Below are 57,671 nucleotides of genomic sequence, written 5' to 3' on the forward strand. Positions count from 1 at the left end.
GGGCCGGGTGACGCAGGGGAGAAAGCCCATTCCCACGAAAGCCACCAAAGTGAAAGCGTTTCCAAAAAACTGAGTGAAGTTATGGATGTTGCCGCCCGGTTTTACCGGCAGCAGCTTCGACACTCGGCCGGTGCCATCTCCTATCTTAAAAAGCGGGGCATAACGGGGCCGACAGCCGGTCATTTCGCCATTGGCTATGCTCCGCCTGGTTGGCGGAACCTTGAGGGAGAATTTGTCGATCAGGCAGAAAAAGCGCAGCAAGCATTGCTGGTAAAGGCCGGGCTGATGATTGAGAACGATGGCAAATGCTACGACCGTTTTCGCGACCGGATCATGTTTCCCATTGTTAACCTTAAAGGCGCGATCGTGGGTTTCGGTGGGCGAGTGCTGGAGCATGGCGAACCCAAATATCTCAACTCACCCGAAACACCCCTTTTTCAGAAGGGCCGGGAACTCTACAATCTATTCGGTGCAAGAAGGGCGATTCGTCAGGCAGGGCGAGTCCTCGTCGTCGAAGGTTACATGGACGTGGTGGCCCTTTATCAGCATGGCATTGAATATGCAGTGGCCGCGCTTGGAACCGCTACCACACCTTATCACATCCAAAAACTCCTGCGCCAGACCGATAATGTGGTGTTCTGTTTCGATGGCGACGCGGCGGGGAAAAAAGCGGCATGGCGCGCATTGGAAGCCACCCTGGCACAGCTTGCGGATGGCAAGAACATCAGCTTTCTCTTCCTGCCCGAAGGAGAGGATCCCGATAGTTACGTTCGAAATTTCGGCAAGGAAGCGTTTGAAGAATTGCTCGAGCAAACATTGCCTCTGTCTGTCTTCTTGTTCAGGGAACTGTCAGCGCGAGTGGACCTCAAAACCAGCGAAGGGCGGGCCAAGCTGGTCCAGGATACGAAGCCGCTGCTTGCACAGGTAGCTGCCCCAGGGCTTGCGCTCATGCTGTTAAAAAAGTTGGCGGAAATCAGTGGCCTCAGCCAGAATGAATTGGAAGATTTGTTGAAGATCAGGCATGTTTCTGCTTCTCCGTTCCGTGGACGAACACCGCGGCCGCAACCCCCCTCGCCGTACCAGTGGCTCATGCAGGTATTGTTATACGACCCGAATTACATCGAGAAATTGAACCGGGAACTGCTCGCGCATGACCATGACTATGCGGACGAAGTGGCGGCGTTGCGGGCACTGGTTGAATTTATCGATTCTAATCCCCATGTTAGGGAAAGCACCGCCATGCCATCCGTTATCGCTTATTTTCGCGGCAGCTCGCATCGTGTCCTGCTCGAAAAAGCCGGGAGCAAGACGCTTGGATGGGATAGCGGGATAGACCTTGAAGCAGAATTTACCGGAGCAATGGAGCGCCTGAGCGAAATGTATCGCAAGCAACGCATGGCAATGTTGCATGGCAAGTCTCTCAGCGCCCTTACGCCGGAGGAAAAGCAGGAACTCCAGCGGACAACTTATTGACGGCGAACGGACAATAAAGAATTGTTTGTGCTATTATGGAGGGTTTAGGCCAACACATCCAAAACCTAAACCCGTTTTGGGAAAGACATGGTAAAACCAAAAACAGTAAGGGGACGGTAAAGGCGGGGGCCGGAGCTTTGCATCTGAGGTTGTAGAGCATCCGCATCCCAGCAGTGACAACGTGTTAGCCAGAAAGGAAATGGACGATATGAGAAAGCCGTCAAAAGGATCGGTATCGGGATCGGCAAAAGACGCATCTGAAAAAACATCGCTAAACGCAGCCGCAGGACCTCTGGAGGATGACATTATGACTGTTGCAAAATCGACAGCTAAAGCTCAGGTACGGGTAACAGAAATAGCCAAGGCCGTCATGGCCGTCAAGGATTCCGGATCGCTGACGGCAAAAATAGTTAAGACAAAGTCGGCAAAGGAAGGCAAACCTGCCCAGGCCAAGGACCCGGAGAAATCGCCTCTTGCGCCCCAGGACCTTGAGGCCCGGCGTATGCGCCTCAAGAATTTGATCGTTCAAGGGAAGGAGCGTGGCTACCTGACCTATGCCGAGATTAACGATCATCTTCCGGATGACATGCTGGATGCCGAGCAGATCGAAAACATCATAAGCATGATCAATGATGTCGGCATCTCTGTTTACGATGAGGCGCCCGACGCCGAAACATTATTGATGTCGGAAACCGCGCCCACAGTGGCCGATGAGGATGTGGTGGAGGAAGCTGAAGCCGCGCTTTCCACCGTGGATTCGGAGTTTGGCCGTACCACTGACCCCGTGCGGATGTATATGCGGGAAATGGGTTCGGTGGAATTGCTCACGCGCGAGAGCGAAATCGAGATTGCGAAGCGCATCGAGGACGGATTGAAGCATATGATCCAGGCGATTTCCGCCTGTCCCACCACCATAGCCGGCATTCTCGAGCTCGCGAATAAGGTCTCGAAGGATGAGATGCGCATCGACGAGCTGGTGGATGGGCTGCTGGACCCCAATACAGAGGAATTGATTTCCGAAGATATTACCGATGAATCGCTGGAGCAGGAATTAATCGCGGAAAACGGCGAAGATGACGACATCGCCGCGATTGCAAACGCAAACCTGCTTAAATTGAAAAACGACGCACTGGAACGTTTTGCGGTGATTCGGCAGGCCTATAACGATATGCAGAAGGCGCTGGAAAAAGGCCCGAGCAACAAGGCATACAAAGACATCCAGGAGCAGATTACCGCCGAACTCATGGCCATCCGTTTCTCGGCGAAGATGGTGGAAAGGCTCTGCGATACCCAGCGTGGCCTCGTGGACGAAATGCGCAGCTACGAACGCAAGATCATGGAATTATGCGTGACCAAGGCGGGAATGCCGCGTAATCACTTTATCAAAGCCTTTCCAGGAAACGAGAGCAACCTTGATTGGGTGACGCAGGAAGTGGCGCTTGCAAAGCCTTATAGTCAAGCGCTGGAGCGATACCAGCCGGCGGTCCTGGAACAGCAGCAAAACCTGCTGACCCTGCAAAAGGATGTTGGCATACCCTTGAAGGACCTCAAGGAAATCAATCGCCGGATGTCAACCGGCGAGGCCAAGGCGCGCCGGGCGAAACGTGAAATGACCGAAGCCAATTTACGGCTGGTGATTTCCATCGCCAAGAAATACACCAACCGCGGCTTGCAGTTCCTGGACCTTATCCAGGAAGGCAATATCGGGCTCATGAAAGCGGTGGATAAATTCGAGTACCGGCGCGGATACAAATTTTCCACCTACGCGACCTGGTGGATTCGGCAGGCCATTACCCGTTCCATCGCCGATCAGGCGCGCACTATTCGCATACCGGTGCACATGATCGAGACGATTAACAAAATGAATCGTATTTCGCGTCAGATTCTGCAGGAAACCGGGCAGGAACCGGAACCGGCATTGCTGGCGGAGAAGATGGAAATGCCGGAAGAGAAGATTCGCAAGATTCTCAAGATTTCCAAAGAGCCGATCTCGATGGAAACGCCTATTGGCGATGACGAGGATTCGCATCTCGGTGATTTCATCGAAGATTCCGCCACCATGGCACCGGCGGATGCCGCGGTTTACGCCAGCTTGCGCGACGTAACGAAAGAGATACTGGATTCGCTCACGCCGCGTGAGGCCAAAGTGCTGCGCATGCGTTTTGGTATCGAAATGAATACCGACCACACCTTGGAAGAGGTCGGGAAGCAATTCGATGTCACCCGCGAGCGTATCCGTCAAATCGAAGCGAAGGCGTTGCGCAAGTTGCGTCATCCCTCGCGTTCGGAACGCTTGCGCAGTTTCCTGGATACCGAAGGCTAAACGACTTTCGGTATGCTGTGAGATGTTGTGTACGGGTCTGTAGCTCAGTCGGTTAGAGCAGGGGACTCATAATCCCTTGGTCGTTGGTTCGAGTCCAACCAGACCCACCAATAGAATAAAGGAGTTACAAGCATCTGCTTGTAACTCCTTTATTATTATTTAAAAAACGTAACCAATTTGTAACCACTTTTCTTTGGGGCCCACTCCGGATCGCTTTGCTCCCCATGGCCCACCCCATGGATAATTTGATGGGCGGTTGCTAAGCCGCCCACGGGGATGACCCGCAGACTTGTCCGAAGTCCCGCTACATAACCGGCTGGCGGCAATTTTTTTGTTCTGTTCGGTAAACCACTTTAATTTAGCGTTATTCATTATGACGTTAATTTATCCATTCCTTTCAGTCAGGGGCAAACGGTGGGCTCGGCCCGACATGATTCCGTCATACTCCGACAAGGTCTCGCCAATCACGATGCCTGCTTCTGTAATGTCAAACAGCCGAATGTCCTTGCTGTGCTCGCTGCCCCGGACTTTAACGACCGAGAAAACGCGTTTGAGTTGGCCCCCGATTTCGGTATAGCGCAGCACGATAATTGCGTCAGCGAGAAAGGCGCTCCCGAATGGACTAAAGCGCAAGTCAGTGAAACGGTCTTCCAGTTCTGAGGTCATTAAAATAGTCACGCCCATGCCGGTGAGCTTTGCTACCATCCGATACAGGGAGCCGCGAAAATCTTCGCTAAACTCGGGTGCCAGTGCTAACTCAAATCCGGACAAAGAGTCGATCACGAGGCGCTTTGCCTGCATGCGATCAATCATGCCGATCAAATCATGCAAGGTTTCATCAATCGACAAATCCAGGGAACGCGTGTCGATGACCCCAATTTTTCCGGTCTGCACCAGCGAAGACAGCTTGGTACTCAGCAGTTGGCTGGGACTTTTCTCAAATGCCGCAATGACACCTGGTTCGCCCTTGCGCACACCTTCGGCAAGAAATTCCGTTGCCAGGATAGTTTTTCCGGAACCGGATGGCCCGACGACGAGGAGCGAATATCCCACGGGCAAACCGCCTCCCAGCATGTCATCCAGGCCAGGCGTTCCCATGGAAACACGCTCCTCGCTCGTGGAGAGCTTCTCTGCCGAATCAACCGCTTCATGTTGTTCCATAATCACGCGTGGGAATACCTCGATTCCATGATCACTGATACGAAACGTATGCAGACCTGGTGCCTGGGCCTGGCCACGTATTTTGACCACTTGCATCTTGCGCACCATGGAATTGTGATGCAAATTTTGCGAAAGCGACAGGATGCCGTCCGCTACCGTAAATACGGGGCTTGACTCCGATTCCGGCGCCAAGTATTCACCGATCAGGAATGTTGTGGCCTGCCAGCTCGTCATTTGCATGGCCAATCGCTGGACGAACCGCTGGAGGTCCAACACGCCTTGCTCCCCCCGTTTCGCTGACCTCACGACGGATCGAAACGAATCAACAAACACAAGGCTGGGAGCATAGTCTTTCACTTCTTCCTCGATGCGCGCCTTTACGCGGTCGAAACTGCCATCCATCAAATCCGCAGACAGGTTGACGAAGCGGATCGACTCATTGATTTTGTGTATGTCGAAAAACGGAAATTGCTGTTGATAACGGAGCATCTTCAACGCCGGCTCCCCAAGCACAGTGAAGAACACTGCCCGATGGTCGGCATTTGCCAGCGAGAACATAATCTGATGAGCCAGCGTGGTTTTTCCGGATCCTGGCGCGCCTGCAATCACGTTAAAGGAGAACTCCGGCAGGCCGCCGCCCAGCAGGTTGTCCAGACCGGGAACGCCAGTTGCCAAGCAACGTATGCTTAGTTTTTCGTCCATTCGCGAAACTCCTTGTCGGTGCTATTCCCAGTGTTGATACCCCAAGCCAACTGTAAGATATGGGAGGTTAACTGCGCCCCAATCAACGAGGCCAAGATCTCAATGAATGTAATCAGCAGCAGACTGTTTGCTTCGCTCGCTTGCGCAGGTGCTTGTGCTTCAAGGCTCGTTTTGAGTTCGTCAAACCGGTGCAGAGCGTTTGGCGTCAGTGAGCTGGTCGAGAGCCAGGGAAATTTTGCCTGGCTCAGGAATAGGCTTCTCGCGTAAAGGGAATTGAAACCGTCTTCACCGACAATCGTAATGATGTGACTAGCCATTTGCTCCCATACGTGAATCGCAGCATCCGCGGCTTTCTCGGGAGGTTGTGCCATGAGAATTTTAATTATCTGGTGCCGCGGCAGATCACTGGTAGCCATAGTGTGTCCTCAGTCTTTATGTCCTCAGCCGTATTGCTGTCGCAGCGTTTTGCACTAATAGGGACCATAAATAAAGCGAGGCTTGTCCACATGACCGGACGTTCAGTCGAATAACCATCGGGAGAAAACGCGAAGGTTGTTCAATACTGCCCCGACTGGAATACGCTTTCCGCTGGGATATTATGCTGTTTTGGCCCCTTGCTTTCCCCGACTCCTAGTGTTCTTCCCTAATCCAATGGGTGGCGTACCGTATTAAATCGGCCGCATCTTTCAGATTCAGCTTGGTACGGACGTTGTAGCGATGCGTTTCGATTGTTTTAATACTGCGGTTAAGCAAATCAGCGATCTGCCGACTACTGTGTCCCGTTCCAATCAGATGCAGTACTTCAAACTCGCTGGGAGACAGTGTGCTGATTAGTTCGGATTCCGAATTTCCAGTCGCAACCCGATTCAACAGTCTCGCCTGTATTTTGTCGCTGAGAGAGAAATTTCCCTTTAGAACTTTGCGGACAGCCGCAACCAGTACCCTGCCCGGCTCCAGTTTCATCACATAACCCCGTGCGCCTGCCCGCAAAGCCCGCTCCGCATAGATCATCTCGTCAAACATGGACACAACCAGCACCGGCAATGCAGGGATCAAGCTGTGCATGCTCTTTATTACCTCAAATCCGGAGACGGTTTTGAGCGACAGATCCATCAGCACAATATCGGGGTGAGGCCCGGCCTTGAGTGTAGCCAAAGCTTCTTCCCCATCACCGGCCTCGGCAGACACCTCCATATCGGACTCGAGATTGATGAGCATCGCCATGCCATGCCGCATCAAGGGGTGATCATCCACCAGCATCACTTGTGCTTTCGAGGCTTGCACAGCTACCCTTCCTGAATCATTGGTATTTCTACCCGCACTTCGGTGCCCCCTTCAGAACGAGGCAGCAATTTCAGCTTCGCCCCAATCTGCCGAGCGCGGTAATGCATGATTTTAATTCCCATCCCGGAGGCGGTACCGCGCTCTGTATCAACACCAGAAAAACCCTTGCCGTCGTCGCATATCGACAGGCGGAGTATTTCTCCTACAGCGGCCAGGGAAATTACGAGATGCTTCGCATTACTGTGACGTATCGCATTGTTGAGAGCCTCTTGGGCAATCCGGTAAAGATTAAGCGCTACATCGTTATCGACAATTGAAAATTCATTCTCGCGCACGAAATCACAGCTTATCCTATAGGTGGTTGCGATCCTCAACGCTAATGCCTGCAAAGCAGGCATCAAGCCGTGGGTTTCCAGTTCAAACGGAAGCAGGCCCTGTGCGATCTGCTTGCATTGCGTGGCTGCCGCTTGCGCTTGTTTAGCGATGGACGCAGCGACTGCTGCCTCCTCTTTAATGCCTGCAGCGGATATTCTTATCTCTAGAGCCTCGGCCTGGTAGCCAATCGCCGCGATCTGCTGCCCAAGATTATCGTGCAATTCTTGCCCAACGGAACGCTGGTGTTCTTCCGCCAAGGAAACCAGTGTCTGCTCCAAACGTTTGCCCTCGAGCCATTTCTGAACGTCGCCTGCAACGCCATCGATGAGTCTCTGCTCTTCCGGTACCAGGAAAGGTGTCTCTTCGGGGTAGAACACCCATAACTGTCCGCGCAACGTATTATTCACTGTAATCTTAGACTGCAGCTCGTGCGTCAGGGAATGGCCACGTTTCTCGGAGAAGAATCTCCTGCCATCGAGTTCGATCATCGCGCTCGCATTTTCGGGGAATTGCATTGCCGGTATCAGGTGCTCAAAAATGTGTTGGCAGGCATGTTCCAGCGATAATTCCAGCCCCAAGCCGCGGCGAATCTCATAGAGACAGGTGACTTCCTTCAACCGCTCTTGCAATGTTTCATCAACGTGTTTGCGCTCGAGCCATCTCTCCAGGTCACTCGCTACGGCGTCGATGAGTCTTTGTTCTTCCGGCATCAGGAAGGGCCTGTCGACCGGATAAAATAAGCGCAGCTGCCCGCATGATTTGTTATCCACACTGATCTTCGAGTGTAGCTCGTGCGTAAGACCCTGTTCGTGTTCGCTGGTAGCGAATCGCCTGCCGTCGAGTTCGATCACGGCGGTAGCACTTTCGGGGAATTGCAACGCTGGGATCAGGCGTTCAAAAATGCGCTGGCAGACATTATCGACCGATAACTCCAGCCCTATGCCCCGTCGAATCTCGTAAAGGCAAGTGATTTCCTTAAGCCATCTCTCAAGATCCCTCGCAATTGCATCGATGAGTCTCTGCTCTTCCGGCAACCGGAACGGCGTGTCTTCAGGATAGAACACGCGCAATCGTCCGCATAGCCCATTATTCATCACTGTAATAATCGATTGCAGCTCGTGCTTAGGCCCCTGGCCATGATTCGCGGTGGTAAAGTGCCTGCCGTCGAGTTCGATCATCGCGCTCGCAATTTGCGGATATCGCATTGCGGGTATCAGATGTTCAAAAATCTGTTGGCAGACATCCTCCACCGGTAATTCCGGACCCATGCGACGATGGATCTCGTAGAGACAGGTGATTTCTTTCAGCCGCTCTCGTAATGCCTGTGCCGCAATTTCATGCTCTTCGGTGGGGGAACTGGGTGGGGCATCTGCGAAGATTCTTTCGTTTTTGAGCACCAAGCGACTCTCCTCTTTCAGCTAAATCTGATGTCGGCGCTCCGGCAGACATTGTCCGATGCTCTCAATTTGATCATTCCTGTAAAGGGACTTTCTGCGATTGAGAGCACGTCAACTGGTGTGCCTTTGGAACTATGGGGCGATTAATCTCTTTATAGCCGAAGAATAAAAAAATTGTTTCAATAATCCCTGCAATTAAGCCTGTATGCTACTTAACATAGTTAGCTAAATGTGAAAAGTTAGTAGCTCGAAAGGACTACTAGGACTATGCCGATGCTCGGACGCTGGGGGAGAGCCTTCCTCCATTCACGGACGTCGTATCACTCATCAAGCCATGGCATCTTTAACGATATGTCACCCGTGGATTTAGGTTGCCAACCTGGACAAATCTGGGACATGGCTTGCAAATAAGTACGGTGGTGAGTTCGCTTCACCAAAGCACCGAGAGGGTCAGCGCGCTGGGATTGAGCTGGATAGGCTGCTTACCTGGGGTCTCCCTGAGGGTCAGTTTAACTTTTGTTGAGTCCCGTCTCACTCTTTATGGTACATCGTTGGACCGGGAAAATCGCCGTTAGTATCTTCTGATGCCATACCATTTCCTTGGCCGTATTTTCATCTCGCTTTACGATCCTATCGTGGTCGGCAAAAGTGCCGGTACTTTGAGCAGGCCCACTCATATCGTGTTTCTGTCTTTCGGGAGCACCGATTTGGGCGCACGAAGCCAATAGGCCAAGCGTGGATACAACCGCTACAAATCTCCTTGTTTTGGTTTTCATGGAATGACTCCTAATAAGATTGAATGAGCTTCATCCTAACTCAGTCAATCCTGTCGGAATATTGGGGTAACTCTGGTTTTGTATTTGGGGTAACTCTGGTTTCATACTAGGTCAAACCCTGAGCAACGCATGGATAAGGGGTCAGCGAAATCCTGGAAGGCCCTGTTTTTTTCGCTGCTCATTATCGTATTGTGTTCATCCCGGTATTGATGGGTTATCTGATTCGGGGCCGCATACTCGAGGAATAAAAGAACTTTCTTAGCCGCTCTTGATCGCCGCGTATTGTCGCTTGCTGGAACGCATGCTGCATCCCCGCGTGTAACATGTATATAGCCGCAGTGATTGCTGCCATGACGATATGACCCATGGGGCGGTTGGGTGGAGAATCCACGCCGCTGCTGTGGAGGGAGATTTGCTCTTTATGCGAGTGGCCGGGATAGATCGGTTGACTTTATTAAAGAGAAATATGAGCTTTACCGCAGGTATGAGTATCCGCGCTTTATGCTGATGTTTTAGAGAACAGTCTACAAGGGAAGAAAGCCAGGGCTCAACGCAGAGAGGATTGCCAGCTGGGCGAGCAGGCTGAAACGTGAGATAACCTGTCAAAGCTGGCAAAAGAGTTTGGTATAAGCGAGAGAAACGCTTTATCAATTTTCGGTTGAGATCCAACCCACCAAGGCTTGCGCCGGCTCGCTCAAAAAGAAATTTCCCTTCAATACCTCGCGGATAGCAGTTATCAGCACCCCCCGGGATCACGGGGGTCCCTTATGGTTAATTTTACCTACTCCCTACTCGACCGCGAAGCCTATGGGATTGAAGTACATCTTTTATCTACTAAGACTAAGACACCTGGAGTTCTTACAAAAAGAAACCCAGTAGCCCAAGCTTAAGGTGGGATATGTCCTTCTTGCTTCGTAAGGAGATTGGGCATGGGTGACATGAGTACTTTCGGGGGACGCTTACTCACGCGTTGCTCAGGGTTTTACTTAGTATAAAACCAGAGTTTCCCCAATATATGGATAGTATTGGCTGGATTAGGATGAAGCTAATTTCAATCTTTTGAAGATTATCATGAACACAGAAATACGATCGGTACCTGGCACAGCGATATGAAAATACGGACAAGGAAATGTTGGTAAGGTAGAGGAACAAAAGAAGAAACGGCTTCAGCATTACGACGAAAGCTACCGCTATGGCAGAGAAGGACAGGATTTCCAACCGCATACCCTGGCTTTACCTCGGAAATACCAGCGGACGGCAGAGTAAGCTACCATCCAAGCTTTTCAACACGGCAGGGGTCGGAGCTTGCGAAGCGCGATTATGCCGCTCCTGCGAAAACACCGCGCCAGCTAAGCCGATAAAACCAGGGCGAGAATTGGACCAGATTCTGCAACCCATGCAAGAACCAGCACGCACTGTAAGGGCGAGATGATTCCACGGACCCATGAATATGCCAGCCTCGAAAGCGAAAGTTATGTTGGTGGACGACCATGCCATGCTGCGCTATGGCATGGCGATGCTCATCAATCTCGAGCCCGATATGGAGGTTTTTGCCGAGGCTGGTGATTGCGACGAGGCGCTGGCCACACTCAAAGCCGGACATCATCCCGATATCGTTTTGATGGATGTGTCTCTCAAAACCTATTCGGGACTCGGCGTAATAAAGAGCATGCACAGCAGGATTCCCGCATTGCCCGTGCTCGTTGTGTCCTTGCACGACGAAGCGGTGTATGCCGAGCGGGCTTTGCGGGCGGGCGCGCGGGGTTATGTGATGAAGCAGGAGTCGGGCAAGATACTGGTGATCGCTATCCGCGAATTATTGAAAGGCCATTACTATCTGAGCAAGCCAATGCAGGTGAGATTGTTGAACCGGGTCGCGACTGGAAATTTGGAAAACGAACCGTTGATTAGCCTGACCCCAGCAAGTTGACGTATTGTATTTAATTAAGGTCGCCCATAGCACCGCAGATTAAATGCAATATGCCACTCAGTGGATTTCCAACAAAAGCGTCCCATTTTTCCAAGGTCCGGAGTATTAACCTCCCGGCTCACTTTCCATCACTAAAATTCATCCCTGCCCACTGAGCAACTGGGGGCAATATGGGCGACTTCCTCAACGAAGGTTGTAACGCTATCCACCGCCGGGCATCGTCAGCCTGGCGTGCTACCGGGCAACTGCTTTCGCATCATTAAATTGTTTATAGCGAAAAACCAAGTACGTTCCGAAACCTCCAAAAAATAATGCAATGACGGGCCATGGCTCACCCCCGGATGTAGGCTTACCAGGCAACGCAAATAGACTACTACTTAGGAAAAGAATTATTAAAAAAATCGTGGTTAGATTCCAATCATCTGCAAAAACGTTTTTATCTCGTACGCAGCACGCGATAGCTGTAAAAGAACCGTCGTGCAGACGCGACTCTACGGCCACAACAATTTCAGATGAGGTGCCAACCGGTGCTGAGCTCGAGATTATGCGAACTCGTTCGCCATCTAGAGTAACTATTGCGTAGTACGCCTCATCGCCGTCCTGGAAGTTAAACTCCACTTCCGTTACACGCCCGCTTATCAAAAACATTTACAATAAATTTATTATTCGACAGGAGCTTTCAACAGGGTGATAGGAATTCAAAATGAGAATTATTGCAGTGCTGTTGTTGATCGGGTTGGAGGGATGTGCCACGACTCCCTCTGCTTATTACGGAGAATATACGCGTGGAGGAGAAGTGGCAGATTACAGGGCGGCGCTTCACGAATGTCGAGCCGTGGCGAAAAATAGGGCCGATAAGGATAATTACGCAGACCCTTTGACGGCCGTGTGGTGGACTTATGTTGACGAATATACATTGGCCTGCATGAAGGAAAAGGGATTCGAGTTGGTCAAAAAAAAGTGACCCCTTCTTTTCCTTTGTTTGGAGGTTGACCAACTCCTCTTTAACGTGTCTCGTAATACTCGTTCCTCTGAATCAATAACGCCCATGCGTCTATCTATGCGGCTTAGCGCACAGATTTCCCGTATGGGAAACGTAATAATGGTGGCGTATCAACGACTGCAAGAGGAGGTGCGCCATGAACAGTGTCTTCGTGTTTTGGGGTACGTATATTCTTGTACTCACCGCTGGTTTAGGTCTGTTGGGCGTGAGTTGGAGCTGATATCCTAGCACTTGAAATATTCATAATGGCCCGGAGCGTATAACGCATCTCCGGGCCATTTCATTTCCATCACATAAAACCCCCTGTGGCCCATATTTATCCATTTCCGCCCCGTTACTCTGCTCGTACGCTCCGCGTTTACAGGCCCGTCGGGATGTTACACGCAGAAGTGCGATATTTACTCCACCTGTTATTGCTGGAGAACTCGCCCATGGGAATGGTATGGTGGGAGGATAAGCCATGATGATTTGTCGCAGGATACTGTTTCGCAGCACCTTCATTGTTTAGCGGACGAGGAAGCGATGCCATGGTCAGGTTGCTCTCAGCGGCGGTAACTCATGTGGGGCTGGTGCGCACAAATAATGAGGATGCATACCTTGCCATGCCTGAGGTCGGGCTTTTTGCCCTCTCCGATGGTATGGGCGGAGCAGCAGCCGGTGAAATTGCGAGCAGATATTTTATAGAAACGGCGCAAGCCGTTTTTACCAATGACATTCCTGGTTCCGCGGAGGAGACGTATGCGCGAGTGGAAAAAATATTCGGGGACTCGAATAAACGCATACTGGAGCACGCTACGCAGAATCCGGATAACGGGGGAATGGGTTGCACGGGCGATATTCTCGTGTTTTATGACGACCGCTACGTTGTCGGCCATGTAGGGGACAGCAGGGTATACCTGCTGAGGCACGGGGGCTTGTCGCAGTTGACCAGCGATCACTCCCTGGTGCAATTGCAGGTGGATAAGGGCCTGTTGACGCCGCAAGGGGCAAGAACTCATCCCCAGAAAAATATCATCCTCAGAGCTGTTGGCACCGACTCGTTAGTGTTTCCGGATCTTCTGAAAGGTGAAGCGCTCGACCACGATATTTTTCTGCTTTGCTCAGATGGATTGACCGACATGGTGGAGGATTCCGAGATCCAGCGTATTCTCAGTTGGAATGGATCGCTGCAACAGAAGGCTGACAGTCTAATCGGGGCGGCACTTGATGCCGGAGGAAGGGATAACGTCACGGTTGTTCTCTGTGAGGTAGGGATGAGCAGCCAGCAGAACCCGGCATTGGGGATCGCGCAGCAGATGACGAGTTCATGAATAAGCATGTGGAAGGTGCTTTTTTTCACGTGTCGCCGGTAAAAATTATTACGCTATACTCTGGTTTCTGTAGCTGGGACGATCATGAAAATTCACGAGTATCAGGCGAAAAAAATTCTGCGCGACTTTGGCGTTCCCACACCCGCAGGATTGCCTTGTTTTAGCGTTGACGAAGCCGTGGAGGCCGCTAAAAGTCTGGGCGGAAGCGCGTGGGTGGTTAAAGCGCAAATTCACGCCGGAGGACGCGGCAAGGGCGGTGGGGTGAAAGTGGCGAAGTCGCTCGACGAAGTGAAACAATTCGCGGCCAAAATATTGGGTATGACGCTAGTCACGCCTCAGACTGGTCCTAGGGGTCAAGTCGTGCGAAGGCTTCTGATTGAACAGGGCGTCGACATCAAAACGGAGTTTTATGCCGGCCTGGTTGTGGATCGCGGCAGTCGCCGTGTCTGCGTGATCGGTAGCGGGGAAGGCGGCATGAATATCGAGGAGGTCGCCGCCACGTCGCCGGAGAAGATCCACAAACTGCTTATTGACCCCGTGGCAGGATTGACCGTCGCGGACGCTGAAGATATGGTACGGCGGATGGGGATCACCGAATCGGCTGTTATGGAGGCAGGCGCGTTATTGCAAGATTTATACCGCGCGTACGACAGTACCGACGCGACGCTGGTCGAAATCAATCCCCTCATACTTACCGCGGAGGATCGTGTTCTCGCGCTCGACGCGAAAATGAATTTTGATGACAACGCCTTATTCCGTCATTCCGAAATTGCCGCACTGCGCGATCTCGACGAGGAGGATCCCGCGGAGATCGAAGCGTCCAAATATGAACTGTCATACGTCTCGCTGGACGGCAACATCGGTTGCCTCGTGAATGGCGCGGGTCTTGCGATGGCAACAATGGACATCATCAAGCTCTACGGCGGAAATCCCGCCAATTTTCTCGATGTGGGTGGCGGGGCAACCGCGGAAAAGGTGGCGGAGGCATTCAAGCTGATGCTGCGCAATCCGGAATTAAAAGCGATCCTGGTCAATATATTCGGGGGCATCATGAAGTGCGACGTTATTGCCGAAGGCGTCGTGACCGCAGCGAGAGAGGTGCATCTAAACGTTCCGCTGGTGGTGCGCCTCGAAGGTACCAACGTGGACCTGGGTAAAAAAATCCTCGCCGAATCCGGATTGCCGATTATTCAGGCTGGAAATATGGCGGATGCAGCGGAGAAGGCGGTTGCTGCCGCGTCGGCAGGGGGAGGAGTTTAGAATGGCTATTCTTATAGACAGGAATAGCCGGGTCATGACGCAAGGCATTACTGGGAAGACTGGGCAGTTTCATACGCGCATGTGCCGTGATTATGCTTTCGGAAAAAATTGCTTCGTTGCGGGCGTGAACCCCAAGAAAGGAGGCGAGGATTTCGAAGGTGTGCCGATTTTTGCTACCGTCGGGGAGGCGAAAGAGGCCACAGGCGCGACCGTTTCGGTGATCTATGTACCGCCGCCGTTTGCGGCTGAGGCGATCGATGAGGCGGTCGAAGCGGAACTGGATCTGGTCATCTGTATTACGGAGGGTATTCCGGTTCGCGATATGGTGCGTACCTGTGCCAAAATGGAAGGTCGGAAAACGCGGTTAATCGGGCCCAATTGTCCAGGCATTATCACGCCCGATGAAATCAAGATAGGCATTATGCCCGGCTATATACATAAAAAAGGGGGCGTCGGCGTCGTGTCCCGCTCGGGTACGCTCACCTACGAAGCGGTGGCGCAGTTGATGGAGCAGGGATTGGGGCAATCCACCTGTATCGGCATCGGTGGCGACCCGGTGAATGGGTTGAAGCACCTTGATGTGATGAAGTTGTTCAACGACGACGCCGAGACCGAGGCGGTATTGATGGTGGGCGAAATCGGCGGCTCAGATGAGGAGGACTGCGCCCGCTGGGTCCGGAACCATATGCGGAAGCCGGTGGTGGGATTTATTGCGGGTCTGACGGCGCCGCCGGGCAGGCGCATGGGGCACGCTGGAGCGGTCATTTCCGGCGGAAAGGGTACCGCGCAGGAGAAGTTGGCAGTGATGGAGGAGTGTGGAATCAAGGTAACTCGCAACCCGGCCGAGATGGGCAAGTTGCTCAAATCGGTATTGCGCTAACTATCCGCGAATATTATCGCGGGTTAATACAGACTTGGGTTTTCCGCAATGACCTTCTTTTCATTAATCTTCGCTTTCCTGCTGGAGCACTGGCGCCCTATTAACGATCACAATCGTTTGGTTCCGGCGTTTCTTTCCTACGCTGATTCCCTGGAGCGTTATTTCAACACGGGTGTGCGGCGCCATGATATCGCCGCCTGGTTTGCTGCCGTAGTCCCCGTACTCGTACTCACGCTGTGGATCTACTATCTACTCTATAGTGTAAACCCGCTGCTGGCATGGGCGTGGAATGTCGTCACGCTCTATCTCACCATGAGTTCCCGTCAGCTTACCTATTCGTTCAACGAAATCTATACCGCGCTCAAAAATGGAGATCTGCCTCTCGCCCGTGAACTGCTGACGAAGTTCTACGGAGTTCCCGCGGAAGAACTCAGCAGTCAGGAAGTTGCACGCCTGACAATTGAACTGGGCCTGATTAATTCTCATCGCTACGTTTTTGCGATTATCATCTGTTTTGCCCTCTTGCCCGGGCCGCTGGGCCCGGTTCTTTATCGCCTGGCCGAATTATTGAACGAACGTTGGGGTAGTCGCCCGGATGCGTTTGGCCGGTTTGCGTTAAAAGCTTTTGAAGTCATAGACTGGCTTCCGGCAAGGGCGACCGCCATGAGCTTTGCCATTGCAGGCAATTTTGAAGATGCCGTTTACTGCTGGCGTGCGCAGGCCGCGTCCTGGGTGGACCGAAATCAGGGAATCGTTCTTGCCAGTGGCGCCGGGGCGCTGGGGATCTGTCTGGGAGAATCCCTAGGGGAGGCCGGCGGTAGCCACTATCGTCCTGAATTAGGCGTTGGCGACGAGGCTGACGTAGACTTTTTGCAAAGCGCTGTTGGACTGTTCTGGCGGACGCTGGTGTTATGGCTTGTGCTGCTGTTGCTGTTGGAAATCGCGGGTTGGGCAGGGTGAGCAACCCCGGTTGGGTTTTGATACACTGTTCAGTATTTTAAATCTCAACCTCCGCTGACCTTATGCCGCATCCTTTAGTGATCGCTCATTCCAGCCAAGCAGTTGGCCTGTTACCCCATTTCGCCAATCGTCATGGCTTGATTACCGGCGCAACCGGTACTGGCAAGACCGTCACGCTACAGGTTCTGGCCGAGCGATTCTCCTCTATCGGCGTGCCGGTGTTCATGGCTGACGTGAAGGGTGATTTGTCCGGGCTTTCCGTTGCGGGCACGGCGGCGCCGGGTTTGATGGGGCGGCTCGCGCAACGCGGACTTGAGGAACCGCAATGGTCAGCCTCTCCGGTTACGTTTTGGGATATCTTCGGGACCGCCGGACATCCGGTCCGCGCCACAACATCCGACATGGGCCCCCTGTTGCTCGGGCGGATGTTCAATCTAAACGATACCCAGCAGGGCGTATTATCGCTGGTGTTCAAGATCGCGGACGACAACGGTCTGTTGCTGCTCGATTCCAAGGACCTGCGGGCCATGTTGCAGTTTGTGGGCGACAACGCAAAGAATTTCACTGTCGAGTATGGGAACGTTTCAGCGGCCTCTATAGGCGCGATTCAGCGCGCCTTGCTTGAAATCGAACAACAGGGGAGCAGGAGTTTTTTCGGCGAGACGATGCTGGATATCCACGACCTGATGCAGACCGATAGCAGAGGCTGCGGCATGATCAATATCCTCGCGGCCGACAAGCTGATGAACTCACCCAAGCTCTATTCGACATTTCTGCTGTGGATATTGTCGGAGCTGTTCGAGCATCTTCCTGAAGTTGGCGACCCCGAAAAGCCAAAGCTGGTATTCTTCTTTGACGAAGCCCATCTGCTATTCAATGAAGCGCCAAAACCGCTGCTGGAGAAAATAGAACAGGTAGTGAGATTGATACGCTCCAAGGGAGTCGGCATTTATTTTGTTACGCAGAACCCCCTGGATATCCCGGAGAATGTGCTGGGTCAGCTCGGTAACCGCGTGCAGCATGCATTGCGGGCGTTCACACCGCGCGATCAGAAAGCGGTCCGGGCGGCAGCCCAGACCATGCATGCGAATCCTGGTTTAAATACGGAAAAAGCAATCATGGAGCTTTCCGTCGGCGAAGCGCTGGTATCCCTGCTGGATGAGAAAGGGCGTCCATCCATGGTTGAGCGCGCCTTCATTCTGCCGCCCGCATCCAGAATTGGTCCAATAACAGAAGCGGAACGTCGGACAATTATCGAATCGTCGGTTCTTTTCGGTCATTACGAACAGATCTTGGACCGTGAGTCGGCTTATGAAATAATTAAACGCCGCACAGCTGAAGCAAACGCCGGGAGCGAGCCGGTGCCACTGCCGGGCAGGACTGGGCAAACTGAGCAGGCGAGCGGCGGAGGTGGCATGATGGACGTACTCGGCGATATGCTTTTAACCCAAACCGGCCCGCGCGGCGGGCGGCAGCCCGGCGTCCTGGATTCAATGGCAAGGAGCGCTGCGCGCTCTATCGGTTCCCAGGTCGGCCGGGAGATTTTTCGCGGTGTGTTAGGCAGTATTTTCGGCGGACGCAGGCGCTAACCACGTGATATCCCCTAGGATGCTCGTGGAATATTTTTTAGAGGCTGAGGTTCGCTGAAAAAAAACCAGGGAATTCTCCCGGAACAGCTCTGTCATAAACCGATACGTTTGAGAAACCGCATCAGTTTGAGGAGGTAGAGGAGAAAAATGATGCGTTCAATCTCAGCAGTCTTACTGATTGCGGCGTTGGCCGGTTGCGCGTCCACAGGGCCAGGGTCAACCGGGCAGAGCGAGCGCCCGGCCGGACCGCCGCCCCCCAGTGCGCGGCCTGTCTATAATCTTACCGGTTATTCACCCGCATTCAAGGATGGCTATATCGATGGTTGCGAGACGGCAAAAAAATCTGCATACGGTGCGAAGGACGCGCGCCGGATTTCTGCCGACACGCAGTATCGGCTCGGCTGGAATGACGGCTTCAGCATCTGTCGTCGAAAGTAGCGACGGCATTCTGCCGTACCGTGGCGCCGGGACGGTCACAGGCCCCGAGCCTTCAACACTGATCGTACGCGGTGGCAAGAGATAGCGCAGATTTCGCAGCGAGCTCGAAAGCTGAGGGGCTTGGGCACTCGTATGCTTTCGTTCGATAGTTTTGGGAGAGCATTCTTTTCTGACGGCCTCCTTTCGCGCCTCTGCTGATAATATCCATAGGCTTATCCAGAGGTTCCTCAATTTGTTCCGCTTGGCTGCGATATAATTGTTTTTTTTAACAGCTTCCAATGAAACGCTCACTTCCGTTAATCTCGTTATGGCTGTGTTTGTTCGTGTTACCCGCAGCTGCCCAGGAGTCCAGATTTTCCAGGCCGGACGAAGCTTTGTCCTTGGCTGCCAGGTCTTACATCCTTAGGGATTTTCAGAGTGGCCAGACCTTGGCCAGTCAGAACCTGCACGAACGCATAGAACCCGCATCGCTTACCAAGCTGATGACAGCGTATATCGCTTTCTCTGCGCTCTACCAAAAACGCATTTCCCTGACTCAGGCTGTCCCGGTGTCGGAGCGGGCCTGGCGCACGCAAGGCTCCCGCATGTTTATTGAGCCGAGCAGGGTGGTAACAGTTGATGAATTAATCCGCGGTATGATCGTGCAGTCCGGTAACGATGCATCCATCGCTCTGGCAGAGACGGTAGCAGGCACGGAGAGCGCCTTCGTCCAGATAATGAATAGAGAAGCGGCCCGCATGGGCATGAAGAACACCCGTTTCGCCAATTCAACCGGGTTGCCGCACCCCGAGCACTACAGTACTGCGCATGATCTCGCCTTGCTTGCGACAGCGGTCATCCGGGATTTTCCGGAATACTATCCGCTTTATTCTCTACGCGAGTATACATACAACAAGATTACTCAGCCGAACCGTAATCGTTTGCTGTGGCTCGACCCGAACGTGGATGGGCTCAAGACCGGGCATACCGAAGCTGCGGGCTATTGCCTGATTACATCCGCCAAGCGGGGCGAGCGGCGGCTAATTTCTGTTGTAATCGGGACTGCATCCGATAGCGCGCGCACCGTTGAAAGCCAACGACTGCTGAATCACGGTTTTCAGTTTTACGACACCGTCCGCCTCTACCCTAAGGAACACGAAGTGATTGCAATCCAGTTGTGGAAGGGCGCTCAGGACAAGCTCAAGACCGGATTCGGTCAGGATATTTACTTTTCGCTCCCAAGAAATCAGGCTGATAAGCTGGAAGCCAAGATGGAGTATAAACAGCCCCTTTTAGCCCCCATCAACGCCGGCCAGAAAGTCGGCGTAGTGAAGTTTACGCTGAAGGGCAAGACCGTGGCCGAGCACCCGTTGGTGGCGCTGGAAACCGTAAGTGCCGGGAATTTTTTTGGCCGCGCCTGGGATAGCGTGCGGCTGATTTTTAATTAATGTGGATTTACATGCACGCGGTCCGCTACAAATTTACTGGCAAGGTTTATGATGATTTATCTTAACGGTACCTTCATGCCGATTGAGGAAGCACGCATTTCGGTACTGGACAGAGGCTTCATTTTTGGCGATGGGGTATATGAAGTCATACCCGCGTATTCCCGCACGCCTTTTCGGCTGCCTGAACATCTGCGCCGCTTGCAGCACAGCCTTGACGGAATTCGTCTGGAAAATCCCCATACGAACAGCGAGTGGAGCGAGTTGCTGGAACAAATTATTGCGCGTAACAGCAGCGACGACCAGTATCTTTACCTGCATGTTACCCGTGGGGTAGCGAGGCGCGACCATGCCTTTCCAAAAGGCGTGGCCCCGACTGTATTCATCATGAGCAACCCCTTGTTGCCCCCCCCGGCCGAGTTGCTTGCGACGGGAGCCACCGCAATCACGGCCGTTGACAACCGTTGGTTACGCTGCGACATAAAGGGTATTTCACTATTGCCGAACGTATTGCTACGCCAGATGGCCATTGATGCGGGAGCGCTTGAAACGGTGCTGATCCGTGACGGTTTCATGACCGAGGGATCTGCCAGCAATATTTTTGTGGTAAAAAAAGGGCTTTTATTGGCCCCTCCAAAAAACAATTTGATGTTGCCGGGTATTACCTATGACGTAGTGCTCGAACTGGCCGAAGAGCATGGGATCCCGCATGAAGTCAGGGCGATTTCCGAGCAGGAGGTGCGCGCTGCCGATGAACTGTTGCTTACTTCCTCCACTAAGGAGGTGATGCCAATTACACGCCTCGATGGCCGCCAGGTTGGGGGCGGCGTGCCGGGAACAATGTTCGCGCTCTTTTACCGGCTTTACCAGGATTATAAAGACAAGGTAATGCGTAGAGGCGCTGTGCATACGCCATGAATTCTTACGATGACGTTTCCTTAATCGAATATCCCTGCGACTTTCCCATAAAAATAATGGGACGGGTCGGCGCTGCGCCGGGTTCTGCATCGTATAAGCTGCCGACGACGCCGCCAGACGGACCGCTGGATGCCGATGATACGACTTTTTCTGCCGTGACCGAACCGGAAGAGGTGAGCGCCGGGGTTCTGGAGCAGCGTCGGCAGGAATTCACTCAGGCAGTACTGACGATTGTCAAACGTCATGCGCCTGACTTCGATGAGACGAGCCTGGAGGCCAGGATCAGCAGGAAAAATACTTATCTGAGCCTTACCTGTACTATTCGCGCCGTGTCCCGCGCGCAATTGGATGCGCTATACCAGGAGTTGTGCGACCATCCGATGGTGGTAATGGTACTTTGAGGAGAACGGGAAATTCCTGACGTTCTTTCGATGACGGAAGTCTTGTGCCTTGAACCGGAAACCGATGGCTCAAACATTAGAATAAGATCTGGCGGAGTACTGGATTATCTTTCCGCCTGGCAAGCGATGAAAGAGTTTACAGCAGCCCGCAGTGCTGGCACTGCGGATGAAATCTGGCTATTGCAGCATCCGCCAGTTTACACTCAAGGCATCGCGGGCAGATCCGAACACCTGTTGCACAATAATGGCATTCTCGTGGTCCGGACAGATCGAGGCGGTCAAATTACTTATCATGGTCCCGGGCAGATTGTTGCTTATCTGATGCTGGATCTTCGCCGGCTCAAACTTGGAGTACGCGAGCTGGTCAGAAAAATGGAAGGTGCCGTGATAGACTTGCTCCAGGACTACAGCATCCGCGCGTCAGGCTCAGCCGATGCCCCCGGCGTGTATGTGGATGGCGCAAAGATTGCGTCCCTGGGGCTGAAAATCAAAAATGGTTGTTGCTACCATGGCCTGGCGCTGAACGTAAACATGGATTTGTTTCCGTTTACGTCAATCAACCCGTGCGGATATTCCGGACTGCGGGTGACACAAACGAGGGACCTGGGAATCACCGATGGGCTTGAGGTGCTAGGTTGGCGGCTTGCCACAAAATTAAAGGGAAGGCTAGGCGGTATCGGATAATCGAAGTTTTTCGGAATTTTGGGAAAATGTCCTATATGGGACCATGGCGTGAGTGCAGCCGTTTCTGGTTTCAACAAACAGGATCTATCGGTTATTGTTATACGACGCAGCAGATTCCCGACTAATTATGAGTTTATGATTTCACATTTCAATCAGTTTGAGAATAAGACGCACTTTTCATGACAACCCCCACACGCGAGAAAGGCGCGGCTAAAACCGCGCGTAACCCAGTAAAAATTGTGCCGCAGTCACCAGCAGAAGTACTGCGTAAACCCTCATGGATCAGGGTCCGCTCATCGAACAGCCAGGAGTTTTATGAAGTCAAAAGGATACTCCGGGAACAGAAACTTCACACGGTCTGCGAAGAAGCGTCCTGTCCAAACATAGGCGAGTGCTTTGGCAAAGGCACCGCCACTTTTATGATTCTGGGCGACCTCTGCACCCGAAGATGCCCGTTTTGCGATGTGGCACACGGCCGGCCGTCGGCGCCGGATGCTCACGAGCCTCTGCATCTGGCGCAATCCATTGCTGCCATGAAATTAAAATATGTCGTCATCACCAGCGTTGACCGCGACGATCTCCGCGATGGCGGCGCCCAGCATTTCGTGGATTGCATTCGCGAAGTCCGGGCTCATTCCCCAAAAACAAAAATAGAAATTCTGGTGCCGGATTTTCGAGGCAGACTCGAAATTGCGTTGGAGAAATTATTTGCAGGTCCGCCGGATGTGCTGAACCATAATCTGGAAACCGTCCCGCGGCTTTACAGGCAATGCCGGCCGGGGGCTGATTATGCACATTCGCTCCGGTTGCTGAAAGACTTCAAGTCGCATTTTCCGGATATTCCGACCAAATCAGGCTTAATGCTGGGTTTAGGCGAAACCGATGAGGAAATTCTCGAAGTGATGTTCGATCTGCGCAAAAATGATGTCGAAATGCTCACCATCGGGCAGTATCTTCAACCTAGCAACGGGCATTTGCCGGTCATGCGTTATGTAACGCCGGAAGCATTTAAGGAGTTCGAACGTGCGGCGGTCGAGATGGGTTTCAGCAACGCCGCCTGTGGGCCAATGGTGCGTTCCAGCTACCATGCCGATCAGCAAGCGCATGAGGCGGGGATCAGATAGCCGCTGAATGAAATGGCCATAGCGGAAACGCGGAGGATCTTTACGCTATTTAGTAATAACTAAAAGGGGAAGTGCCTTCATGCGTACCATTACTGTTTTTATTGTCTGGTTTTGGGCTTCATTCGCCGCGTTTGCGGCGGAAACCGATACTCTTACGCCTGAAGATACGACCGGCGCTTTAACACTGGCACTTGCTCAAAGTGTTGACGCAGCTGTGGACAGGCTGGGCGTAACGAATGGGTTTCTCGATAATCCCAAGGTAAAAATCACGCTTCCCGGATCGCTGCAGAAGGCAGAAGGATTGATGCGCAGCTTGGGCATAAGCAAGCACGCGGATAATTTGATCCTGGCGATGAACCGAGCCGCGGAAACGGCCACGGCTGAAGCAAAACCCATCCTGCTGGACGCCATGCAGAATATGTCATTGGATAATGCCGAAGACATTCTTACAGGCGGGGATGATTCCGCGACGCAGTATTTTCGCAATACCTCCGGCGAGGCACTATCCCAAAAATTTTTACCGATCGTGAAAAATGCCACGGATCAAGTCGGTTTGCTCAAGAGATATAATGAATTTGCAGGCAAGGGCGCAAAATTTGGTCTGGTACCGGAAAAACATGCCAACATTGAAAACTACGTAACCCAAAAAACACTTGATGGCATCTTTCTTATAATGGCAGAGGAAGAACGCGCCATTCGCGGTGATCCCATGGGCCAAGGCAACAAACTGTTGCAGAAAGTGTTTGGAACCGTGAAGTAGCCGGCAATTGAGCGAACTGTTTGTATTTCGAGCACAACATGCGGTTTTCCGGGATCATTTAGGCAAGAGCGGCAGGCGGGCCTGGCATTTCTCCTGGCGTTCCCATGCTGTTGCGAAGTAGTCGCCAGACGTTAATTATGGTTGAGTAATGCCGAAGCTCACCGCTGACCATTATCCGGGTCCGTCTTTTTCCTTTATTTCCTCGGCGAGCCAGTCGATCAGCTCTGCAATCAATTTGTCGCTCGAATCTGTCAAGCTGCGTACAGCTCCTTTTGCATTTGGAGAAGGCGCGGGTTGCTCGCCGCTGAAACTATGTTGCGCGATTACCGAACGGGTCGCGCGATCGATAAGGCTGGCGCGAAATCTCACCACAACGCGGCTTTGATCAGGGGTGTCGAATACCTGGGTGAATTCTCCAAGCTCGATACGCAGAATGTGATCTGTTCGAGCGCCATCAGCGGTGCTTAAGACTCCACCGTCGCTGATGATGGCAAGGAGGTTTCTGATCCGTTGCGTCAGCAGGGTCGCGGGCGAGGCAGCCCAGCGGTGACTGGCGTAGGCATGGGACTGCGCAAGGTCGTCATATCCCAGGCGGTACTGGATGGCGGTATTGTCCAGCCAGGCCGGAGCCGTGACTTCCGCCACCAGCAGGCTGGCCGGAAGTCGTAAACGCTCAGGCGTATCGGCGCTATTAACCCCAACCGATAAGCGTTGCGACCCGAAATCATATATGGCTACTGGCGCCACGGTCCGCGGTCCGGCACATCCCATCAACGTAATGGATGCAACAATCAGAAATTTTTTCATTTTATTTATTTCCCGGTGGCACAAATCCGTCTTCTCCGGGCCCGGGTGGTGGCGGAGATCTTCCAAACAGCAGGCTCCGGGGCTGCTCTTCCAGTTGCAGAAGGACCCGGTCCACGCTCCTGGAATTGCGCGCAATACCCTCGGTGACCTCGCGTAATTTCTGCATTGTCTCGGTGAGTTCGCCAGCGGTCTGCGACAGGCTGTCGACTGCCCCTCCCTGGTTTATCCGGGTCGTCATCTGGTTAAGGTCGACTATTAGCTGGTCGGTATGCCTGAGGAGGGAACTCGCATCCGCAGCCAGGCCAGGTAGCCTTTTGAGTCCGGGCTCCAGTTGACCTACAACGCCGCGTAAACGGCTGGTGACGCCTTCCGTATTCTCCAGTATGTGTGCGAATCGTTCCCGGTTCTGGTCGTCAAGAAGAAGATTCAATCGCTCTATCAGCACATTGGCATTTCCTAGCAACCGCTGCCCCGAATTGGTGATGCTATCAAGCGCGGACGGGCGCAAGGGGATACGGGCGGGGTCGTCCGAGTCGGTTTGCAATCTTTCGGCTTCTCCCCCTTCGTCGTTCAATTGCACAAACGCAAGCCCTGTCAATCCCTGGTAACCCAGCTGCGCATAAGCATTTTTAGTCAACGGCAAGCTGCGGTCAACAGCTATCCGGATGAGAATCGTGTGGGAATCCTTGGGATCCAGCTGGATATTCTCTACTTTGCCCACGCTCACGCCACGGTAACGCACCATGGCCTGGGGATTAAGCCCGGTAACGGGAGAATCCGACACCAGCAGGTATTTGTCGCGGGCTGCGGTGCCGCCGGTAAACCACATGGCCGCGACCGCTGCGGCTGCGGCCAGAAAAATTACGAATAAACCCGCGGCAAGGGCATGGGCCCGGTTTTCCATAATTATCCCCTATAAAGTATCGACATTTTTTCCCAATATCCGGTTGCCGCGCTCGCCGAGGAAAAAGTTTGTGATAAAGGGATGGTTTTTTTTTATCACTTCCCTCAAGGAGCCTAGCGCCACAATATGCTGATCGGCCAACACCGCTATACGGTCCGCCAAAGCCACCAGCGTATCCAGGTCATGCGTTGCCATGACAATGGTTAGCGTTGTTTCGCGACGAATTGTCTGGATCAGCTTAACGAACGCATCGCTGAGCTCGGGATCAAGCCCAGCGGTGGGTTCGTCCAGAAACAGAAGTTCGGGGTCCAACGCCATCGCGCGTGCCAGGGCGATGCGTTTGATCATTCCTCCCGAAAGCTCAGCGGGCATTTTGTTTACGTGCTTTGATTCGATTTCCACCATTTTGAGCTTGATCATCACCAAATGACGTATCAGGTCCTCATCCAATGTACGTAGCTCACGCATTGGCAGGGCGATGTTGTCATATACCGACAGCGCGCTGAACAACGCGCCTTTTTGAAACAACACCCCGCAGCGGGTGCGAATCTCCTGCAACTCTTTAGGGTTGTGGCTGCGCAAGGGAAGGCCGCAAATCCGAACCTCTCCCGCTACCGGAGCGTCCAGGCCGAGCATTTGCCGCATCAACACTGTTTTGCCGCTACCCGAGCCGCCTACCAGCCCCAGTACTTCCCCGTGACGCACACACAGATTGACGTCTTCATGTACGACATGGCTGCCGAAACGGGTATGTAATCCCTTGACTTCTACAATGCACTCTTCCGCGGCCATGCTTACCTTAATCCGACATTGGAAAAAACGACGGCAAAAATAGCGTCGATGACAATGACGACGGTAATCGAGGTTACGACAGAGTTAGTCGTGCCTTCCCCCAGGCTCTCTGTGTTCGACTTGATTCTCAGCCCGAAATGACAGGAAATAAGCGCGATCACCATTCCGCACACTACGCCCTTACCCAAACCCAGCCATAAATTGGCTACGGGTACGACATCTGCGAGTTTGCTCAGAAAAAACTGGTGGCCGAGCCCTAGTTGAATCTCGGCCACAACCATCCCCCCAATCAGGGCAATGGCGCTGGTCCATAACACTACCAAAGGCATAGCGATACCGAGTGCCAGCACTTTCGGCAATACCAGTCGAAGACTGTGGGGGATGCCCATCACCGTCAGTGCGTCCAGTTCCTCTGTTACCCTCATTACGCCCAGTTGAGCGGTCATTGACGAACCGGAACGCCCCGCGACAAGTATGGCTGCAAGCATCGGGCCGAGTTCGCGAATAATGGCTACGCCAAGAATATTAATTATGAATATGTCTGCGCCGAAGGTCTGTAATTGTCGGGATGAAAGATAACTCAGCACAACGCCGATAAGAAATCCCACGAGTGCAGTAATACCCAGTGCCTGCGCCCCGGTCCGATATAGATTGGCGGAAATTTCGCGCCATGGAATACGTGCCGGATGCCGGGCCAAATACAATGAATCCAGCAGCAACTGGCCGGACAAAATCAGCACGCCGGTCACATGTTCCCACAGCAGAAAAGCTCCCTTCCCGAGAACTGTAACTGGCCACAGCAAATCGGGGCGAGGCGGCAGCGGCGGGGGCGGCGTCTGAACGCGACCAAGCAGCCTTTCCTGCTCCGGGCGCAGCAGCAAGAGAGGGGGACGGCGTTCGCCCCATGCGCGCCACAGCAGTACGGCCCCCGCGTCATCTATTTGCGTTATTTCGGTTAGATCCCACTCCAGCGCCGGATCGGCGGCATATCCGGCAAGTTCGGCAGATAACGATTGCATGCGCCCTGCGAGGGCAGCCAACGTGCATCGTCCCGAAAGTACCAGGCGAGGCTTACCATCGCGGCCTGCTTCGCGGCGCAATACCATCAACTTGCCGTCCTGATCCCCCTGCATGCGTCCGCTATCCTTAGGCAACGCTCGGGCTACGGTAACCGCGGTTTTCAGCGATTGCTACATCAGTCGAATACCACAAGCGGATAGTTAGCATGATTTAATCAACGATGAATTTTGGTGTGGGTTTAACGGTTACTGTCAGGCAACTTCGCTAGTAGAACTCATACGAGCTTTCGAGGTCAAGCATGGAATTCGACGCTGGTGATAAGCGAAGGGAACGCTTCTGCCGACCACCCCATAACACGGGCAGATGCGCGCCGACCGGGCCCAAGGCAGTTTATATAATGCAAAAAGAGTCGTAGCCTCTCCACTGACGGAAATTTTTACAAACGTAGAGGAGTCTTTCTAAAAGTGGCTTCAAGTGCCTATTTTTAAGAGTATTTAAACACAGGCATGAAGTTTGCTTATTGTTATTCTAACAATAGAATTAAATATTGTTCAGTTAATAACAAGGAAAATAAAAATAATGAAAAAATTAACCCTGGGAGGCGTTGGGATATCGGGTTTTTCAATACTGAGCTCACCGGCCGCTGCCTAATTCTGGCGTCTCGGCTTTACGGTATAAAGAACGTCACTGCAAGAAATATGACTGTTTCAAGATTAGTCAAATTATGGGCACCGAGCCCATACTGCCAACTCCGGTACCGGAGCCGGGAACCGCGGCTTTGCTTGGCATTGCGCGGGGCGGGCTTTGAGCCAACAGGGGCTGGATGAGGTCAAACTGGTGTGAGACCGCCTAGTTTTTCCTGAGATTCGGGATAAATATCATCGTCGAGAAGTGGAAGTGGAAGTGGAAGTGGCAGGGGCAGGGGCAGGGGCAGGGAAGAACAATAACAATAACGAAACAATAATAACAATTGAATAATCAGGGCCGGGATATATTTCGATATGTTCCAGCTCTGATTTTTTTTGCCTGTAGCACTACTGAACCACTATTCGCCCCACCGCTCATACAGCGATACAATGTGAGCCCCTGCCACCATTGCGGACCGAATTTGATTGGCACATCCATCGCTTCTTCGAAACGTTGTTATCGCTGGCCGCGCTTGACTTCACCCGGGGAACGCCTGCACGCCCCGAATAAAACGCCAAGGAGCAATGTGCGCCGAAATCCTAATGCGAATGGTGGTGACGGTGTTGCAACGGCGGCGTTTCGGCCGCTGCGGCATCCTCATTGATGCGGATCTGGTAACTGGCGTGGCATGAATCGCATTTTTTCATAGCCTCGCTGAGTTGCCGTAGCGTATGCCTAGAATCCTTGATTGATTGCGCATCAAGCGAGATGTTATCGAAATCCTTGTGGACTGACATGCCGAGCCGCATGAACGCCTCTGGTAACACTGACCTGAGGTGGTTTTCGCCTTTACCTGCCATGCCAAGGCCGAGCGCACGCGCCTCCCGCGCTACCGTAGTCATCTCATCCCGGGAGAGCGCCTCCAGAATGTTTCGCGTTCCTGCGAGGAGAGCCCTCATTTCCGAAAGTATATGGTCGCGCTGATGCTCGGAAAGTGGAACGATTTGACGTTTATCAACGTCGTTCGCCACCGCAGCCGCTGTGAAAAAGAAAAAGAACAGCCCGATACCAAGGTTTTTCAACTTTAACTCCCAAATTCAGTTAAATTCATTGATGATCTGTCGATTCGACCTTTTCAAACTAGCTTAAACGCAAGCCCTTATGATCGCCCTTATGATCGCCCTTATGATGCGCACCGCATCAGCTATCCGCTAGTCTTGTTGTTACGTCGCTCTGGCATGTAGATCATGCTCGTCAGAGCCGGTAATTTCCACTTCCATGAGTTGCCCGGGTTTTGCCTTTTTCGCGTTCGCGACGTAAACGAGACCATCGATTTCGGGGGCATCAGCGGCGCTCCGGGCGATCACCCGGGTGCCATGCACGTCGTCCACCAGCACGGTCGTATGTTTGCCAATCTTGCTTACAAGTTTCATGGCGCTGATTCTTTCCTGCATGATCATGAAACGTGCTCGACGCTCCTGTTTTATCTCTTCTGGAACCTCGCCGGGAAAATTATTGGCTGCCGCGCCACTTACCGGGGAGTAGGCGAAGCACCCGACGCGATCCAGTTCCGCCTCCTGGAGGAATTCCAGGAGTTGCTCAAAATCGGCGTCAGTCTCGCCCGGAAAACCGACAATAAACGTGCTACGCACCGTGATGTCAGGGCATATTTCCCGCCAGCGTCTGATTCGAGCCAGATTGTTTTCAGAGCTCGCGGGCCGCTTCATGGCTTTGAGAATTCGCGGGCTCGCGTGCTGAAACGGTACATCAAGATACGGCAGAATTTTACCTTCGGCCATTAGCGGGATAACTTCATCTACATGCGGGTAAGGGTAAACATAATGTAAACGCACCCATACCCCAAACTCCCCCAACGCACGGACGAGCTCGGTCATGCGTGTTTTCAGCGGCCTGCCTTGCCAGAATCCCGTGCGATATTTTACGTCTACACCATAAGCGCTCGTGTCTTGCGAAATGATCAACAACTCCTTCACGCCGGCGTTCACCAGATTTTCAGCCTCCTGCATCACCTGATTGATGGGGCGGCTGACCAAATCACCACGCATCGAAGGGATGATGCAGAAGGTGCAGCGGTGATTGCAGCCTTCGGAGATTTTGACGTATGCATAGTGTCGGGGTGTGAGCCGTATTCCCTGGGGTGGCACAAGGCTGGTGAAAGGATCATGCGGCTGCGGCAAGTGCATATGCACTGCCGCCATAACTTCCGGCAGCGCCTGCGGCCCGGTCACCGCCAGCACCTGGGGATGCGCCTGCCTGATCACCTCGCCACCTTCTTTTGCGCCGAGGCAACCGGTGACAATTACTTTGCCGTTTTCAGCCAGCGCCTCACCGATGGCATCCAGTGATTCCTCTACCGCGCTGTCGATGAAACCGCAGGTGTTGACAACGACGAGATCGGCATCCTCATAAGTGGATGAGGTTTCGTATCCCTCGGCGCGCAATTGCGTGAGAATTTGTTCGGAGTCCACCAGGGCTTTGGGGCATCCAAGTGAGACAAATCCTATTTTTGGAGCGGGTTGCTTAGAAGATTGCATAAAGAATGAGCCGGGATGAAATGAAGTTCCGGATGAAATTCAGGATTCAGCTTTTTCATCTGGAGGGGCCTACCGGGCGAAGCTCGGTTCCCCATCTTATGCGGGATGATGACTAAAGAGGCTTCCCGCCAGCCAGATGGAGCTGATGCCTAGCGTGATGAGTGCGACCTGCTGAATGGTGGCGCCTATTTCCGGCCGCTTATGCAACCCCGGAATCAGATCGGACATCGCTACATAGATCATGCTGGCTGCGGCGAGCCCCAGCAGCGAGGGGATGAGGTGATTCATGTCCTGCAACATAAAATAAGCTGCCAGGCCGCCAATCAGCGTAGCCCCGCTGGACAACAGGTTGAAGAGAAGCGCCTGCCGGCGAGTATAGCCGGAATTGAGCAGAATTAGAAAATCGCCGGCTTCCTGGGGAATTTCATGGGCGATAATGGCAATGGCGGTGACAATCCCGAGCTGGACATCCACCATGAACGCGGCCGCAATAAGGATACCATCAACGAAGTTGTGAAACGTATCGCCCAGCATGATCATCAGCCCGCTACGCCCGTGATCGTGCTGGCCGCCGGCTATTATTGCGGGGATCGTGGATGGACCTGGCAAGACATCATGAGCTTCACACTCCTCAACGTGGCAATGACGCCACAACACAAGCTTTTCGAGAATGAAAAACAACAGAATACCGAACAGAACCGTGCCCGTCATTTGCGCTGGACTTTTCGACAGCTCCAGCGCCTCCGGTAATGCGTTAAGAAACGCTGCTCCCAGGAGGGCTCCGATCGCGTACGAGATCAGCATCTGCACCCATGACGCTCGCGTATTTAGCGTGAGCGCTGCGGCAAATAGTACGCTGAGCGTGCCGCCAAACAGGCTGGTGACGATGATCCAGGCGAGAACGGACATGTAGGGCGTGTAGGGAAAAATGCGGGATTATACGCTCTTGCGGTGAATGACGAGCGTAATCAACTCGTCGCGCGCAATACTAGAGGATGTGTTTCGGCCACACCTTCAAATGCTGGCGTTGTTTGTGGCGCTAACCAGATTAATCCCGCCATTCGCCCCGTACTGCCGTCGCGGCGATAAGAAAAGAATCTTGCCGGGTCGCTGAAAGTACAGATGCCTCCACCGTAAATTTCAGTCACGCCAGCCTTCAGCAATTGCTGCCGTGCAAGCAAAAAAAGATCCGCGAACCATTTGCCCTTGCATGAGCTGTGCGGAATGAAGGCAGCGTCGGATCGTTCGTCGCTGGTAACAAACGCCTGACGTACTTCTTCTCCAACCTCGAAGTGGTTGGGTCCGATTGCCGGCCCGAGCCACGCCATCAGGGTTGCGGGAGGGGTGCCGATTGCCGACACCATATTGTCGATCGCTTTCCCGGCCAGTCCACGCCAGCCGGCATGGATCACGGCAACGATTGTCCCGGATCGGTCGCACAAGAGTATGGCAAGGCAGTCCGCGACCAGTACCGCGCAAACATTCCCCGGACGACGACTGAAGGCGGCATCGCCGATTGGTGGAGCTGAGGGCGGAGCGCCGCAATCGTGCCCGTCCACGCGGACGACGCCCGTACCGTGTACCTGCTTCAGCCAGCGGGGTTCGTTCGGCAGAAATCGCCCTAGCACGTCGCGGTTCTGTTTAACGGTCAGCGGATCGTCGCCGACGTGGTCCCCCAGGTTGAAGCTGGCAAAAGGTGAGGGTGAGGGTGAGAGCGAACTGCCGGTACCGCCCTTACGGGTGGTAAATAGCGCCTTGACGTTGCTCGGTGCGGGCCAGTCGGGGACGATCCAGTCACTCATACTGATCCCGAAGTGACCGCAAAAACACTTTTATTGCTTTGATGGCCGAGCATCAGCAACAGATTTTTCATATCGTCGGGTAACGGCGCCTCCCAGGCCATTCTAGTCCCGTGTTGAGGATGGGTTAATTCAAGCCTTTGCGCATGAAGCGCCTGCCTGGAAAAACCAGCCAGCCGGGTGACGTTTTGAATGCTCCTGTCCGATTTGCCTTTATATACGGGGTCTCCTAATAACGGGTGTCCTATCGAATGCATGTGTACGCGAATCTGGTGCGTGCGTCCGGTCTCCAGACGGCATCTGAGCAGCGTGCATCCGTCCAACTTTTCCAGTACCCGATAGAAGGTGCGTGCCGGTTTTCCGTTTGCAGTGACCGCCATTTTGGTTCGCTCAACCGGATGCCGCCCCACCGGCGCGTCAACGCATCCGTCCACGGAAATGGCGCCAAGAACGAGCGCCAGATAGTCACGGTTGACGGTATGTTTCTGTAGCTGCCGCACCAGGTGGGTCTGGGCTTCAAGTGTTTTTGCGACCACCAGGAGCCCGCTGGTATCCTTGTCCAGACGGTGAACGATACCCGCGCGGGGAATGCCATTCAAATCAGCCGCGTGATGCAGCAGGGCGTTCAGCATGGTGCCCTGCCAGTTCCCGCTGCCGGGATGGACCACCAGGCCAGCCGGTTTATTAACCACGATGAGCGAATCATCTTCGTAAACGATATCGAGTGAAATGGGTTCCGGGCCGTGGATGGCATCAATGGCATCCACGGCATCGACAGCGGGCCTGACCTCAACCTTTTCCCCGCTCCATACCTTTTGCTTGGGGCTGGCCTCTGCTCCGTCAACGCTAATCCGTTTTTCCCGTATCCACGTCTGCAAGCGACTGCGTGACCAATCCGGCAGCAGTCGAGCCAGAGCCTGGTCCAGGCGGGCGCCCGCGCAATCGGCGGGAATCGTGACTTCGACGATAGTTTCAAGGGGTTCAGACACCATGGAGCCTTGCGGTATAATGAGAATATCTTATCTTGTCTTCAACGACGAACTCGTTATGCGACGTAGTTTAACTTTATTTCTGATATTGCTTCTGTCAGCCTGCGGTTTGCTGCCCAAGACCGTGCAGGACTCGAAGAACTGGTCCGCGAGCAAATATTATTCCGAGGCCAAAACGGAATTGAACGAAGGCAACTATTCCGGCGCGGTCAAGCTGTTCGAGCAGCTGGAGGCGCGTTATCCTTACGGGCGCTATGCGCAGCAGGCGCAACTCGAGATTGCCTATGCCTATTATAAGGATAACGAGCAAGCTTCGGCTATTGCCGCGGCGGACCGTTTTATCAAGCTGCACCCCAACCATTCGAACGTGGATTACGCTTATTACCTTAAGGGGCTTGCCAATTTCAATGACGATCTGGGGCTGATGGGGATCGTGACCGAAAAAATCCTTAATCAGGATATGAGCGAGCGCGATCCGAAAGCGTCGCGGGAGTCATTCGAAAATTTCAAGGAACTGGTTACACGTTTCCCCAAGAGCAAATACACCCCCGATGCGGTGCAACGAATGAAGCACCTGGTCAACGTCGTCGCGCTGAATGAAGTACAGGTTGCGCGCTATTACATGAAACGAGGGGGTTATATTGCGGCCGCCAATCGTGCTCAGTATGCACTGAAGGAATACCCCCAGACGCCGGCAACGGAGGAGGCGCTATTCATCATGGTAAAAGCATATGATGCACTGGGAATGACAGACTTGCGCGACGATGCGGCTCGCGTGATGCAAAGGAATTTCCCTCAGAGCCGGTTTTTGGCTGACTCGACGGGTGTGGATGCCGAACCGTGGTGGAAATTCTGGTAGTTCGGGAAGGGTCTTGTTCTTCCTGGCGCCTTCTGCTGCCCCGCTAACCCGGCGCGCCCTGAGGAATTTCTGCGAGCGGTTCATCAACCGTGGTCTCGTCCGGTAACCGGATTGCCATGACATCGCATCCGGCGTAATGGAGAACGCTATTCGCGGTCGATCCCAACAGTAAGGCGAGCCCATGCCGGCCATGGGAGCCGACAATAATGAGATCGATGTTCTCCTCCTCCGCAAGCCGGACAATTTCCTGTCCGGGCACACCCCATACCATCCACCGGCAGGCGGGACTCACACCCAACTCGTCACCAACATGCTTAAACTTTAATTTTTCCGCTTCCAGGAGTTCATCGTCTGAATTTTCCTCCAGAGGAATTTCCGTTCCGTAAGCCATGTCTGGCATCGGGATATTGTCAAGAACATGAATAATGCTTAATTTCGCGCGGAACGTTTCCGCCAGTTGTCTTGTTTTTTTAACAATGTAATTCCCCGGTTCCGAAAAATCCAGTGCAAGTAATATGTGCTGATAATTCATGGTTTTTGCCTTCCCAGATCGTGAAGTTCGAACTTGTCGCGGCTATATCCGGACTTTGCCGCTACAGGCTGGGCCGGCGCCTTGTTTGAAGAGCCTGCAAGCATTACTCTCAGCACTTTCCACACATTTTCCACGATCTTTGCTTGCGCCTGGGCGTTGGGATGTATCCCGTCCGCCTGAAAAAATTCACGCTTGTCGCCAAAGCCATCGAGAAGAAACGGTACCAGCTTGATGCCATGTCGTTTCGCTAGCTGCGGATACATATCCTGAAACTTTTGCGTGTATGTTATGCCATAATTGGGTGGCAATTGCATCCCCGCCAACAGCACGGTGGCATTGTTTCGCTGGCAGGCCTCTATGATGGCTTCGAGATCGTTACGGATAGCCTCGATTGAGGCGCCTCTCAATCCATCATTACCGCCGAGTTCGACAATGACGATATCCGGACGATAGGTTTTAAGCGCCTGCTCGATGCGTTTGCGCCCGCCGTGTGCCGTTTCGCCACTGACGCTATTATTGATCAGATATGCCTGTGATTGCGTTTGCAGCCGCCTCTTCAGCAGGCTAACCCATCCGGCATCCTGCGGCAGGCCGTAGCCAGCGGACAAGCTGTCGCCGAATACCATAATCGTAGTGGTTGCTATCCCCGGCGCAGCGGTAGCGTGCGAGTTGACAGCGCCTAAACATGACACAAAAGAGAGAAGGATTATCAGGAATTTTTTCATGTCAGATCACGTTGAGATACGGCCTATTGTGCAGGCAATCGGACTCACCAAGCAAGTGAGCACGGGCGATGAACAGCTTACAATTCTGGACAATGTCAATCTGGAAATAAACGCGGGCGACTCCGTTGCTGTGGTGGGAGCGTCCGGTTCGGGCAAGTCAACGCTGCTAGGGCTTCTGGCAGGTTTAGATACTCCGTCGGCAGGCAAGGTTCATCTCGCCGGAGAAGATATTTTCCTGCTGGATGAAGACGCGCGCGCCGCGTTGCGCGGACGGATGCTGGGGTTCGTATTCCAGTCATTTCAGCTGCTACCGGCCTTGACTGCGATTGAGAACGTCATGCTGCCGCTGGAGCTCATCGGCGCCGGCAATGCCTACGGCGCTGCGTTGGAATTGCTTGAGCGGGTTGGGCTTGGCATGCGTCTTAAGCATTATCCCCGGCAACTCTCCGGCGGGGAGCAACAGCGTGTCGCCATTGCGCGAGCGTTTGTCACTCAACCGCAATTACTGCTGGCTGATGAACCTACTGGCAATCTGGATTCCGCCACCGGTGCGCAGATCATAGAACTCATGTTCGAACTGAACCGAGAACGCGGTACTACCCTGGTTCTGGTGACTCATGACGAAGCCATTTCAAGCCGTTGTGCATGGCGGATACGGTTGGCGGGCGGACAAGTTGTCCGATAAAGGAATTGTAAACATTGGGTAAGACCGGTCAATGGAATCTATTTCTCGAACAAAATCGGGGGCGCCGATGCGGCTCCGTGTACGCTTCACCATGGCTGGCGTTCTGCTTGCCGCCGTGATCGGGGGCACCTGGGTCTGGCATAATCATAGCGCCGCCACCGATGCTGGAAAAAAAATCCCTGAGGCGATACAGGTTGTGACCGCTCTGGTGGGCCGCAGCAGTGTGCCAGTCACGCTTACGGCCAACGGAACGGTATCGGCGCAACAGACGGTTGCGGTGCGGCCGCAGCTAAGCGCGATGATTCGAAGCGTACATATCAGGGAAGGGCAATTCGTTCAGAGTGGGGAGAGGTTGTTTACGCTTGATGCCCGTACTGAGGATGCCAATCTCAGCCGCACCGAGGGGCTGTTGGCCAAGTCTCGCGCCGAGCTGAGGAATGCCGAGCGCAACCTGGAACGGCAGCGTGAATTATTTGAGCAGCATTTTATTTCGCAGGCCGCGTTGGATGTTGCCGAGAATCAGGTAGATTCGCTGCGCGCCCAACTTGCGGTTGATCAGGCTACGATGCAGGCGAACCGTATCGCCCGCGGCTTCAGTGAAATCAAAGCGCCTATCGCGGGGCGTACGGGCGCCATCGTAGTGCACCAAGGCAGCCTGGTGCAGCCGAATGATTCCCTGGTAAACATTACCCAGATCGATCCCATCAACGTCAGCTTTACGTTGCCGGAACGTGAGCTTGTGCCTCTTCAGCAGGCATTGGCCAAGGGCGATGTCCCCGTCGAGGTGGAACTGGATGCGGGGCAAAAACAAACACAAACCCGGAAGGGGAAGCTGACATTTATCGATAACGTGGTCGATACGGCAAGCGGCACCATTCTTCTCAAGGCAGAGTTTCCCAACTCGGATAGTCATCTCTGGCCGGGCATGTTTGTCACCGTGAGGCTCGTGCCGCGGACGGTGGAGAACGCGCTCACCGTTCCGGTGCAGGCGGTGCAAACTGGTCCGGAAAGGAAATTTCTTTATGTGGTCGGTGACAATAGCCATGTGCGTTCTCTTCCAGTCAACGTGCTCCTGATACAGGAAGGGCTTGCGGTTATAAGCGGCGAGGGCATTATGCAAGGCATGCGTGTCGTCGCGGAAGGCGCGCAGAATCTGAGGCCTGGCAGTGTCGTAACAGAGTCCAGGCCGAGTCTGGCACCAACGGCTGGATGACCGCTTCCGTGTTCCGGCATCTCCAGCATGCCCAGCATACCCACAATATCGAGCATTTCCACCGGCACGTGCAATGAACATTTCCGAATTGTGTATCCGGCGGCCAGTGATGACGTTTCTGTTATCCGCGTCGGCAGTCGTGGCCGGTGTCATCGCCTACAATGATTTACCCATCGCCGCGCTTCCGAGCTATGACGCGCCCACCATTTCCGTCACCGCCGTGTTGCCGGGTGCGAGCGCGGAAACCATGGCCTCGTCTGTAGCGACACAACTCGAGCGGCAGTTTTCCGCTATTTCCGGATTGTCCGTAATCAGTTCGACGAGTACGCTCGGCAATACATCGGTCACACTGGAATTCGACCAGGACCGGGATATAGATAGCGCGTCCATAGACGTGCAAGCGGCGCTACTGCGTGCCCAGCGTGCGCTGCCGGTGGAGATGACTACACCCCCTTCCTACCGCAAGATCAACCCCGCTGATGCGCCCATCATCTTTCTTGCCTTGACCTCGCCTTCCATGTCGCTGTCGGACTTGAACAGTTATGCCGAGGATCTCATTTCGCCCACTCTGTCGACGCTGCCCGGCGTTGCCCAGGTACAGATCAACGGACAGAAAAAGTATGCCGTGCGCGTTCTGGCAAAACCTGAGGCCCTGGCAGTCCGTAATCTGACGCTAGATGATATCGCCAGCTCGCTGCGCACCGCGAACGCCAATACGCCAATCGGCACGCTAGAAGGACCACGGCAGACGCTGACCATCCAGGCCAATCGCCAGCTCAATAATGCGGCTGCGTTCGCGGACCTGATAATTGCCACGTCTGACAGCGGGAATCCGGTCAGACTGTCGGACGTGGCGCAGGTCGAGGACAGTGTGGAGTCTATCAAGACTGCAAGCTGGGTGAATGGCGAACGGGCAATCACACTTTCCGTGCAGCGCCAGCCCGGGGCCAATACCGTCGCCACGGTTGATGCGATCAAGGCAGTCATGCCGGTCCTGATCGAGCAGATGCCTTCATCTGTACAGCTCAAGTTGACTAGCGACCGTTCAATCTCGATCCGTGAGGCTATTCATGATGTCCAGGTAACGCTCGCGATAACCATTGTGCTGGTCTTGCTGGTGATTTTTCTGTTTCTGCGCAAAGCTTCCGCTACATTGATTCCCGCGCTGTCGCTCCCGATCTCGTTGCTTGGGACCGTGGCGCTGATGCGCGTCCTCGGCTACAGCCTCGACAACATTTCCTTGCTGGCGATCACCCTCGCAGTCGGGTTAGTGGTCGATGACGCGATCGTCATGCTTGAGAATATCGTGCGGCATATCGATGAAGGGCTTCCCCCTTTACAGGCTGCTCTGCAAGGATCACGAGAGGTCAGTTTTACGATTATTTCGATTTCCCTGTCTCTGGTCGCGGTCTTTATCCCGATTTTTTTCATGCCCGGTGTAATTGGACTGCTCTTTCATGAATTTGCTGCTGTGGTAGGCATCGCGGTTCTGATGTCGGCGGTGGTATCGCTAACATTGGTACCGGTAATGACGAGTCGTTACCTCCGGCCAAAGGAAACGGGACAGGAAACGGAGCGGCTCAGCCTGAAATGGACAGCATGGTTCGAGCACGGGTTTGCCGGGGTCCTGGCAGGCTACGAACGCATGCTGGACTGGGCGTTGCGCCGTAAGCGGACGGTAATGGGAATTGCGGCTGGAACCTTCGTTGCGACAGCAGTGCTGTTCGTGCTCTTGCCCAAAGGTTTTTTTCCAAACGAGGACATCGGTCAAGCATTGATAACAGTAGAAGCCGTGGAGGACATTTCCTTTCCGGCGATGGCGGAGCTGTTGCAGCGCACGGGCGACGTGATCAGGTCCAATCCCGCAGTCGACACCCTGATTGTCAACGCCACTGAAAGCAACAGCGCCCGGCTGTTCATGACTCTCAAGCCGCGTGCCGAGCGTCCCCCTCTCGATAAAATAATGGAGGACCTGCGTCGGGACGTGCGCAAAGTCCCCGGGGTAAATGTTTTCATTAATCCCATCCAGAATCTCAGGCTCGGGGGCCGCACCAGCAAGAGCCGATATCAATACGTCATGCGGAGTGTACGGGCTGAAGAGCTGCGCGGGGCTGCCGACGCGCTGATGTCGCGCATGCGGGAAGATGCCGTCTTTCGTGATGTGACAAGCGACTCCCAGTTGAAAGGTCTGCAGGCGCGTTTAAATATCAATCGGGACAAAGTCAATCTTTTGGGGGTGCAAATGGCTGACATCCGTTCCGCGCTCTATAGTGCATTTGGCGAACGTCAGGTTTCTACCATCTATACTTCGAGTGACAGCTACCAGGTTATCCTTCAGGTGACGCCGGCAGATCGCACAGACGAGCGCGCGTTTGACAAGATATATTTGCGTGCGAAGAACGGCGTACTGGTGCCATTGTCAAGCGTGGCATCGGTTGAACGCGAAGTGGGACCGATCGCGATCAATCACGCCGGACAGTTAGAGGCGCTGACCATCTCTTTCAATCTCGCCCCCGGGGCAGCTTTAGGTGAGGCTTCGACACGAATCGAGCAGTTCAAGCGCGAGCTGAACTTGCCTCCGAGCATACTGACAAGCTATGCCGGGGACGCCGCGGCGTTTCAGTCATCACAGGCGAGCCAGCTGGTACTCATTGTCGCGGCGCTGCTGGTTATATACATATTGCTTGGCGTGCTGTATGAGAGCTATATACATCCGCTGACCATTCTCTCGGGGCTGCCATCTGCCGCCGCTGGAGCGTTGGCAGTGTTGTGGTTGTTCAATATGGAGCTGTCAATAATCGCGATGATCGGTATCCTGATGTTAATCGGTATTGTCAAGAAGAATGCGATCATGATGATCGATTTCGCGTTGGATGCGGAACGCAATCATGCCTTGCCGCCGCACGAGGCAATCAGGACCGCCTGTCTGCTGCGGTTCCGGCCAATCATGATGACTACGCTTGCGGCACTGATGGGTGCGCTTCCTATCGCGCTCGGCCTGGGAGCGGGTGCGGAGTTGCGCCAGCCGCTGGGTCTTGCCGTGGTAGGGGGCTTATTATTCTCCCAAGTTATCACCCTGTTTATTACGCCGGTGATCTATCTGTATCTGAACCGGTTTTCTGGTACCGGTCCCCTCAAGTTGGACGAAGACAGGGAATTGGAAAGTGTGGGAACCCGCTAAATCATGGTGAAACCTGGCGTTGATTTTCGAAATTGTTCACGACAATTCGACCCGCGGAGTTCGTAACATCCCGATATTCCAGAGTTTTAAGGTTTTTGCGAGGATCACCGGTTACCGAAATAGTATCGGCGGCGCATCCCTCTGGATGAGTGCCCACCGGTGAAACCCGTATCTCTTGTTTGTTATCTGTTCATACACCTATTTCACTTTCATTCCTGGCCGTGCCCCGGCATCGGGGGCCAGCAGATAAGGCCCGTCCCCGTCCCCCGCCGCCAGCACCATCCCCTCCGATACGCCAAACTTCATCTTGCGAGGCGCAAGGTTGGCAACCATTACCGTCAACCGTCCTTTAAGCTGCTCCGGGTCATACGCGGATTTTATCCCCGCGAACACGGTACGCGGTTCCGAGCCAATGTCGAGCGTGAGCCTGAGTAGTTTGTCCGCACCCTGGACGTGCTCCGCATTGGTAATTTTTGCCACGCGGAGATCGACTCTACTGAAATCGTCAATGGATATGGTTGCGGCAACCGGGGCGGTCGCATGTTGTTGCGCCTCCGCATGGCGCACCGGGGAGTGGGTATCTGCGGCAGGCGGGGAAACTGTTTTATTGGCTTCGATCATGGCGTCAATTTGCTTTTGCTCAATGCGTGTCATCAGGTGTTTGTAAGGGTGAATGTCATGGGCCAGCAGCAGCTTCCGCGCGTCGGGCCATTGCAGTGGGGGAATATTAAGAAAACTTTCAACATTGTCAGCAAGGCGCGGCAGGACGGGCTTGAGATACAGGGTGAGCAAGCGGAACAGGTTGAGCGAGACGGTACAAACCTCATGCAGCTTTGTTCTTGACGACGCCTCGTCCTGTTTCACGAGCTCCCATGGTTTCATGTCATTGACATACTGATTGGCTTCATCGGCCAGTCCCATAATGGCTTTTACCGCTTTCAAATACTCGCGTTTCTCGTAGAAGCTCGCGATTTGCTCCGCGGCGCCCTGCGTTTTCATTATCAGCGCGGATTCGTCCCAGTTCGGTTTATCCGAAGATTGCTGGAAATTTTCTGCCGATTGGAACTCCTTCGTTTTTATACTGGAAAACGGTTCACCATTGTTTGCAGACGCAGACGAGCCTTCCAGGGTGACCGTGGGAATGCTATCGGACAATTTCCCATCAAAACGTTTGGTGATAAATCCCGCGCACCGGCTTGCGATATTTACGTATTTTCCGACCAGATCGCTGTTCACCCGCATCAGGAAATCTTCCAGGTTTAGGTCGACATCCTCCATCGTGCCGTTTAACTTGGTGGCGTAGTAGTAGCGTAGCCATTCCGGATCAAGTCCCTGCCTCAGATAACTCTCAGCAGTAAGGAACGTGCCGCGCGATTTACTCATTTTTTCGCCATTCACGGTTAAAAAACCATGGGCAAAAATTTTGGTTGGCGTGCGGTACCCCGCATTGTGCAGCATGGCCGGCCAAAACAGCGCATGAAAATAAAGTATGTCTTTCCCAATAAAGTGATAAAGCTCGGTAGCCGAATCCTTCTTCCAGAAATCGTCGAAATCGATGCTACCGCGGTCACATAGGTTCTTGAAGCTGCCGATGTAGCCTATCGGTGCGTCCAGCCACACATAAAAATATTTTCCCGGCACATCCGGAATTTCAAAACCAAAGTAGGGCGCATCGCGCGAGATGTCCCAGTCGGCGAGCTTATTTTCTCCTGGAGCGCCCAGCCACTCGTGCATTTTATTGGCGGCCTCCGGTTGTAGCGTTCCGGAGGTCGTCCACTTGCGCAGAAAGTCCACACAGCGCGGGTCCGAGAGTTTGAAAAAGAAATGCTCGGTGGTTTTTTTTACGGGGACTGCGCCTGATACTGCGGAGTACGGATTCCTCAATTCGGTCGGCGTATAGGCCGCGCCACATACTTCACAGTTATCGCCGTACTGATCTTTCGCGCCGCATTTCGGGCACTCACCCTTGATGAACCGGTCCGGCAGGAACATGTGCTTGACCGGATCGTAGAGTTGCTCGATGGCGCGGGCGACGATCAGTCCGGCGGACTTGAGCTTCGTATAAATACCCTCGGAATACTGGCGAGTTTCAGGCGAGTGGGTGGTGTAATAATTGTCGAATTCGACATGAAAACCGCTGAAGTCGCGCAAATGCTCGCGATGAACCCGCGCGATCAGGGCTTCGGGCGTGATGCCTTCTTTTTCCGCGCGAAGCATGATCGGCGTGCCGTGCGTGTCATCGGCGCATACGTAATACACCTCATGCCCCTGCATTTTCTGGAAACGAACCCAGATATCCGTTTGAACATACTCAACCAGATGGCCAAGGTGAATGCTGCCGTTAGCGTACGGCAGAGCGGAGGTGATCAGGATTTTTCGCTTGTTCATCAATTGCCTATGAAAATGGATCAGGGTGGATTGTAGCAAACTGCGACGGGACGGTCATTTGAACTCGCGAGATCCCGTTCTCGGCAACGAGAAATCAGTCAGAATGTCCGCATTGCCGTAACCATACCCATACCGCGTGACCGGGCATAGCCGGTCCGTGAACTTTAACGAATGTTCCAAGGAGCTACTGCACAAGTCCTCGGCGCGCGAGGGCGATGCCTTGCCAGATGAGTGCGTCAAAGGCGACGATGCGAATGCACTCCCTTGGTCGGGAGCATGACAAAGCAGACCGCCGCGCAAAGCCGCGTCCCTTCGGATTGCGTAAAAATCCAGCACGAAAGGCGTTGCAGCCGCTCTCCTTCGCCTTAAACCAGGAGACACAGCTGCCGCCTGCGCAGGACGTGGGGCGCCTCGTGATTTCCCCATTTTGCCAGCAACGCGTCTCCGCGAAGGATTTGTCCCGAGGTTCCCTAACCACGGCCCCGCAGATTTCCCGGAACAGTGTTACCTTACAAGACTCTTGTACGTGATATTTGTTAATATTCGGGGTTGTTTGTGCTCGCAATAAGGAGAATGCAGAAAGTGGCCATCACGGAACAGCAGGTACAGTCCGCGCTCAGGGAGATTATCGATCTCAGCACGGGCAGGGATTATGTGACCAGCAATGAAGCACGCAACATCAAGATCGAGGGCAATGACGTATCGCTCGACATAGTGCTGGGGTACCCGGCAAAAAGCGTCATAGCCAGTATTCGCCAGCAGGTGGTCGATAAGCTCAAAAGCATACCGGGGATCGGGGGGGTGCAGGCGAACATCACGAGCAAGATTGCTCCCCATAGCGTGCAACGTGGGGTCAAGCTTATTCCCGGCGTGAAGAATATCATTGCGGTCGCATCGGGCAAGGGCGGAGTCGGCAAATCCGCCACGGCGGTTAATCTGGCATTGGCGCTGGTGGCCGAGGGTGCGCGGGTCGGCCTGTTGGATGCGGACATTTATGGCCCGTCACAACCGCAGATGCTGGGCCTTATGGGGCGTCCCGAATCGCCGGATGGTAAGAGCATGCTGCCGATGATGGCGCATGGCCTTCAGGCCATGTCCATCGGTTTCCTGATCGATGCGGAGACGCCAATGGTATGGCGTGGGCCGATGGTTACTCAGGCATTGCAACAGTTGTTGAATGATACGCGTTGGGACGACGTAGATTACCTTATTGTTGATATGCCCCCGGGAACGGGCGATATTCAATTAACGCTTGCGCAGAAAGTGCCGGTTACCGGCGCCGTTATTGTTACCACCCCCCAGGATATCGCCCTGCTTGACGCTCGCAAGGGTCTGAAGATGTTCGAGAAGGTTGGTATTCCGATACTGGGTATTGTCGAGAACATGAGTACACACGTCTGCTCGCGATGCGGACACGAGGAACATATCTTCGGCGCGGGCGGGGGTGAAAAGATGTGCAAGGACTATGAAGTGGAGTTCCTGGGCGCGTTGCCACTTGATATCAGAATCCGCGAACACACGGACTCCGGGACCCCCACCGTGGTGGCGGAGCCAGACGGGCGCATCGCAGAGATTTATCGGGGTATTGCGCGCCGCCTCGCGGTAAAGGTTGATGAAATGGCGCTTGATCATTCGGCGTTGTTGGCCAAGATCGTTATTGAGGACACGTGAGGTCTCGACGTGGTAGAGCGCGGGCAGGACGTTGTCTACGTGCAGCGCGGCCTCGAAAGAGCAGGCGTCGAGTAGCCAAGATCGGTTTTATCGAAGGGGACGTCCTGACCCCGTTTTATTCCCGTCAGCAGTGCCATTCGTTGCGCAACCAAAATCGCGATGCCAGGCGAGACCGGCCCGCAAACGTTTCCCACATACCATTACTATCGAGATGACTATAAAGTCGGACAAATGGATACGCCGCATGGCGGCCGAGCATCGCATGATCGAGCCCTTCGAATCCAGCCAGATCAGGTATGCGAACGGCCAAAAGATCGTTTCGTACGGAACCTCCAGTTACGGCTACGACATCCGCTGCTCGGATGAATTCAAGCTATTCACGAATATAAATTCCGCGATTGTCGATCCCAAGAATTTCGATTCGAACTCGTTTGTCGACGTAAAGGGCGACGTTTGCCTCATTCCCCCTAATTCTTTCGCTCTTGCGCGCACTGTCGAGTATTTTCGCATTCCGCGAAATATCCTGACGATCTGCCTCGGAAAATCCACTTATGCCCGTTGTGGGATCATAGTCAATGTCACGCCTTTCGAGCCGGAGTGGGAAGGGTTTGTAACCTTGGAGTTTTCAAATACCACGCCGTTGCCGGCGAAGATTTATGCCAATGAGGGAGTGGCTCAGGTGATTTTCTTTGAGTCCGATGAAGTGTGCGAAACCTCCTACAAGGATCGGGGCGGGAAATACCAGGGGCAACATGGGGTAACTTTGCCGAAAATCTGATTTCTTTTGGCTGAAGTACTTTGGTCTGGACTACGAGCCGCTGCCTATCCCTGTCCATAAAGCGGCCACACCGGGCATGCATGAACGTGCCTTTCCACTGCTCCCATTTTAGCGTTGGACCGCCGATCCGCAATCTTCGTCAGTGCCTGAAATAGCGAAGGGCTTTGGGTCTCCAAAATAACTACACGTTATAATTGTTACTTCGCTTTTTGCCCCAATATCTTTCACTAGCGTGAGTGGTTTCGCGGCGTTGGCGCCCCCAGCAAGGCTGATGGCCTCGTGCGCGCCGTGAGCGAACTGTGAAGGAGTTGTAAATTTTTAACACCCTGCAAAAAACGCTTGATTTCAGCGTAGTGCGGTCTATAATCCGCTTATTTTTTTACCCCGGATTCCCGTTGAACAACAGGAGGTCATCATGACAAGCAAAGCAAACTATTTCATCTCGGCTGATCTGGTAAATATCCATATTCCCGTCACGTAGCCTCGCAAAAAGGACACTCTCATGCAAATGCGTACCGCCGCTCTGCGCCAGGAAGTAGAGCTCGAAGAAGTATTCGACACCCATCCCGAAGTCAGCCTGGATTTTGAGCATGTCCAGGCAGCCCTTAAAAAGGGCTACAGCAAGCCGTTTTTGCTGGTCGACAGCGACATCATCCGTAATAAAGCCCGAAGGTTCAAAGCCGCCATGCCGCAGGTGCAACCCCATTATGCGGTCAAGGCGAACCCGGATCCCCGCGTACTCAAAACCATGATTGAAGAAGGCGTAGGATTCGAGATTGCGTCGATCTCGGAACTGGACCTCCTGCTTAGCCTGGGCGTTCCTGCGGCTGACATTTATTACAGCAACCCGATGAAGTCGCGCGCCTATCTGGAGTATGCCGCAGCCAAGGGGGTCGAATGGTATGTGCTCGATAGTGTCGAGGAACTGCGCAAGATTGCAAGTGTCAAGGCGGACGCGAAGTTATACCTGCGGATAGACACTCCTAACATTGGGAGCGACTGGCCGTTGGCGGGAAAATTCGGCACCCATGCCGCGGAGATCAAAGAGATTATTAATGAAGCGGCCGCGATAAAAGCTGATCTTGCCGGCGTTACTTTCCACGTGGGTTCGCAGTGCCGCAATCCGCAGAACTGGCGAGTCGGTATCGAGCGGGCGAAGAAGGTTTTTGCCGACATGCGACAGGCGGGCCTGAATCCGCGCCTGCTCAATATCGGTGGTGGCTATCCAGTGCGTCACGTCAAGCCCATCCCGTCGATAGAAGTTATAGGCGAGGTGGTGAACGCGGCGATTGCGGACTTGCCGAAGGATATCCGCATTATGGCCGAGCCGGGACGCTACCTGGTCTCAGATGCAGCCTATTTCGTCTGTCGCGTGGTGGGTACCGCAACCCGCAATGGCAAGCGCTGGATGTACTGGGACGCAGGCATGTTCGGGGGCGTTATCGAAGTAACCGAAGGGCTGCGTTATGAAATCCTTTCCGACCGCCAAGGACAGGATATTCCCTGGGCCATTGCAGGGCCGACATGTGATTCGGTGGACATTCTCATGCGGGACGAAATGCTGCCGGAAGATATTCAGGAAGGGGATTTTATTTACATTCCCAATGCGGGCGCGTACACCACCGCTTACGCCAGCAACTTCAACGGCTTCCCGTTACCGGATGTGGTCGTTTTGTAGCTTCAAGGCAGTGGCGGCGTAAGAGAGAGTTTGGACGGTCGGGATAACGGGGGCTCAGATGGGCTCCCGTTTTTTTTGTCGCTTTTCCGGTCAAGCACCACAAAATGGTAGTCTAAACCGCCGCCGTCCCCTTCACCGTCCCATCGACATCTCTCGCGTGACGTTTCTATCCATTCCTCCATATTGAATTCGGGAAACAGAACATCCCCTTCGAAGTCCGCCTGGATCTCCGTAATATAAATCCTGTCGCATAATGGCAGGGCTTGGCGGAAGATTTCCGCTCCACCGATAACGAAAGCTTCCCCCTCTGCCATTGAACCGGCGTTGGCATGTTCCTGGGCTTTACCGCCGCCCGCATGTAACGCTTGGGCTAGCGAATCAACTACGATGGCGCCGGGCACCTCGTAATCCGCTTGTCGGGTGATAATAATACTGATACGCCCGGGTAGCGGCCTGCCAATCGACTCGTATGTTTTGCGTCCCATAATGATGGGGTGACCCATCGTGAGCAACTTGAAACGTTTCAGATCAGGCGGCAAATGCCACGGCAACGCATTGTTAGAGCCGATAACGCGATTCCTGGCCATCGCCACCAGTGCGGAGACGCGCGGTTTCATACCGCAACCGGGGCCTTGATGGCGGGATAGGGGTCGTAGCCTTCCAGCACAAAATCCTCATACGTGAAATCGAAAACACTTCGGACCGACCGATTCAATTTCATCACTGGCAGCTTTTTCGGTTCACGGCCGAGCTGTTCCCTTGCTTGCGTCAGATGATTGAGGTAGAGGTGCGCATCACCGAGGGTGTGCACGAAATCTCCAGGCTCCAGGTCGCAGCTCTGCGCCACCATCAACGTGAGCAGAGCATAGGAAGCGATATTGAACGGAACACCGAGAAATATATCGGCGCTGCGCTGATAAAGCTGGCACGACAGCTTGCCATCGGCTACGTAAAACTGAAACAGCGCATGACACGGCGCCAGTTTCATCTTGTCGAGTTCACCTACATTCCAGGATGAAACCACCATGCGCCGCGAATCAGGCGTACTCCTGATCTGCTCGATTACATGCTCGATCTGGTCAATGGAGGTGCCATCCGGGGCAGGCCAGCAGCGCAATTGACGGCCGTATATTGGGCCGAGGTCACCGTTTTCATCAGCCCACTCATCCCAGATGGTCACGCCGTGGTCGTGCAGGTATTTGACGTTGGTATCTCCCCTCAAAAACCATAACAGTTCGTGAATGATGGATTTGAGATGGCACTTCTTGGTGGTGACCAAGGGAAAACCCTCTGACAGGTCGAAACGCATCTGGTGACCGAATACCGAAAGTGTACCGGTGCCGGTGCGGTCGGACTTTTTGTGCCCATGGTCGAGCACATGCCGCATGAGGTCGAGATATTGGCGCATGGCAGGAAGCTACAAAAGCGCTTTAAGGGATAGAATCGAGCTTGGAACAACGAGCTATAATAGCTTATTTTTGAGGCCCGTCGCCAATGCTCGCTTCGCTGACGCAAATCGCTTCCCCCATCAGTTCATCCATCAAGGCAACGCACATCCTGGTCGCGCTTCCGCAGCAGCCTGCGGCATCGGGTAAGGCAGCGGCCAAGCCGGGAGAAAGCCTGGATTTTTTAGGTAATAGTGTACTTGAAGCGCTATTGTCGCGCCGCAAGATGGAGTTTGACCAAATTGGCGAAACACCGGTGTCCGCAAACCTCCCGAGCGGCGCTTTATGCGTCTGGGTAGCAGTGGATCTGGGCAAGTCTTCATTCGAGCAGCAGACGCGAATGCGAAAAGCAGTGCAGCTGTTAATTGAGGAAAGCCCGGCTGAAATCAACGTGGCCGTATATGGTAATGACCAGCAGAAGGCGGCCCTGGCGCAACTTGCGGTCTACGTGGCATGGATCAACGGCGTGCCCTTGCCTTCACGAAAAACTGGTAAAAAAGACACGGTCAAGCAACCGCTGGGAAACATCACCCTGCACGGATACCACGCAGAGGCACCTGCACTGCTGCGCGCCAAAGCGGAGGGAAATTTCCTTACGCGCGAACTTACGGTGCTCCCGCCTAACGAGCTGACCCCAGCGCTGTATCGCGACCTTCTCAAGCAACTCGCCGAGGCCGAACACTGGAAATATGAAGAATTCGATTTGAAAAAACTGCGCGAGATGGGCGCGGGCGCCTTTGTCGCGGTTGCCCAAGGCAGCGACCAGGAGGACGCCGCGATAGTGCATTTGCAGCGACGGGTAGAAAACTCGTGCAAAACCGTGGCCCTGGTGGGTAAAGGCATCTGTTTTGATACCGGAGGCCATAACCTGAAGCCAGCTCGATACATGCAGGGTATGCACGAGGACATGAATGGTTCCGCTGTTGCTGTGGGGATATTGCTGGCTGCGACGCGGGCCGACCTGCCGGTAAATATCGATTGCTGGCTTGCAATTGCCCAAAATCACATCAGCCCGCGCGCGTATAAGCAGAATGACGTCATAACAGCGCTGAATGGCTCGACTATCGAGATCGTCCATACCGATGCCGAAGGGCGGCTGGTGCTGGCGGACACCCTGTCGTTGGCTGGCAAACAAAACCCCGATGTGATATTCGATTTCGCCACGCTGACCGGAAGCATGCACGTCGCGCTGGGATCACGTTACAGCGGTATTTTCAGTAACCGCGAAGAACTGTCCGAAAGGGCTCTGGCCGCGGGACGATTAAGTGGCGAGCGCATTTGGGCATTTCCTATGGATGCGGATTACGAAACAGAGCTGGAAAGCAAGATCGCAGACGTCAAGCAGTGCACCCTGGAGGGCGAGGCGGATCATATTCTCGCTGCGCGCTTCCTGAGCCGATTCGTCGGGGATACTCCCTGGTTGCACATGGATCTCTCCGGCAGCAATAACAAGGGCGGATTGGGCGCCGTGAGTACTGATGTCACAGGGTTTGGAGTGGCTTGGGGAGTTGAAATGTTGCAGGACTCTGAATAAGCCCCGGACGATAGGATGTGCTAGTCGTTGCTACGATATTTGCAGCACAATCTTGCCCATGGCGTGACCCGCCTCGATTATGCGGTGCGCATCGGCGGCTTGTTCCAGCGGGAGGACCTCGCTGATGTGGACCTTGAGCGCGCCCTGTTCGAATAAGATCGCGCAATGTTCAAGTATGCGCGTCTGTACGAGACGCGCCGAATGCAGACCGAAATAAAGCGGAGCCGCGACTTGCACATAACCGATGCTCAGGTTGCGGAGCCGCGCGGTATTGGTGTGCGCCATTTCACACGTTGTCGAGAGTAGCGTTACCATGCGACCGTAAAGCCGGGTTGCGCCAAACGACTTGCAAAAGGTTTGGCTCCCAACCGTATCCATGACCAGTCTTACGCCTTCCCCATGCGTCCAGTTGGTTGCCGCTTCGACGAAATCCTCCCTGGTGTAGTCGATCGTCCGTTCTGCGCCTAGCGCCTGGGCGAACCGAGCCTTCTCAGGACTGGAAATGGTCGTGGCGACAGGCGCATTCAGGTAATGTGCAAGCTGAATTGCGATGTGGCCGACGCCACCTGCGCCCGCGTGAATCAGCGTGGATTCTCCTTCACCCAAATGGCCTCGATTGACGAGTGCTTCCCAGGCTGTAAGTACCGGGACGGGTAAAGCGGCAGCTTCGAGCATGGAAAGGTTTTTAGGTTTGAATGCGAGATAATCTTCCTGCACCACGGAATACTCCGCGTAGGCACCGGCTGGCCCACCTAAACCGTTGTTGAAGAAATAGACTTCATCTCCAGGCCGCACGCGCGTAACTGAGCTGCCAACCCTTTCCACAACCCCGGCGCCATCGCAGCCCAGAATTGAAGGCAATTTATCCGGGTAGTACATATTGGCTTTCCGTACCTTGGTGTCGATGGGATTAACGCCAGCCGCATGCAGCTTCACCAGCACACTGTACGGCCCGGTCAGGACGGGGGCAGGGATATCGGCGGGAGTCAGCACATCCGGACCACCCGCCGCGTTCATTACGACAGCTCTCATGACTTTACCAAGCGTTTTTTCCGGAAGTAGCGCACAAATCGCTGCCAGCGGCCGACCGTTTCAGTAGAGTTGTTCAGTGTACGGTCCAGCTGGTCGCGAGCTGTACTCAGCTTTACCTGCTCGTGAATCTGGCGCAGGGTCAAACCGCCAGGCCCTTTTAATTTGTCAGGATCGGGTTCTTCCATGGCCGTGGTTGATGAGGCTAGATAGTGGACCAAGTGAGATATGTTAAACTTCGAGGCTTGTTTTTGCGAGAACAACAAAAATGTCCGGCAATACTTTCGGCAAGATTTTTTGCGTCACGTCTTTTGGGGAATCCCACGGCCCGGCTATCGGCTGTGTCGTGGATGGCTGTCCTCCGGGGCTGGAATTATCCGCTGAAGATATCCAGCGCGATCTGGATCGCCGCAAGCCGGGTACTTCCCGGCACGTGACCCAGCGGCGGGAGTCCGATACCGTGGAAATTCTTTCGGGAGTGTTTGAGGGAAAGACTACGGGAACACCCATTGCGCTACTGATTCGTAATGAAGATCAGCGCAGCAAGGATTACAGCAAAATCATGGACACTTTTCGGCCCGGACACGCCGATTATGTCTACTGGCAAAAATATGGAATACGTGATTACCGGGGCGGTGGCCGCTCTTCCGCGCGTGAAACCGCCGTACGCGTAGCGGCTGCCGCCATTGCCCGAAAATGGCTGCGTGAGAAATATGGTTTGGAAATACGCGGCTTCATGGCCCAACTCGGGCCGGTGCAAGTTCCGTTCAAACAGTGGGACGCCGTTGATCAGAATCCGTTTTTTGCCGCTGACCCCGATCTGGTCCCGAATCTCGAAGCATTCATGGATTCGCTGCGTAAATCCGGCGACTCGGTCGGCGCGAGAATCTGCGTGGTGGCCGAAGGCGTGCCGGTTGGGTGGGGTGAGCCAGTATATGATCGGCTGGATGCGGAAATTGCCTATGCGATGATGAGCATCAATGCGGTCAAGGGCGTAGAAATAGGCGCAGGGTTCTCTGCGGTGGCTCAGAGAGGTACGGAGCATTCAGACGAGATGACGCCGGAGGGATTCCTTAGCAACAACGCGGGCGGCATATTGGGCGGTATTTCAACCGGTCAGGATATCGTCGTGAATATTGCCATCAAGCCGACTTCCAGCATCCGTCTCGGGAGACGCTCAATAGATAAGACTGGTCAGCCGGTGATAGTGAAGACCCACGGCAGACACGACCCTTGCGTGGGCATCCGCGCTACCCCGATCGCCGAAGCGATGCTGGCGATGGTGCTGATGGATCATGCACTGCGCCATCGTGCACAAAATGCCGACGTCGTGTGTTCCACGCCAAAAATTTCCGGAAGAAGCGTTCAGCACGATGTTTCGGCTTTGCATGGCAAGGTAGAACCAGGCAACGCGGTGGACGATACCGATCCTGATGAGCCGTGAACCTTACGTTCACGCATAGCCGGCCGACACCGAACTATGCCTGAGATGCGTGCTCCAATAAAGACTCTCGCCCCCGGCCACAGGTAACTGTGAGGTTTTAAGTCTCCAAGAAGTCTTTGAACGGGGACTCATGGGCTGGGGCGGGCGTCCCGATCAGAAAACCTTGAGCATAGTCGATTTCCATTTTCTCAAGCACTGCAAGAGTCGCTGCCGTCTCTACGAACTCTGCCGTCGTTTTCTTCCCGAATCCCCTCGCCACCTCACATAACGCTTTGACCAGGATCTGGTCATCGGGGCTCTCGGCCAGGTTTCTGATAAAGGAACCGTCTATCTTTACCACGTCGATTGGCAGTTGTCGTATGTAATAGAACGACGAAAAACCCACTCCAAAATCATCCAGCGTGAAACTGCAACCGAGCATTTTGATCGTTTCCATCAACGTGCGGGCAGCGGATAGATCTTCCAGCGCCGCCGTCTCGGTAATCTCGAACATGAAGCTGGAAGGATCCGCGTCATATCGAGCGAACGTTTCCTTCAGGATCGGTAACAGTTCGGGATCATGAAATGCATGAGCGGATAAGTTTATGGAGAAACGAATGGAATGACCCCGGCGTCTGATTTCCGCGGATTTCGCGATGGCTTTCCTCAACACCATATGATCAATGGCGTGAATAAGACCGGTCTGCTCTGCAGCGGGTATAAAAAAGTGAGGAACCAGTATTGTTCCATCATCGTCCAGCATACGCAGCAACACTTCGTAATGATCGATAGTTTTGTCCGCGATATGCATGATGGGTTGGTAATAGAACAGGAACCGGTCGTGCAGAAGGGCATGCTCGATCTTTTCTTTCCAATAAACCAGGGTGTGCATGCGTTCCCTGGTTTTCTCCTCATCGGAAAACAGATGCCAGCTGCCACGCCCGGCTTCCTTTGCCTGATACATGGCCAGATCTGCTGCGGCCAAGAGATCATGAACATTGTTTCCATGCTCGGGGAAAAGTGCGATGCCAACGCTGGCCGAAGCGGTATGAGTTCGCCCGTTCACCATGATCCTTCCCTGGTTCAGGCAGGCAAGCGCGTTTTTTGCTACTTCTATCGCTCCCTCCGTGGTGGTCTGGGGCAGGATTACCGCAAATTCATCGCCTCCCAGCCGCCCAAGTATGTCCACGCTGCGAATACTGCCCAACAGCATACGGGCAACCATCTTCAGGAGGGCGTCGCCGGCCTGATGGCCGCTGGTATCGTTGATGTATTTGAACTGGTCCAGATCGAAGAATAGCAATGCGCCCGAATGTTTATAGCGCGCGGCCAGATTCAGCATCTGTTCCAGCTCTTCCTGAAAGCGGCGCCGATTGAACAAATCGGTTAACGGATCGTGATCGGCGAGCCAGGCCAGCCTTCCTTGCGTACGCTTGTGTTCGGTCATATCCAGACCGACTGATAACAGCGCGGGGTCATCAGCAGCATGTCTGGTCAGCCGGGAATGCAGCCACAGGATGTGCCGGAGCGACGCATCCTTGCACAAAATATTGGCTTCATGGCGCAATTGGTCGCGCCGCGCGGAACGCACCTCCTCAAGACGCGCAGGCAGGTCTTGCGAGTCTCCGTCCAGGGCCAGCATATCGATGAATGGCTTTCCCTGAAGTTCGCCTTCCGAAAACTGGATAAGCATTTCTCCATGGGCATTCAACGTGAGAATCTGTCCATTAGCGTTTTGAGTCATTACGATTACCTGCGCAATATCGAGCAAATTCGTAATGAAATCCCTTTCTTTGCTCAATTCATCCATTTTCCGCGCCAGAATACGGGTCCGGTCGGCGACCTGCTCTTCAAGTTTTTCAAGCTGATGAGAAAGCGCGACCGCGGTTTCGTCGAGCATGTCGATTTCATCCTTCAGCCATTGTTTCTGGCCTGCGTAACGCAGTGAGGCGCGGAAGTCCTGGAAGCTGCTTCGGGCTAGCAGCGGCAGCGTGAATACGATGTGTTTGAGCCGCGACAGGGGCTTCGTGAGGATGACAAACAGCAGGATCTCGGACAGCACGAGCCCCACGATGCCCACGATAATGTTCTGCTGCGTCGAATTCTGGATGGTGCGAACAGTGGAAGTGGTATCGGTGATAACGATCAACTGAGCCTTATCCGAGGGATTTATCCTATCCAGAGAGAGCAGTTGCAGGTGCTGGTAGCGATTGCCCCAGAACCCCTGTACGCCATTTTCAAGGCTACTGAAATCCGGATATTGCTCCGCGACCGTATTGAGAATCAGCTTATTTTTTTCGCTGCTGGTGAGTGCGGCTACGCGCACCTTCCATTTTGAAATTCTCGAATCGTGACTGCTGGATGAATCGCCCGATTCTTTGATCAGCAGACCGATATCGGCCCCCGAAATATTCTTGAAGCCCAAAATCGCATCCACGAGTGGAGTGCCGATCACCACGACGCCGACTTTGTTGCCTTCAACCAGCAGGGGTGCTACCGCGAATTGAGTGCAGTTTTTCTTGCAACGCAGCGGGTTGATCGGCTGTTCTCGCGAATTGACCTCGCGAACCCAGTCCAACATCAAGCCTTCTTGAGTATCCTTTTCGAAACTACCCCAGCTAGCCAGCAGCTGATGCGAATTATCATAAAAACGCATTAGTTCTATGCCCTCGCTAAGCTGCAGCAATGCCCAATACGGGTCGAACGTTTCAGTAATGCTTGTTCCGTTGCCCTCAAGCAGATCCGCACTCATCCCTTCCATAAAAGGAACCAGTTATGCCAGTTGATGCAGATTTCTGGCGACCTGATCTATGAGGCCTTCGACTTCGCTCGCATAACGCTGATGTTGTGCGTCTCTCTGGCTTTCAAAATCATCCATCAAGCTCAGGTAGGTAATGCCCGTGAATGAAACGACGATGGCGATCAGGATCAGGCTGGTTAGCAACAGCACCTTCCATTTCAGGCCCAGAAAGCGGCGGCCAAGACCAACGGTGCCGTCCAGCTGAACCAAGCCTTTGTTGAGATTCTGTCGCATCCTGCTCGCTAGAACCGGTAGGAACCGAGAATTGAGAAGAGGTCCCACTCTTGCTGTTGTACTGGAGGACTCGGGCGAAATTGACTATTATCGATAGCCGAGAGCCAGCCCGTACCGTCGACCCGGTGATATTCCGCCCGCAGCATGAACTGTGGGGTAATATTCCAGCGCAGGCCCACGGTTATATCCTTGGCAAAGCGGGTCTTAGCCGTCGCCGGATTTTTACGGTCGATCGCCCATTGTTTTCCGCTACGGTCGTTCCAGTCTGCATAATAAACATCGTAACGAGCGAAAGCTTCCCACGCGGGGGTAAAGCGATAGACCCCCTGAAAATAGTAGCTCTCCCCGGTTACATCCAGAGTATTCAGAGTCGCGCCCAACTTGTACGTGCTACTTTGGAAATTCGTGTATTCAAGATGGCGGATCGCATATTCAGAGGTGAGGCTCCACCGCTCCGCGTTATATTGGGCGGAGAAGATCAGCGGGGTGAATTGAAAGGAGCCAGGGCCAAACTCCGGAGCCGCAGGTGCGAGACCTAGGGCGGGACTATAATCTATGTTCAACTGGGATGCGCTGAACGCAAGGCGGACTCTTCCCTCGTCAAGTTCGTACATTACCCTGCTGGTGAACAGCACGTTGGGCGTGAAGTGCCCTGGCCTGTCAGCCCCCGCTTCAGTGAGCAAGGCCACTTCGGTTTCTGAGCCGCGGACCAGCGGGCGCACGACCCCGGCCTGGAACGAGATGTCTCCCAAATCGGAACGATATTCTCCGTACAGGTGCACGCCATCCGCGGCAAGCGCAAGCTTGCGAGTGCGATCGAAGTAGATGGACTGGGGCAAAAGAATGCTTGGGCGGGTAAATGCGACGTCGCGGGTATCATTATATAAGCCAAGAGGAGTCTTCATTCTGCCCAGACGTATTCCCAATTTACTGGTTTCGCCCGTGAAATACGTATAGTCAATGAACCCGTAGTCCAGCCGAATGTTGCCGGGACTGCCTTCTCCAGCCGTGCGAGACATCATCTGCGCTGAAAATTGCAGATTGGTCAGCGGCCGCATGGAAGCATTCAGGCCCAGTTCCCGGAAGTCGAAGCTGCCGCTATCGGATGAGCTTTTTCCAAACACATTATTGTTGCCTGAACTCATTAGCCACCCCTGGCTTGCAAAGCCATGTATTTGCAGGTTGTGAGGCAGCTTTGGCATCTCGGGCAGCTTGGGCAGCTTTATTTCTGATAGCTTCGGCAGTTCAGGCAGCTTGTCAGCTTGGGCAGGGCACCCCCATAGTAAGGCCGACGAGACTATCAATTTGATAGCCCCTGTCACGTGGTGGCGAATGGGGTTATTTGATCTGGAGTACATTGACTCTACCATCCATCCTGGATTTAGTTAAATAACCGATCGCTCCAGGCGTACTCGCCACCTTGGCTAGCATTTCTTCTGGTGAATGAACTGTCTCGGGCGCTTGGCCCGTGCCGGAAAATACCAATCGATCCCATGCCGAGCGAAGCTGATAGGGAAAAACGTTCAGCTTTTCCTTCGAAAATGCCGCGTGAAGTGGAGCATCATCAGGCATCACAAATACTCTTATCGCAGTGCCGTCCGGCCAGGTATGAAGCCGCATCCCAAAGATAGCGCGCAGGGAAGTCTTGGGCAGCGTTTTCTCACTTACGGTAGCGTTGGTTATTACTTCGTAAGATTCCGTGGCGTTGGCAAAGCCTGCCCCGAATAGTGAGGCACCCAGCAGGTATGCAAACAGGACAACACGCGCCACGTTTATTTTAATTATCACGATCGATAGTCATGCGGGGTAACCACTAAGCCTGGGATGGGGC

Annotated in this window: 49 protein-coding genes and 1 tRNA gene (1 of these 50 running past the window's edge); 26 read left to right on the forward strand and 24 right to left on the reverse strand. The window is 53.8% G+C overall.

Going from position 1 to position 57,671, the window contains the following annotated elements:
* From dnaG to C8R31_RS01325, 3 genes are all read left to right on the forward strand, one after another.
* Nucleotides 1–1,473, forward strand: the 3' portion of a protein-coding gene (gene dnaG / locus C8R31_RS01315; RefSeq protein ID WP_107692282.1) for a DNA primase. Its footprint begins 330 nt before the window's first position; 1,473 of the gene's 1,803 nt are visible here — the last part of the coding sequence; the start codon falls outside the window, past its left edge; its stop codon occupies nucleotides 1,471–1,473.
* A 307-nt stretch (nucleotides 1,474–1,780) separates the two neighbouring features.
* A complete protein-coding gene (gene rpoD, locus C8R31_RS01320) occupies nucleotides 1,781–3,796 on the forward strand; it encodes an RNA polymerase sigma factor RpoD (RefSeq protein WP_107692784.1) in 2,016 nt (671 codons plus the stop codon).
* Between the two features lie 33 nt (nucleotides 3,797–3,829).
* A tRNA-Ile gene (locus tag C8R31_RS01325) sits at nucleotides 3,830–3,906 on the forward strand.
* 274 nt (nucleotides 3,907–4,180) lie between these two features.
* On the opposite strand, the gene C8R31_RS01330 is transcribed toward C8R31_RS01325, so the two are convergent.
* From C8R31_RS01330 to C8R31_RS01345, 4 genes are all read right to left on the reverse strand, one after another.
* Entirely contained in the window at nucleotides 4,181–5,659 is a 1,479-nt protein-coding gene (locus C8R31_RS01330; protein ID WP_107692283.1) for an ATPase domain-containing protein, read from the reverse strand.
* Nucleotides 5,644–6,075, reverse strand: a complete 432-nt coding sequence (locus tag C8R31_RS01335; protein WP_107692284.1) for a hypothetical protein — start codon at nucleotides 6,073–6,075, stop codon at nucleotides 5,644–5,646. The genes C8R31_RS01330 and C8R31_RS01335 overlap by 16 nt, the downstream gene beginning before the upstream one ends.
* Before the next feature lie 214 nt (nucleotides 6,076–6,289).
* A complete protein-coding gene (locus C8R31_RS01340; protein ID WP_258192478.1) occupies nucleotides 6,290–6,943 on the reverse strand; it encodes a response regulator transcription factor in 654 nt (217 codons plus the stop codon).
* A 2-nt stretch (nucleotides 6,944–6,945) separates the two neighbouring features.
* Nucleotides 6,946–8,715, reverse strand: a complete 1,770-nt coding sequence (locus C8R31_RS01345) for a sensor histidine kinase (protein ID WP_258192479.1) — start codon at nucleotides 8,713–8,715, stop codon at nucleotides 6,946–6,948.
* 2,226 nt (nucleotides 8,716–10,941) lie between these two features.
* On the opposite strand from C8R31_RS01345, the gene C8R31_RS01355 reads away from it, so the two are divergent.
* From C8R31_RS01355 to C8R31_RS01425, 14 genes are all read left to right on the forward strand, one after another.
* On the forward strand, nucleotides 10,942–11,421 hold the full coding sequence (locus tag C8R31_RS01355) for a response regulator transcription factor (RefSeq protein ID WP_258192480.1): 480 nt from the start codon (nucleotides 10,942–10,944) through the stop codon (nucleotides 11,419–11,421).
* 703 nt (nucleotides 11,422–12,124) lie between these two features.
* Nucleotides 12,125–12,385 carry a hypothetical protein gene (locus tag C8R31_RS01365; protein ID WP_107692287.1) on the forward strand — a complete coding sequence of 87 codons (261 nt, stop codon included), beginning with the start codon at nucleotides 12,125–12,127 and terminating at the stop codon, nucleotides 12,383–12,385.
* 566 nt (nucleotides 12,386–12,951) lie between these two features.
* Nucleotides 12,952–13,734, forward strand: a complete 783-nt coding sequence (locus C8R31_RS01370) for a Stp1/IreP family PP2C-type Ser/Thr phosphatase (protein WP_107692288.1) — start codon at nucleotides 12,952–12,954, stop codon at nucleotides 13,732–13,734.
* 84 nt (nucleotides 13,735–13,818) lie between these two features.
* The gene (gene sucC, locus C8R31_RS01375) at nucleotides 13,819–14,994 is read left to right on the forward strand and encodes an ADP-forming succinate--CoA ligase subunit beta (RefSeq protein ID WP_107692289.1); all 1,176 of its coding nucleotides are present in this window, start codon (nucleotides 13,819–13,821) and stop codon (nucleotides 14,992–14,994) included.
* A 1-nt stretch (nucleotide 14,995) separates the two neighbouring features.
* Nucleotides 14,996–15,874: a succinate--CoA ligase subunit alpha gene (gene sucD, locus C8R31_RS01380; RefSeq protein ID WP_107692290.1), complete on the forward strand. Its 879-nt coding sequence runs from the start codon at nucleotides 14,996–14,998 to the stop codon at nucleotides 15,872–15,874.
* Between the two features lie 48 nt (nucleotides 15,875–15,922).
* A complete protein-coding gene (locus C8R31_RS01385) occupies nucleotides 15,923–16,834 on the forward strand; it encodes a CobD/CbiB family protein (protein ID WP_107692291.1) in 912 nt (303 codons plus the stop codon).
* A 62-nt stretch (nucleotides 16,835–16,896) separates the two neighbouring features.
* A complete protein-coding gene (locus C8R31_RS01390) occupies nucleotides 16,897–18,423 on the forward strand; it encodes a helicase HerA-like C-terminal domain-containing protein (RefSeq protein ID WP_107692292.1) in 1,527 nt (508 codons plus the stop codon).
* A gap of 147 nt (nucleotides 18,424–18,570) precedes the next feature.
* The gene (locus C8R31_RS01395) at nucleotides 18,571–18,861 is read left to right on the forward strand and encodes a hypothetical protein (RefSeq protein ID WP_107692293.1); all 291 of its coding nucleotides are present in this window, start codon (nucleotides 18,571–18,573) and stop codon (nucleotides 18,859–18,861) included.
* Nucleotides 18,862–19,139: 278 nt separating this feature from the next.
* Nucleotides 19,140–20,288: a D-alanyl-D-alanine carboxypeptidase family protein gene (locus C8R31_RS01400; RefSeq protein ID WP_107692294.1), complete on the forward strand. Its 1,149-nt coding sequence runs from the start codon at nucleotides 19,140–19,142 to the stop codon at nucleotides 20,286–20,288.
* Between the two features lie 51 nt (nucleotides 20,289–20,339).
* Entirely contained in the window at nucleotides 20,340–21,203 is an 864-nt protein-coding gene (locus C8R31_RS01405; protein WP_107692787.1) for a D-amino acid aminotransferase, read from the forward strand.
* 155 nt (nucleotides 21,204–21,358) lie between these two features.
* Nucleotides 21,359–21,604, forward strand: coding sequence for a YbeD family protein (locus C8R31_RS16690; protein ID WP_375136108.1), 246 nt, complete (start codon nucleotides 21,359–21,361; stop codon nucleotides 21,602–21,604).
* 30 nt (nucleotides 21,605–21,634) lie between these two features.
* A complete protein-coding gene (gene lipB, locus C8R31_RS01415) occupies nucleotides 21,635–22,288 on the forward strand; it encodes a lipoyl(octanoyl) transferase LipB (protein WP_107692296.1) in 654 nt (217 codons plus the stop codon).
* A 179-nt stretch (nucleotides 22,289–22,467) separates the two neighbouring features.
* A complete protein-coding gene (gene lipA / locus C8R31_RS01420; protein WP_107692297.1) occupies nucleotides 22,468–23,412 on the forward strand; it encodes a lipoyl synthase in 945 nt (314 codons plus the stop codon).
* 79 nt (nucleotides 23,413–23,491) lie between these two features.
* Nucleotides 23,492–24,172 (forward strand): DUF4197 domain-containing protein, encoded by a 681-nt coding sequence (locus C8R31_RS01425; protein WP_107692298.1) that lies wholly within the window; start codon nucleotides 23,492–23,494, stop codon nucleotides 24,170–24,172.
* Between the two features lie 171 nt (nucleotides 24,173–24,343).
* On the opposite strand, the gene C8R31_RS01430 is transcribed toward C8R31_RS01425, so the two are convergent.
* The 9 genes from C8R31_RS01430 to rluD all read right to left on the reverse strand — a co-directional run bounded on the left by C8R31_RS01430 (nucleotide 24,344) and on the right by rluD (nucleotide 33,668).
* Nucleotides 24,344–24,979, reverse strand: a complete 636-nt coding sequence (locus tag C8R31_RS01430; RefSeq protein WP_107692299.1) for an ABC-type transport auxiliary lipoprotein family protein — start codon at nucleotides 24,977–24,979, stop codon at nucleotides 24,344–24,346.
* A gap of 1 nt (nucleotide 24,980) precedes the next feature.
* Nucleotides 24,981–25,883: an MlaD family protein gene (locus tag C8R31_RS01435; protein ID WP_107692300.1), complete on the reverse strand. Its 903-nt coding sequence runs from the start codon at nucleotides 25,881–25,883 to the stop codon at nucleotides 24,981–24,983.
* 9 nt (nucleotides 25,884–25,892) lie between these two features.
* Nucleotides 25,893–26,675 (reverse strand): ABC transporter ATP-binding protein, encoded by a 783-nt coding sequence (locus C8R31_RS01440; protein WP_107692301.1) that lies wholly within the window; start codon nucleotides 26,673–26,675, stop codon nucleotides 25,893–25,895.
* A gap of 2 nt (nucleotides 26,676–26,677) precedes the next feature.
* On the reverse strand, nucleotides 26,678–27,808 hold the full coding sequence (locus tag C8R31_RS01445) for an ABC transporter permease (RefSeq protein ID WP_258192481.1): 1,131 nt from the start codon (nucleotides 27,806–27,808) through the stop codon (nucleotides 26,678–26,680).
* Nucleotides 27,809–28,921: 1,113 nt separating this feature from the next.
* Nucleotides 28,922–29,404 carry a hypothetical protein gene (locus tag C8R31_RS01450; RefSeq protein WP_107692302.1) on the reverse strand — a complete coding sequence of 161 codons (483 nt, stop codon included), beginning with the start codon at nucleotides 29,402–29,404 and terminating at the stop codon, nucleotides 28,922–28,924.
* A gap of 141 nt (nucleotides 29,405–29,545) precedes the next feature.
* Nucleotides 29,546–30,877, reverse strand: coding sequence for a 30S ribosomal protein S12 methylthiotransferase RimO (rimO, locus tag C8R31_RS01455; RefSeq protein WP_107692303.1), 1,332 nt, complete (start codon nucleotides 30,875–30,877; stop codon nucleotides 29,546–29,548).
* 96 nt (nucleotides 30,878–30,973) lie between these two features.
* The gene (locus C8R31_RS01460; RefSeq protein WP_107692304.1) at nucleotides 30,974–31,786 is read right to left on the reverse strand and encodes a ZIP family metal transporter; all 813 of its coding nucleotides are present in this window, start codon (nucleotides 31,784–31,786) and stop codon (nucleotides 30,974–30,976) included.
* A 59-nt stretch (nucleotides 31,787–31,845) separates the two neighbouring features.
* Entirely contained in the window at nucleotides 31,846–32,679 is an 834-nt protein-coding gene (gene pgeF / locus C8R31_RS01465) for a peptidoglycan editing factor PgeF (protein ID WP_107692305.1), read from the reverse strand.
* Complete coding sequence (gene rluD, locus C8R31_RS01470) at nucleotides 32,676–33,668, reverse strand: 23S rRNA pseudouridine(1911/1915/1917) synthase RluD (RefSeq protein WP_107692306.1); 993 nt, start codon at nucleotides 33,666–33,668, stop codon at nucleotides 32,676–32,678. The genes pgeF and rluD overlap by 4 nt, the downstream gene beginning before the upstream one ends.
* A 55-nt stretch (nucleotides 33,669–33,723) precedes the next feature.
* Between rluD and C8R31_RS01475 the strand changes: the two genes are divergently transcribed.
* Nucleotides 33,724–34,524 (forward strand): outer membrane protein assembly factor BamD, encoded by an 801-nt coding sequence (locus C8R31_RS01475; RefSeq protein WP_107692789.1) that lies wholly within the window; start codon nucleotides 33,724–33,726, stop codon nucleotides 34,522–34,524.
* Between the two features lie 43 nt (nucleotides 34,525–34,567).
* Here the strand turns inward: C8R31_RS01475 and C8R31_RS01480 are convergent, their stop codons facing one another.
* Complete coding sequence (locus C8R31_RS01480; RefSeq protein ID WP_107692307.1) at nucleotides 34,568–35,056, reverse strand: universal stress protein; 489 nt, start codon at nucleotides 35,054–35,056, stop codon at nucleotides 34,568–34,570.
* Nucleotides 35,053–35,781, reverse strand: coding sequence for an arylesterase (locus tag C8R31_RS01485; protein ID WP_107692308.1), 729 nt, complete (start codon nucleotides 35,779–35,781; stop codon nucleotides 35,053–35,055). The genes C8R31_RS01480 and C8R31_RS01485 overlap by 4 nt, the downstream gene beginning before the upstream one ends.
* On the opposite strand from C8R31_RS01485, the gene C8R31_RS01490 reads away from it, so the two are divergent.
* The 3 genes from C8R31_RS01490 to C8R31_RS01500 all read left to right on the forward strand — a co-directional run bounded on the left by C8R31_RS01490 (nucleotide 35,780) and on the right by C8R31_RS01500 (nucleotide 40,860).
* A complete protein-coding gene (locus tag C8R31_RS01490; protein WP_107692309.1) occupies nucleotides 35,780–36,466 on the forward strand; it encodes an ABC transporter ATP-binding protein in 687 nt (228 codons plus the stop codon). The two genes, C8R31_RS01485 and C8R31_RS01490, sit on opposite strands and share 2 nt — an antisense overlap.
* 67 nt (nucleotides 36,467–36,533) lie before the next feature.
* Complete coding sequence (locus C8R31_RS01495) at nucleotides 36,534–37,679, forward strand: efflux RND transporter periplasmic adaptor subunit (protein WP_258192482.1); 1,146 nt, start codon at nucleotides 36,534–36,536, stop codon at nucleotides 37,677–37,679.
* Nucleotides 37,680–37,752: 73 nt separating this feature from the next.
* Complete coding sequence (locus C8R31_RS01500) at nucleotides 37,753–40,860, forward strand: efflux RND transporter permease subunit (RefSeq protein ID WP_107692311.1); 3,108 nt, start codon at nucleotides 37,753–37,755, stop codon at nucleotides 40,858–40,860.
* A gap of 198 nt (nucleotides 40,861–41,058) precedes the next feature.
* Here the strand turns inward: C8R31_RS01500 and metG are convergent, their stop codons facing one another.
* On the reverse strand, nucleotides 41,059–43,248 hold the full coding sequence (gene metG, locus C8R31_RS01505) for a methionine--tRNA ligase (RefSeq protein WP_107692312.1): 2,190 nt from the start codon (nucleotides 43,246–43,248) through the stop codon (nucleotides 41,059–41,061).
* Nucleotides 43,249–43,830: 582 nt separating this feature from the next.
* Between metG and apbC the strand changes: the two genes are divergently transcribed.
* The 3 genes from apbC (at nucleotide 43,831) to C8R31_RS01520 (ending at nucleotide 47,375) form a co-directional block, all read left to right on the forward strand.
* Complete coding sequence (gene apbC, locus C8R31_RS01510) at nucleotides 43,831–44,919, forward strand: iron-sulfur cluster carrier protein ApbC (protein ID WP_107692790.1); 1,089 nt, start codon at nucleotides 43,831–43,833, stop codon at nucleotides 44,917–44,919.
* A gap of 211 nt (nucleotides 44,920–45,130) precedes the next feature.
* Nucleotides 45,131–45,697 (forward strand): dCTP deaminase, encoded by a 567-nt coding sequence (dcd, locus tag C8R31_RS01515; protein WP_107692313.1) that lies wholly within the window; start codon nucleotides 45,131–45,133, stop codon nucleotides 45,695–45,697.
* 502 nt (nucleotides 45,698–46,199) lie between these two features.
* Nucleotides 46,200–47,375, forward strand: a complete 1,176-nt coding sequence (locus tag C8R31_RS01520; RefSeq protein WP_107692314.1) for a type III PLP-dependent enzyme — start codon at nucleotides 46,200–46,202, stop codon at nucleotides 47,373–47,375.
* A gap of 2 nt (nucleotides 47,376–47,377) precedes the next feature.
* On the opposite strand, the gene C8R31_RS01525 is transcribed toward C8R31_RS01520, so the two are convergent.
* Together C8R31_RS01525 and C8R31_RS01530 are read right to left on the reverse strand one after the other, a co-directional pair.
* The gene (locus C8R31_RS01525) at nucleotides 47,378–47,992 is read right to left on the reverse strand and encodes a dihydrofolate reductase (RefSeq protein WP_107692315.1); all 615 of its coding nucleotides are present in this window, start codon (nucleotides 47,990–47,992) and stop codon (nucleotides 47,378–47,380) included.
* On the reverse strand, nucleotides 47,989–48,783 hold the full coding sequence (locus C8R31_RS01530) for a thymidylate synthase (RefSeq protein ID WP_107692316.1): 795 nt from the start codon (nucleotides 48,781–48,783) through the stop codon (nucleotides 47,989–47,991). The genes C8R31_RS01525 and C8R31_RS01530 overlap by 4 nt, the downstream gene beginning before the upstream one ends.
* 86 nt (nucleotides 48,784–48,869) lie before the next feature.
* On the opposite strand from C8R31_RS01530, the gene C8R31_RS01535 reads away from it, so the two are divergent.
* Entirely contained in the window at nucleotides 48,870–50,354 is a 1,485-nt protein-coding gene (locus tag C8R31_RS01535) for a leucyl aminopeptidase family protein (protein WP_107692317.1), read from the forward strand.
* A gap of 30 nt (nucleotides 50,355–50,384) precedes the next feature.
* Here C8R31_RS01535 and C8R31_RS01540 read toward each other — a convergent pair whose 3' ends face one another.
* Together C8R31_RS01540 and C8R31_RS01545 are read right to left on the reverse strand one after the other, a co-directional pair.
* On the reverse strand, nucleotides 50,385–51,386 hold the full coding sequence (locus C8R31_RS01540; protein ID WP_107692318.1) for a zinc-dependent alcohol dehydrogenase family protein: 1,002 nt from the start codon (nucleotides 51,384–51,386) through the stop codon (nucleotides 50,385–50,387).
* A complete protein-coding gene (locus tag C8R31_RS01545) occupies nucleotides 51,383–51,571 on the reverse strand; it encodes a hypothetical protein (protein ID WP_107692319.1) in 189 nt (62 codons plus the stop codon). Before C8R31_RS01545 ends, C8R31_RS01540 begins: the two co-directional genes overlap by 4 nt.
* Before the next feature lie 80 nt (nucleotides 51,572–51,651).
* Between C8R31_RS01545 and aroC the strand changes: the two genes are divergently transcribed.
* Nucleotides 51,652–52,827, forward strand: a complete 1,176-nt coding sequence (gene aroC / locus C8R31_RS01550) for a chorismate synthase (protein WP_107692320.1) — start codon at nucleotides 51,652–51,654, stop codon at nucleotides 52,825–52,827.
* Nucleotides 52,828–52,924: 97 nt separating this feature from the next.
* Here the strand turns inward: aroC and C8R31_RS01555 are convergent, their stop codons facing one another.
* The 4 genes from C8R31_RS01555 to C8R31_RS01565 form a co-directional block, all read right to left on the reverse strand.
* Entirely contained in the window at nucleotides 52,925–55,558 is a 2,634-nt protein-coding gene (locus C8R31_RS01555; RefSeq protein WP_258192483.1) for an EAL domain-containing protein, read from the reverse strand.
* 21 nt (nucleotides 55,559–55,579) lie between these two features.
* Nucleotides 55,580–55,840, reverse strand: coding sequence for a hypothetical protein (locus tag C8R31_RS16375; protein ID WP_258192484.1), 261 nt, complete (start codon nucleotides 55,838–55,840; stop codon nucleotides 55,580–55,582).
* An 8-nt stretch (nucleotides 55,841–55,848) separates the two neighbouring features.
* The gene (locus tag C8R31_RS01560; RefSeq protein WP_258192485.1) at nucleotides 55,849–57,042 is read right to left on the reverse strand and encodes an OprO/OprP family phosphate-selective porin; all 1,194 of its coding nucleotides are present in this window, start codon (nucleotides 57,040–57,042) and stop codon (nucleotides 55,849–55,851) included.
* 136 nt (nucleotides 57,043–57,178) lie between these two features.
* Entirely contained in the window at nucleotides 57,179–57,628 is a 450-nt protein-coding gene (locus C8R31_RS01565) for a hypothetical protein (RefSeq protein ID WP_258192486.1), read from the reverse strand.
* Nucleotides 57,629–57,671: the final 43 nt, after the last annotated feature.

This window comes from Nitrosospira sp. Nsp2, assembly GCF_003050965.1.
GTDB lineage: Bacteria > Pseudomonadota > Gammaproteobacteria > Burkholderiales > Nitrosomonadaceae > Nitrosospira.

Bases quoted from the DNA above. Each gene is read 5' to 3' on its own strand.
- C8R31_RS01445 (WP_258192481.1), bottom strand. From the start codon at position 27,808: ATGCAGGGGGATCAGGACGGCAAGTTGATGGTATTGCGCCGCGAAGCA.
- C8R31_RS01370 (WP_107692288.1), top strand. From the start codon at position 12,952: ATGGTCAGGTTGCTCTCAGCGGCGGTAACTCATGTGGGGCTGGTGCGC.
- C8R31_RS01530 (WP_107692316.1), bottom strand. From the start codon at position 48,783: ATGCGCCAATATCTCGACCTCATGCGGCATGTGCTCGACCATGGGCAC.
- lipB (WP_107692296.1), top strand. From the start codon at position 21,635: ATGACGGAAGTCTTGTGCCTTGAACCGGAAACCGATGGCTCAAACATT.
- rimO (WP_107692303.1), bottom strand. From the start codon at position 30,877: ATGCAATCTTCTAAGCAACCCGCTCCAAAAATAGGATTTGTCTCACTT.
- C8R31_RS01545 (WP_107692319.1), bottom strand. From the start codon at position 51,571: ATGGAAGAACCCGATCCTGACAAATTAAAAGGGCCTGGCGGTTTGACC.
- C8R31_RS01405 (WP_107692787.1), top strand. From the start codon at position 20,340: ATGATTTATCTTAACGGTACCTTCATGCCGATTGAGGAAGCACGCATT.
- C8R31_RS01560 (WP_258192485.1), bottom strand. From the start codon at position 57,042: ATGCCAAAGCTGCCTCACAACCTGCAAATACATGGCTTTGCAAGCCAG.
- C8R31_RS01365 (WP_107692287.1), top strand. From the start codon at position 12,125: ATGAGAATTATTGCAGTGCTGTTGTTGATCGGGTTGGAGGGATGTGCC.
- pgeF (WP_107692305.1), bottom strand. From the start codon at position 32,679: ATGAGTGACTGGATCGTCCCCGACTGGCCCGCACCGAGCAACGTCAAG.
- C8R31_RS01490 (WP_107692309.1), top strand. From the start codon at position 35,780: ATGTCAGATCACGTTGAGATACGGCCTATTGTGCAGGCAATCGGACTC.
- C8R31_RS01460 (WP_107692304.1), bottom strand. From the start codon at position 31,786: ATGTCCGTTCTCGCCTGGATCATCGTCACCAGCCTGTTTGGCGGCACG.
- C8R31_RS01330 (WP_107692283.1), bottom strand. From the start codon at position 5,659: ATGGACGAAAAACTAAGCATACGTTGCTTGGCAACTGGCGTTCCCGGT.
- C8R31_RS01500 (WP_107692311.1), top strand. From the start codon at position 37,753: ATGAACATTTCCGAATTGTGTATCCGGCGGCCAGTGATGACGTTTCTG.
- dcd (WP_107692313.1), top strand. From the start codon at position 45,131: ATGACTATAAAGTCGGACAAATGGATACGCCGCATGGCGGCCGAGCAT.
- C8R31_RS01540 (WP_107692318.1), bottom strand. From the start codon at position 51,386: ATGAGAGCTGTCGTAATGAACGCGGCGGGTGGTCCGGATGTGCTGACT.
- lipA (WP_107692297.1), top strand. From the start codon at position 22,468: ATGACAACCCCCACACGCGAGAAAGGCGCGGCTAAAACCGCGCGTAAC.
- C8R31_RS01395 (WP_107692293.1), top strand. From the start codon at position 18,571: ATGATGCGTTCAATCTCAGCAGTCTTACTGATTGCGGCGTTGGCCGGT.
- C8R31_RS01355 (WP_258192480.1), top strand. From the start codon at position 10,942: ATGCCAGCCTCGAAAGCGAAAGTTATGTTGGTGGACGACCATGCCATG.
- C8R31_RS01385 (WP_107692291.1), top strand. From the start codon at position 15,923: ATGACCTTCTTTTCATTAATCTTCGCTTTCCTGCTGGAGCACTGGCGC.
- C8R31_RS01485 (WP_107692308.1), bottom strand. From the start codon at position 35,781: ATGAAAAAATTCCTGATAATCCTTCTCTCTTTTGTGTCATGTTTAGGC.
- C8R31_RS01430 (WP_107692299.1), bottom strand. From the start codon at position 24,979: ATGAAAAAATTTCTGATTGTTGCATCCATTACGTTGATGGGATGTGCC.
- rluD (WP_107692306.1), bottom strand. From the start codon at position 33,668: ATGGTGTCTGAACCCCTTGAAACTATCGTCGAAGTCACGATTCCCGCC.
- C8R31_RS01440 (WP_107692301.1), bottom strand. From the start codon at position 26,675: ATGGCCGCGGAAGAGTGCATTGTAGAAGTCAAGGGATTACATACCCGT.
- aroC (WP_107692320.1), top strand. From the start codon at position 51,652: ATGTCCGGCAATACTTTCGGCAAGATTTTTTGCGTCACGTCTTTTGGG.
- C8R31_RS01535 (WP_107692317.1), top strand. From the start codon at position 48,870: ATGCTCGCTTCGCTGACGCAAATCGCTTCCCCCATCAGTTCATCCATC.
- metG (WP_107692312.1), bottom strand. From the start codon at position 43,248: ATGAACAAGCGAAAAATCCTGATCACCTCCGCTCTGCCGTACGCTAAC.
- C8R31_RS01390 (WP_107692292.1), top strand. From the start codon at position 16,897: ATGCCGCATCCTTTAGTGATCGCTCATTCCAGCCAAGCAGTTGGCCTG.
- C8R31_RS01525 (WP_107692315.1), bottom strand. From the start codon at position 47,992: ATGAAACCGCGCGTCTCCGCACTGGTGGCGATGGCCAGGAATCGCGTT.
- C8R31_RS01495 (WP_258192482.1), top strand. From the start codon at position 36,534: ATGCGGCTCCGTGTACGCTTCACCATGGCTGGCGTTCTGCTTGCCGCC.
- C8R31_RS16375 (WP_258192484.1), bottom strand. From the start codon at position 55,840: ATGCGACAGAATCTCAACAAAGGCTTGGTTCAGCTGGACGGCACCGTT.
- C8R31_RS01335 (WP_107692284.1), bottom strand. From the start codon at position 6,075: ATGGCTACCAGTGATCTGCCGCGGCACCAGATAATTAAAATTCTCATG.
- sucD (WP_107692290.1), top strand. From the start codon at position 14,996: ATGGCTATTCTTATAGACAGGAATAGCCGGGTCATGACGCAAGGCATT.
- rpoD (WP_107692784.1), top strand. From the start codon at position 1,781: ATGACTGTTGCAAAATCGACAGCTAAAGCTCAGGTACGGGTAACAGAA.
- C8R31_RS01480 (WP_107692307.1), bottom strand. From the start codon at position 35,056: ATGAATTATCAGCACATATTACTTGCACTGGATTTTTCGGAACCGGGG.
- C8R31_RS01555 (WP_258192483.1), bottom strand. From the start codon at position 55,558: ATGAGTGCGGATCTGCTTGAGGGCAACGGAACAAGCATTACTGAAACG.
- C8R31_RS01425 (WP_107692298.1), top strand. From the start codon at position 23,492: ATGCGTACCATTACTGTTTTTATTGTCTGGTTTTGGGCTTCATTCGCC.
- C8R31_RS01520 (WP_107692314.1), top strand. From the start codon at position 46,200: ATGCAAATGCGTACCGCCGCTCTGCGCCAGGAAGTAGAGCTCGAAGAA.
- C8R31_RS01400 (WP_107692294.1), top strand. From the start codon at position 19,140: ATGAAACGCTCACTTCCGTTAATCTCGTTATGGCTGTGTTTGTTCGTG.
- sucC (WP_107692289.1), top strand. From the start codon at position 13,819: ATGAAAATTCACGAGTATCAGGCGAAAAAAATTCTGCGCGACTTTGGC.
- C8R31_RS01435 (WP_107692300.1), bottom strand. From the start codon at position 25,883: ATGGAAAACCGGGCCCATGCCCTTGCCGCGGGTTTATTCGTAATTTTT.
- C8R31_RS01475 (WP_107692789.1), top strand. From the start codon at position 33,724: ATGCGACGTAGTTTAACTTTATTTCTGATATTGCTTCTGTCAGCCTGC.